We start from the raw sequence: 49,959 nt of genomic DNA, 5'->3' as shown, positions 1-49,959 counted from the left end.
CAGCCCGGCGCCGCCGCGCTGCCGAATGCCCCGGCCACCGCGCAAAATGCCGCCGCCGTTCCGGGCGCCACGGCCGCGCCGGCCTTCCAGGCCCAGCGCATCACCGTCACCACGGACGTGGTCAAGGCCACCATCAACACCCAGGGCGGCGTGATCGAGCGCCTGGAACTGCTCAAGTACCGCGACAAGATCGACCAGGCCAAGAATCAGGTCCTGTTCGACAACGTGGCCAAGCACATCTATCTGGGCCAGACCGGTCTGGTGGGCAATGACCCAATGGGCACCATGCCGAACCACACCACTGGCTTCACGGTCCGCCCGGGCACCGGCGCGCCGGACGCCAACGGCAACACCACACTGGTGCTGGACGCGGAATCGGGCGGCGTGCGCCTGACCAAGACCTACGTCTTCAAGAAGGGCGACTACACCATCGACCTGCGCCACGACGTGGCCAACACCGGCACCGCGCCGGTGCAGCCGGCCCTGTACCTGCAGATCACCCACGACGGCAACAAGCCGGAGGGCGATTCGTACTTCAACAGCACCTACACCGGCCCGACCCTGTACACCTCGCAGGAGCACTACCAGAAGCTGACCTTCGACGAACTGGCGAAGGGCAAGGCCGAATACGCGAAGAAGGCCACGGACGGCTGGATCGCCATGTCGCAGCACTTCTTCGTCTCGGCCTTCGTGCCGCCGCAGAAGGCCGCGCGCGAGAACTACGCCGAGCCGGTGCCGGGCGAGACGAACCTGTACCGCATCGGCACCCGCATCCCGCTGGGCACCGTGCAGCCGGGGACCGCGGTGTCGAACGTGGCCAAGCTGTATTCCGGCCCGCAGGACGAGAAGCACCTGGAAACCATCGCGCCGGGCCTGGAACTGGTCAAGGACTATGGCAAGTTCGCCGTGCTGTCCAAGCCGATCTTCTGGGTGATCGACCAGATGCACCGCGTGATCGGCAACTGGGGCTGGACCATCGTCGCCTTCACCGTGCTGCTCAAGCTCCTGTTCTTCCCGCTGTCCGCCGCCGGCTTCCGCTCGATGGCCAGGGTGAAACTGGTGACGCCGAAGCTGCAGGCCATCCGTGAGCGCTACAAGGACGATCCGGCCAAGATGAACCAGGCCACCATGGAGCTGTACAAGTCCGAGAAGATCAACCCGCTGGGTGGCTGCCTGCCGCTGCTGGTGCAGATGCCGGTGTTCATCGCGCTGTACTATGTGCTGCAGGCGTCGGTCGAAATGCGCGGCGCGTCGTGGGGCTGGATTCCGGACCTGACGATCTCGGACCCGTACTTCATCCTGCCGGTCCTGTACATCATCTCGATGTTCGTCAGCACCCGCCTGAACCCGCAGCCAGCCGACCCGGTGCAGGCCAAGATGATGATGGCCATGCCGATCATCTTCGGCTTCATGTTCTTCTTCTTCCCGGCCGGCCTGGTGCTGTACTGGGTGGTGAACAACCTGCTGTCGATTGCGCAGCAGTGGGTGATCACCAAGAAGTTCGATACCGGCGCCGCGAAGTAACCGCAGCGTAGTGGCCCGCCCCTTACTGTAGGGGTCTGGCCCCGGTTCACCAAAGGGGAGCTAGGCGCCCCCGCCTGACCCCGGTCCCGCAGCCTCAAGCCCGTGCCGAGCCACGGGCTTTTCTTTAGAATCATCTCCATGATCGATACCTCTCCCATCGCCGCCATCGCCACCGCCCCTGGCCGTGGCGGCATCGGCGTCGTGCGCGCCTCCGGCAAGTCGCTGGCCGCGCTGGCCGCCGTGCTGTTCCCCGGCCAGGAGTTGAAAGCCCGCCACGCCCACTACGTCCCGTTCACGCAGGCCGACGGCACCGTCATCGACGAGGGCCTGGCGCTGTGGTTCAAGGCTCCGCATTCCTACACTGGCGAAGACGTGCTGGAACTGCAGGGCCACGGCGGCCCGGTGGTGCTGCAGATGCTGCTCACGCGCGTGCTGGAGGCCGGCGCGGAGCTCGGCCTGCGCCTCGCCGAACCGGGCGAATTCACCCGCCGCGCCTACCTCAACGACAAGCTTGATCTGGCCCAGGCCGAGGCCGTGGCGGACCTGATCGACGCCTCCACCGAAGCTGCCGCGAAGTCGGCCTCGCAGTCCTTGTCCGGCGCGTTCTCTCGTACGATTCACGATCTGGTGGAGCAGGTCATCAACCTGCGCATGCTGGTCGAGGCCACGCTCGACTTCCCGGAAGAGGAAATCGACTTCCTCGAAAAATCCAACGCGCGCGGGCAGCTGAGCGGCATCGTCGAGCAGCTGGAGCGTGTGTTCGCCCAGGCCTCGCAGGGCGCGCTGCTGCGTGAGGGCTTGAACGTGGTGCTGGTGGGCCAGCCGAATGTCGGCAAGTCCTCGCTACTGAACGCCCTGGCAGGGAACGACGTCGCCATCGTCACACCGATCGCGGGTACCACGCGCGACAAGGTCACCGAAACCATCCAGATCGAGGGCATCCCCCTCAACATCATCGACACCGCGGGCATCCGCGCGCTGACCGATGAAGTGGACGTGGTCGAGCGCATCGGCATCGAGCGGACCTGGGGTGAGGTGGGCAAGGCCGACGTGATCCTGCATCTGCTGGATGCCGACCAGGGCCCGACCCGCGCCGACGACGCCATCGTGGCAGCCTTCCCGGACGGCGTACCGGTCATCCGTGTGTGGAACAAGATCGATCTGTCCGGCCACAAGCCCGCGGTCGACCCGGCGGCCGATGCGACGCACATCTACCTGTCCGCGCACGAAAAGATCGGTATCGACCTGCTGCGCCAGGAGCTGCTGCGGATCGCGGGCTGGCAGCAGACGGGCGAATCGCTCTACCTCGCGCGCGAGCGCCACCTGATCGCCCTGCGCAACGCGCGCAAGCACCTGGACGTGGCCGGCCAGCACGCCGCGCAGAACGACCAGTCGCTAGACCTGTTCGCGGAAGAGCTGCGGCTGGCCCAGACCCAGCTCTCCAGCATCACCGGCGAGTTCACGCCGGACGACCTGCTGGGGGTGATCTTCAGCCGCTTCTGCATCGGCAAATAAGTCGTCGTTTCATTGCGTTTCAGAACGGGTCAAAATGCCCGTTTTTTAAGCGAGCTCCCTATGAAAATCGGGAGCTCGTTGTTTCACAACGGTTCAGCTTGTACGCCGCCAGCACGATCCAAATGGGTCCAAGTTTGAGTCCAAGCTTCACAAAACCGATTTACTTGGACACAGCGGACTGGTCCGCTTAGCTACGCCCCTCACGTGCGCAATTTTTGCACGTCTTCTGAGCAGCGCAGCGCCTACCAGGCAAGCGTGCGGCTGTACTTGATGTAGGCCTCGCGTGCCTCCTTGCGTCCATATGCACGCTCCACCCGCCCGTCGCGTACGCCGGCGTACAGCTGGCTGCGCGACGAGAGTTCCGCCGTCAGCTGCACGCTTAGATTCGTCGTCACTGCACCCGGCTGCGGTGGACGCTGGCTCTGGTGGCGCTGCATGTCGGCGACAAGGTACACCGCGGCGCCGAAGTACCAGCTCGCGATGCACTCGTCGATGCGCTCGTCGAGCCGGCGGCCGCCGGCCAGGCGGTACTGCGTGCGATGCAGCTCCAGCTCGAAGCGGTCCAGGGGGTGGGCGCGCAGCAGCAGGTCCGACTGGTGTGCGGGCATGACATCGCCGATGTCAAAGTCCACCTGCTCGCCGCTCAGGCCTGCCACTTTCACAAGCGGCATCCACGGCGCTGGGTTGAACGACGCCGACCATTCGTTATACGAAAACGCGCGCTCCTGACCGAGCAGGTTCAGTACCGTCGTCGATGGATGGTGCTTAAGATCGGCGGAGAAGTTACGCGGCCCAGCCAAATTGAGGCCGAGGAGGGGATCACGTTCACGGCCCACGTGATCCACGCCGTGGAGTTCATCGAGCCCCACGTATGGCGTGACGGAATTGATCCATGCGTTGGCCACATACCAGGGCCGCTGCAGCAGCGCATGCACGGAGCGGAAGCCGACGCGGGGGACGTCCCCGAGCCAAGCACGGAAGCCGGGGGCGTACGAAGTGGCGCGCAATTCGCTGACCCACGGGCCGCTGTGATCCCATTCGATCAGGGCAGCGTGCCCTTGTAGGGATTGGCCGCGCCACTCAGGTAGAAGGTCTGGCCGCCGGGGATTGCGCGTGTCCGAGAGCGCGGCTTGCGCTATCACGCGATCGGTCGGTGAATTCCAGGCACCGTCGATGCTTGCGACCACGTTGCGGCTACCGTCCGCATTGCGCTTGATGGAGGCCAGTGCGCCTGCCTGCGCATTGCCGAAGGCTTTGACCACGCGGGCGAAACCGACCATGCTGTCGAAGTCCGGGTAGACGTCCTCGGATGACAGAAAGCTGGGAGCGACGATCACCCCCCGCCCCGTGTCCCGCGCCAGGAAAGCCGTCGCGTTCAGGTGCTCGTCACGGTGCGTGATGCGCAAACCGGCCGAAGGTTCCACGATGGTGCGCGTGTAGATGAGAGGCATCGAGCCGGTGAGCAGCTCCGCACCCTCGCGGAAAAAGGGCCGCTTCTCCGGCAGATTGATGCTGAAGCGCTGGTTGGCGGTAAGGACCGGCGTGTCCGATTCCACCTGTGCGAAGTCCGGATGCAAGGTCAGGTCGATTACGCTGCCCGGTGCGACGAGCCATTTCGCATCGAGGCTCGGGCGCAGGTGCGTGGCGCCGCCTTGGGCATGCACGCCGAGGAGGGACGGGGTGACGAATACGGTCTCGGACCGGCCGGGCAGCGCGTCGAAGTGCAAAGGACTGGCAAGGCAGAGGAAGCAGCTCGCATCGTGCGGAAACGGCGCCGTAGCCATTTGCGTGTTCTGCCCGCGCGGCACGCCGCGGGTGACGATCACACGCCAGGTTTGCGCGCCACCGCGTGGGACGCGCAGGGTCGCAAGCGGGATGCGCAGCTCCGCGGTCCATCCATCCGGGCCGATGGCGGTGCGCGCTTCCCACTCGTAATCCGGGTCCATGGATTCGGTCTGGCGGGTTTCGTCAGTAATGCCGTCGGTACGGGTGCCACGCGCGTTCACACGGAAGATGTATGAGCTGCGGCCGGTGCCCGACGGGTCGATGTAGGCCTGGATGTAATCGTGGCTGCTGCCCACCTTGTCGCGTCGGACGAAAGGCGTGCGCAATTGCTCACGGTCGTGCAGGTGGGCGGTAAAGCCGATGTAGAGATAGCGTTCGTCGTAGAGGAAGCGAGCTTCCGTGTCTTCGGTCGGTGCCGAGCACTCGCCGGGAAAGTATTCGTAAAAGCTGGTCAGGGCGGGAGTGGTGCGCCATGCCCCTTCGTCCAAGCGGCCATCGAATTGCAAGCCACCCGAGGGCAGCGCGCGGGCTTCCGCGGCCTGGGGCTGACGACGTTCGCACTGGCCTTCAGCGAAGGCCGGGGTGGCGGCGGCGAGAGCGAGAAGAAGTAGAAAGCGAAGGTTCATGCGTGGCGGCGGTGTTGGTCCGCTGCCAAGGTAGGCCAGCATGGGCCCTCCGACCTAGCGCTGCGCGATGGGCGCTGCTGCTGTGCGACGACGGGCGTCAGCCCGGCAGGCCGAGATGCGCGCGCACCTGGTCGAGGTAGCTGCGGCCAATGCGCACAGGCTCTCCCTCCGAGTCCAAGATGTCCCAAGTCCCAGCGCCGACGTGGCGCAAGCCGCTGATGCGGTCCGTACGGAGGATGGTGGAGCGGTGCACGCGCAGGAAGTTGCCTGGAGGAAGTCGCTGTTCGAGGTCGGTGAGCGTGCCCCGCATCAGGTAGGTGCGGTCCGCCGTGACCACGCGCACGTAGTCGCGTTCCGCGTCGAGCTGTAGCACGTCCGTCAGCGGTACCCGTTGCATGGTGCCTGCGTAGGGGAGCCACAACACTGCCTGGTCCGTGCGCTGCGCATGACGCTCGGCCGCGCGGCCGAGGGCGCGTGCGAATCGGTCCTGCTGCACAGGCTTGAGCACATAGTCGGTGACGTCCAGGTCAAAGGCTTGTGCGGCAAAGTGGTCGTAAGCCGTCACAAAGACGACGAGCGGCGGCTGCTCGTGCGCGCGCAGTTCGCGGGCGACGTCGATGCCAGAGGCGCCGGGCATGCCGATGTCCAGCAGCACAAGCTCCGGCCTTAGCGTAGCGATGGCGTGCATGGCTGCCCGCGCGTGCTGCGCGGTGCCGACGATCTCCAGTCCGCCCGTGCGCTCCGCAAGGCTGCGCAGGACCTGGATCGCCAGCGGCTCATCGTCGACGATCAGGCAGCGCATCATGCGACCACCGGCAGGGAGAGTTCGACGCGGAAGCCGCCGTCTGTGCACACGCCGGCCTGCAGCCTCCCGGCGGACCCAAATTCGGCATTTAGGCGCTGGGCGACGTTGGCGAGGCCGATGCCGAATCCTTCGCTCCCTGCTTGCTGCTCGGGGCGCGCATTGTCTTCCACTACGAGGGCTAGTTCGCCTCCGCGCACGAATGCGCGCAGGCGGATCTCCACCAGGCCTGTACTGCGCGCCAGCCCGTGTTTGATGGCGTTCTCCACCAGCGGCTGCAGAAGCAGCGCCGGCACCGGCACGCGCGCCGCATCGGGCGCGATATCGACCTGCACGGACATGCGGTCCGGAAAGCGGTGCGCCTCGATCCGCAGGTAGCCGAGCTGGCGCTCGACCTCGTCGGCCAAGGTGATGCGCTGGGTCGCGTCCATAGTCAGGTTGTGGCGCAGGTAGCGGCCCAGTTCTCCAATCAGCTGCTCGGCTTCGGCGAGGCGCTGCGCAGACACGAGGCCCAGCAGTGAATTGAGGACGTTGAAGAGAAAGTGGGGATTGACCTGGTAGCGCAGGGCACGAAGCTCGGCAAGCCGGGCGGCTTCGCGCGCATCGGCGGCCGCGCGTTCGGCGGCACGCACGCGGGCTGCGCTGTCGAGGGCAAACAGGAGCAGGGTCCAGGCGGCGAACACGAAGGTCCAGCTGATCGTTAGTTCGCTGATGTACTCGAGGACCGCGAAAGGCGTGCAGGCCAGCCCGTTGTTGCAGTCCTCCCCCGGCAAGGGCGCGATATTGTCGAACAGGACCCAGCCGGCGGTGGCGAAAAGCGCACCGCAGGGCAGGCACAAGGCGAGCGCGGTGGCGATGCGGGTGCGCGCCGGCCGGCCCTGCAGCTTGCGGATGACCACCGCCAGCAGCAGCGAGAGGAGCCCGCCAATCAACGCCGCGGCGAGCCGGCGAAAGAGCCAGAACACTTGGTGCTCGTACCCGAGCAGCGCGGTGCGCACGGTGTACAGCGCGAGGAAGGCACACCAGAAGCCGCTGATGGCCAGGGCCAGGGTGCGCGGCGTCAGGGTGGCCGCTGTGGCTGGAGGTTGTTCTGCCATGGAGGGCACGCCGCCGTCAAAGGTTTATGTTGCAGCAACGGTAGCACAGGCGCCCAGCGCCGTGCGGCGGGCGTTGCCTGGCTGCGGCGGCGGTGGCTCTGCGGTGACAGGCAAGCGTATGGCAGCCGCTCCCGCCGTACCTTCTGTCAAGGCGGTGTCTGGCTGGACCGCAAGCAGCGCTTCCTCTAAAGAACTGGGGTTCTTCCACAGCCGTACTGTTGGTATGCGTGCTCCGTTGCATTTGTATCAATCACACGGTTGAGAATGGGTGCGATTCCCAAGTGTTGGTATATCGATCGCGGATGCTTCCGCTGACGGACGTGGGGAACAATGTTTGCTAGCTCAGGAGCGCCCCAACTTTCGGGGTTGAAGTTAATAATTCCGGCTGCGGCTATCGAACCGATGAGCTCACGCCAAAGAGAAAACCGCTCAATTTCAGAGTCGACCTATGTTTGCCGTACCCCCCAGCAGTACCCCCGTATCCGGTTAAATCCAAATCCTTCCTGTTTCAGGATAAACCCTGGGGTACGCGCGGAGCGCTATCTTCATCTAATTTGACATCGGCGCGACTTAAGAGCCGTAGTCGAGCTTGAGCTCCTTAATCCAAGTGAACAGGCTACTTTGCGCATCTGGTCGCTTCGACTCGAAGCCTTCCTCTTCAAAATATCCTTCCGTTTCGATCGCATGTTCATGTTCACGAAGTTTATGGATGACGCTCAACGGCACACCTTCCAGAGCACGGATGCTATTGCCGAGGAAGTCCACAAACACCGGCCGAGATACGGTTCCGTTACCGTAATCGGCTAATGATTCTTCTAGACGCTTGAGAATGGAGAGGTTCGACATACTGACGAGTTACGCGCTCTCGGCATGAAAAGCCCAGCCTGCAGCTTCAACCTTGATGGTGTCTCCGGATTGAAGTTCAAACACAAATCCTGTTTGATCCTCGCTGATTGCGTTGACCGACGAGGACCGCCCCCCAGCTTTCCTGTCGCGGAAGTTGTATGTCCGTGAAGTCTTCAAACACCAAAAGATGCGGTGGCAACCCACCCGGCTTCAGGCGGACTTCACATCGCGCAGCTCCCCAAGTGATGTTGATGGCTGACAGTACCGCGTCGTGGAGGGGAAGGGAATCAAACGTCATGTGCCGATTAAAGTAATCTCAGGCTGTGCTTGGTCAATTTCGCCTCCGCCAGGGGGCGGGAGGTGATCGAATGATGGATGAGGCAGCGTAAGGCTGTGTTGGCACTTCGTACCATAAGGGGGCGCGCACTCAAAAGCTAGCGCCCCGAATTTGTGGCCCCGCATTTGAACTGCCATAACACCTCTCCCTCACAGTAGATAATGCCGTGCTCGACTTTTCTAAAACCGATTACCTTCAGGTCCTTGTACAACACGAGGTTGTCTCCACCCTGGAACGTTAGCGGAACCTGGCCCCGCCGGATGAATACCTGGACGTCGTCACCTTGTTTCGTGCGAAAGGCTATCCCCCGTGGTACCGCAGGCGGGTCATCAAGAATCGTCCCGTTGGCCAAATCAACTCCGAGGAGCTGGGTCGCTTGCATGACCGTCTTGCCGACCAGCGGCTCAGATGCATGTCCGGGCTGTGAGAGGCCAACTAGGCAGCAAAGGGCAGTAAAGTAATCGCGCATGAAGAAATAATGCAGGAGGTATTCGCCGAGGTCCGCTAGGGGCCGATACCAGACTAGCCAAGTAACGCAGTGTACGGCGTTGTTGTGATTAGCTGCAAGCCAGGCCAGCGACAGCGATCAGTTAGGTCAACGACCCAGGGCCGCTAGCTCGCGTACCCCCGTCGATGTACCCCTACCAGCCGAGTGACCTGAGCAGTGAAATCGAGGACGTACCCTCTTTTCACCCGCAAGGCACCAGGCTGAAGCTGAAAGGATGAGGACTTTTTGAGGACATCCCCCAGAGGGAGATCAAAGAAAAAACGCCGTCTTGAGGACGGCGCCGGACTTCTTCGGAAGGAATAGTGGTGGAGGCAGCGTATAGCTAACCTTGGATCGATGGAACTCTCCAAAGCGGCCTCAGTTCTTATATCTCGGATCGAGGGCGGGTTATGAATCTCTATCGCCTATATGTTATTTGGCCGACGACGTTCTGGTTCGATTGAGATCGAGTCCACCGTACCCGAAGGTGGCAGATCGACATCGGACACTTCAAGTGCTCATGCTCTGAGTGATGGCTGCCGAAGCAGAGCCCACCAGCGACAGGTCCTCAGACGGTCGGGCTTAGGCCAGGGCAGGGCGCCATTTCGACGCCTCGGATCTGAAATTTCCGGATCGCGTGCCCCAATGCACGAGAGATCAAAACTAAACGGTGAGCGCTTGCGCCACTGCCGAATTCTTCTATCGACTTGGCAATGGCGAACCTTGGTGTCAGCGGTGACGGGTGGTATCCGCGCGCTACCGGATCGAATTTGGTCCTTTTGCAAGCTGGGCAACTGGTGCGACTCCCGTTCCAATCGACGGATGTGATTTCCGATATCACTAGTTGAACGACTGACGGGAGTACTTGACCGGTCTTATACGACACAACCTCCCGGTGCTCAATTTCGAACGGCTTGAATACGTGTGCCCAGACCTCAGGCGGAGTGAAGTATTCATCGAAGATCCAGTTCAGCTGGAGGATGCCCCGCTTTCCCCAGGTTGGGGCTTTGCTAATTGCGAACGGCGCCTTTTGACGTTTCCCCACGCCGCAGGTCGCACAGTAGTCAGTAAGCTCGTACGTCTCGCGCATATAACCTCCGTCGTCCGCTGGCTGTGGATAACCATCATGCCACCCCGGCAGTAGGCCCAGGTTCGCTGCGCGTTCAATCTCCCCCTGTGAGAAAGTGGTTTTCGGTACGTCGACGGCCTGAAAGCGGTTCACCAATTTCTGGACGGCCGCCCAACGAGGATCGTCCTCTGACACTCGAACCGTGACGAAACCAGGTCGAATGTCGATGCCCACCGCTCGAAATGCAGCGATCTCGTTTGTACCGGCCGAGAGGGATATGTGATGAGTAATTTCCAACTGCCGCTCCTGAAGTTCCAGCGCTTGCCGAGCCGTCGAATACTCTTTTGTTCACTAGAGCAAAGTGTTGCCACTGCTGGCGAAAGTTCTCGGAAGCATGAGTTGACATTGGCTAGACCCGTTGGCCATAAATTCATCACCTGTTGCGTGGCGCATTCACTGTGGTCTGCGGTCGAGTAACGAACCTGAAGTAAAGTGCCGCTCGTCGGCCTATCCTGCCCTCTTTACACCCGTCTCCTCCGCCTTTACCGGCACTGTGCATCCGCCTTGCACCACACTTGCACCATCCGTTCACCGCGCTAGCATCATTCCGACACCACGCTTACACCATCCGTTCACCACTCTAACACCTTTCCGACACCACGCTAACACCATTCCGACACCACGCTTACACCAACCTTGCACCACGCGTACACCACCTGGACACCACGCTTACAACATCGGTACACCACACTTACACCATCTCTACACGCCGGTGACACCTCACGTACACCACCGCTGCGCCCGACTTACACCCTCCGTACGCCACCGCGTTCCTCTTCCCTCACACATCCGTCGCCCTTCTATTCCAAGCATGTTGGAGTCGCAAGTGGTCGGAATTGGGTCGCCACCGGTAGCACTTGGCTGCGGTGTGGGCGCAACAAGGAGCGCTCCGGCTCCAGGCTAAGTACGTTGGGACTCGCGGCGGAGTCGCCGTGGGGTACCCGCTGAGTTCACGGCTCATGACCTAAGCAGACTGTTCCGAGCGGCCGCTGTCGACCCGATGCGGCCCCCAACTAATGATACTGGCCGAACCAAGGAGCCTGCATTGCAGGGAGATATGGCCAGTCGGATCGGCGTTTAAGCGTCTTACGTGCAGCCTCCGCTTGTCGCCGAGTTAGAAAAATCCCTATCAGGTCGTTTCCGCTGTTGACTGCGTAGAGCTTTACCGGTGCGGTTAGCAGCTGGCGGTTAACGAATCCAAACAACGCTGCGGTCGCGACGCCCCAGCTTTCATACGCATTGCCCCCAAGTGGGGACGGGAAAATTTGTTGGACGATGCCACCTGCTAAGACACTGTAGACGCCTCGTTCTGCATCCACTTTCTCATTCAAAAAGAGCGGAGCGGCCACATAAGTCTTTAGCTCCGGCAGAAGCCTTGAATAACCCTCGACCATTCCCTGCTCAGCGAGCGCCTCAGCGTCCAAGTGGATCGCACGACTGTAATCAAGCTCCTGGGCGGTTGCGGCTCCGAAAACGAAAAATAAGGAGCTAAGGAGACGGCTGATCAATTTCATCAAAGTGCTCGCAACAAGATACGTGGATGACCGCTTCTGGACGGTAGCGGCTGCTCAGCAAGCGTAGCAGATAGTTAGGCTCTCATCGACAGCAGTTCGACCCTTCAGTGGTCACGTTTGCGCGCTCGGGAAACCTGAGCTGTTTCGCATCAGCTAGGCCGACACGGCTTCGGGCAAAGTTCAATTGAGACCAAGGCCACAAAACTCAGCTTCCAGCATCAGAAAAAGTCGACTCGGATCACGGTGTGCTTATACGCCGTAGTTGAGAGTGAGATTGGGTCGATCTTGCGTTCGCTTGCGGCCGGTCTCGGCCTTAGGATCGGTCAAGCTGTTCCAACACAATTTGGATTATTTCATCTGGAAGGCGTTCAGAGACCGCAAGAAACCGACTTCTGACCTGCTCTGGACTCGCCGTTCCTGTCATTGAGCAGCGGGGTCCTGTTTGCCATTACTGATGACTCTCCTTGATCGATGCTGAAGTATGCAAGCCCATGCACTTGTTTCCACGTGACCGCTTGCTCATCCTTACCGTCTGCGTAGCAAAATTCGAATGCAACGATTTTGCCATCGCTCTCGGTCCACACATAAAGATCTTGAGCGGAGTCGTGGAACCAACGCCGGCTTGGCTCGCCAGGACGCTGCTGAACATTACGAATTTCTTTCAACATCTCGCGTAAGGGGAAGTTAACGGCATGCTCAACCTCGGATGTCCGATATGCGCCGAAAGCAGACTCTCACGCGATATCTGCATCGGACCGATCGCATGAGTTTGCCTTTCCGATCTCCCTCATCAACGGCCTTGTTGAGGAGGGTGAGTATAGACCACGCAAGTATTGGAGGCACCACCGGATCAGAACGCATAGGATCGTGAGTGCTACGAACGACAACGTAGCCGCAATGCGCTTCAGAACGGGTCAAAATGCCCGTTCTCTAGGCAAGCTCACTATGGAAAATTGAGAGTGGGTTGTTCTACGACGGTTCAGCTTGTACGCCGCCAGTTGCACTCAAGGTGATCCAAGTTCTGGTCCAAGTAGATTTTCGCTTCCGAAAATCGCGCTGATTGGACCATAACTGCAGCATCTCCCCCGCTGCCTCTCGTTCTGCAGACCGTCAGGGAGAACTGCTGTCGGGCGATGCAAAAATACAATGCCGACAAAGTGCCCAAACGGTCGGTTAGTTGTGTCTCTGAGAACGTTTGGATTTTGCTACCTGTTAGAGTCGCTGCGCACTATCCGATAAACCGGTAGGAGAATATGATGAAAAAGCTAAACAGCATGGCGGCAGCACTGATGGTCGCGGGTCTGGGCATCGGCGGAGCGCAGGCATCCGAAACGTTTCAGGGGGTGACATTCACGACCTCATATGTGGGCAACGTCCTGACGGTGGAGATCGACGCCGCGGCCAGGAACGGAGACTGGGCCCTGGCGACCACGATCGGGGCGCTTCAGGTCAAGGACGTCGGAACTTTCGACAGCGTCAGCATGACAGGACCTGGCGCGGCCTCCTCCTGGGCTATCAGTCCGCTGGAACTCGACGCCAACGGTTGCATGGGCGGGTCCCATGTGGGCATGAATGCATGTGCCTCAGGGACGCACGTCGCACTGACCGATGACATGATCTTCACCTACACCTTCACTGGCACCGGCCTGGATCTGACCGATCCGCACCTGAAAGTGAACTTCTTCGTCGGCGACAACGATCAAAAGGTCGGCAGTCTGCTGTCGGAAAATATCGCAGCCGTTCCCGAACCCGGGGAATACGCGATGCTTCTGGGCGGGTTGGCGGTGATCGGGTTGGCCCTCAAGCGCCGCGCCCGGTAAAACTTCCGCAGCGTCAGAAGAGGCTCGTTGGACCGGTCACGCACGAAACGGTAGCGGTTCCGCAGTGCCATCCGAAGCGCTCCCCGCAGCACTTGGCCCACTGGACGCAGTGGGTTTTTTTATGTCGTTACCGTGTAGCGCGCATCAGGTCGAGCCGCCCTTTCTCCAGCTTCGCGGCCAAGCCCGCACTGCGCCCCGCCAGGGTCACGACCCGGTACTCAACGCTGCTGCCGAGGACGACCGCCGCCTCCTGCAAACCCAGTCCATAGGCCTGCTGCAACCATTGAATCATGCCCGCGGTGGCGATCTTCAGTGCGTCGTCGAGTGAGCCCGCCTGCCCGAGAGTCATCAGGTGCGTTGCCGTTTCCACGCGCGGCATGCGGATGGCCTGGTGCTTGATGAGATCCACCGTGAATTCCACATCCAGCGACGTCTCCAGCGCGAATTGCGTCGTTTCGCCATCACCCTGCAGGGCATGGCCATCACCCAGGTAGAGCAGGCCGCCGGGCTGCTGCACCGGCAGGTACACCGTCGCGCCCTCCACCACTTCATTGAAATCCATGTTGCCGCCGAATGTCCCGGCGTCACCCGTGAAAATGCCGGGGCCATCCCCTGGTGCCACGGCCAGCCCGCCCAGCATGGGACGAACTGGCACGACCAGGCGCGCCAGCTTGGTACCCGCATCCGCCGGCCATGCCAGGCCATGGGCCAGATCGAGGCGCCATCGCACCGGTTTTCCCAACGGTGCTGCGTGGCCGGCAATGGAGGTGGACTGCGCCCGCGGCACCAGCGTATCGAGACTACCTGCCCAGTCCCGGTTCAAGCGCACGCGTCGCAGATGCACCGCCAGCGTGTCGCCCGCCTCCGCGCCCATGATGAAGAACGGACCGGTCTGGGGATTCCCATACAGCGCCCGGGTGACGCCCTGCGCATCCACTCCGCCAGAGTCCAGCGTCGTGGTGCGCACGGTGTCGCCCGGCCAGATCGTGAGCACGGGCTCGCGCTGGGCGCTGAACTCATTGGCGTAGTCGACCGGGTGATAGACGTGCTGCTGTGGCGCGGCGGACCTGCGTTCGGGCAGCCGGCGCGCGGTGAAGCGATGGGTGACGCGCACCGCGTCGTGATTCGGGTCCGGGAAGTCCGCGGTGCCGGCCATCGCCGCGCCGTCCACCTGGCCCGCGTAGCGATAGGATCGGCCTTGGCGGTCTACCGCCTCGAACTCGATCGCGCCCTGCACGACGCGACCTTGCACCGAGTCGCCGTCCAGGGTCCCTGTCCATTGGGGACCGAGGCGATCCGTCTTGAGGGTCATGGCAGACCAGGTGCCCCAGCGGTTCACTCGCAAGAGCCAGGTGTCCGCTGCCGCGTCACTCGGCATCGCCAAGCCCAGCAGCATCAGCAGTAGAAGAGCGCGCATCGTTCACTCCAGGTGATCAGTCACAGTCCGAGCATGGCTGTCAATCATGGAGAAATTGCGGAGGCTGGGCCCTTTTTTTGGATGACACCTAGCTTTCCGATACGGTCTTTGAATAGAACTGCGGTAACTGAAGCACCAGTCCCGCACCGTGAACCCGAAATCACGGCTTGGTCCGACGGGTGCCATCTGCTGGGCATCTTGCGAGCTGCGCTTGCGCCGGCCATGTACTTCCAGGTAGGTCAGCCTGACTGGCGGCTCCGCGGCAGGGCGGAGAGGGCGGCCTCATTCCCCGGTGCTGTGGCCTCCTCCTTGGGCCGCGGCGACAGGCGCACGATCAGTTTCTGCGTCGTGCGCGCCGCCCCGCTGCCTCCGCTGTCGCCGTCGGCTGTCCCGGCCACCCAGAATTGCGCGTCGCTGCCCGAGCGCGCCTGGCCGTTCCGGGGCAGGGTGAAAAAGATATCGACTTCGAGCGTTGCGCAGTCGACGCCGAACGGCAGCTCGCGCGGGCCGCTCTGTCCGCCAGCGCGCTCCAGCTCGGTCTGAAGTGCGGCCAGATAGTCGGCCAACGCCAGCCGCGCCTGATGGTCCTGAAACATGAGTGCCTCTTTCCGGAATTGCGATTCGAGGGTGTCGGACTACACGTTGCCGCCGCCCTGGATATTGAACAGGGTGTCCTCGCCGACGTTGGTCACAGTGACCGAATACACGATCTCGACTCCGTTCTGGGGCCGCACCCGCCGCTCCTTGGTGAAGTGCGAGACTTCCAGGGCACCTGGGCCGATGGGGTTGGCCATGATCCATTGCGCGCCATGATCCTCACCGTTCGGGTACCACATGGCGAGCCGGACCGGTCCTGCACCGATGATGAAGGGGCCTTCCGCGGGTTGAATGTTATTGAAAGACATGATGAACCTCCTGAGAGGCGTCGCTGGCCCCTACAGGGCCGCGCGCGGGGTGTAGTCAAGCGTGGTGGACCCGGCCTGGAGCCGATGGTCAAGCATGGCGCGCAGCCGATGTTCGGCATCGAGCGCACGCAGGTGTTCCGGCAGTTCGACCAACTCCAGACGCTGGCCGGGCAGCGTGCCCAGCCCACAGATGGGTGGAGGATCCAGCGCGCGGCTGCGCCGAGGGGGCCCTTCGATGTCCTGGGCGGCGTGGGCTGCCGCGATGATGTGTCCGTGTGCGTCAACAACGACTAGCATCTTCATGGCCGCCTCCGAATCCGAAGTTCGATGGGCCAGCATACTCCCGCTTTGCGGTGTCGCACCCGTATTGCAAGCGCGCGCGAAGATATAGTCGAAAAATGCACACGAGCGTCCGATGTGTGCGCAGGGCGCGTGCAAGGCTGGCTTGCGGCGCGGTCACCCAGCCAAGGCTATTCCAGCACCAGGGCTGGCGACGGCCGTTTTCGCCGGGTCGCCAGAACGCGCTGCGCGACCCACACCGGGACGCCCGAGCTCAGAAAATATTCTCTGGCGGAATCCTCACCGAGCATGGATTCGAACACGAGCCCGACCTCTACCCGCTGCGCCGTCAGGTGATCGCTGCGGCGCTCGGCATAGCCCGCCATCGGGGCGGGCTCCTGGATGGTGGCCTGGCGCGTCGCATGGCGGCGGTCTTTCTTCCTGACCTGCCCCGGTGCACCCCGAAGCACGCGCTCGATGACGGCCTGCGGAACCTGCTCGCGGATCAGCAGCCAGTAGGCCCGGTCCGAGTCCATGACCTTATTGATGTGCATGGCCGCTTCGACGTAAGCAGCCTGCACATACCGTGTTCTGCGACAGCTCATGCAATCGTGGTTCATGGCGTCCGGTCCCGATCTTCCAGAGTAGCGCACCCGCGCCCTTGTCGCTGGACAAATTCAGCGGGACGGGCCTAGTTCGGCCAGGAGTGGTTTGCGGACAACGCTACCGTTCTGCTAGCGCTGTCAGCGCTGCGCCCCGTTCGCAAACATCGCCGCGACTGCCGTCGCCATGACAACAGTACAGAGCCAGCCGAGGATCTTGAGTCGGCGTCGAATCACCAGATGGCCCATGATATCCTCGCGTGCAGCCATCAACATCATCACCGCCATGATCGGCACCGAAATCACGCCATTCACTACCGCGCTCCAATACAGGGCCTGAATCGGATCGAACGGTGCGAATACCAGCGCGACACCTAACAGGGTTGCGATCACGATGATTGAGTAGAAGCGGGGTGCTGTCCGAGGAGCTTCTTCCAGACTGCTGCTCCATCCGAATGTCCCGGCTATCGCATACGCCGCAGAGCCTGCCAGTACGGGAATGGCCAGCAGACCCGTACCGATGATCCCTAGGCTGAACAAAAGGAATGCGAAATCGCCAGCGATTGGCCGTAGCGCTTGCGCGGCCTGGGCTGATGACTGGATGTCGTGAATCCCATGTGCATGAAGTGTCATGGCGGTGGTCAGCATGATGAAGAAGGCCACCAGATTGGAAAATCCCATGCCAACAATAGTATCGACCTGTGCGCAGGAAGCCGCGGCGCACTTCAGAGTGGGCATGGCGCAGCGGATGTGCTTCCGGATCCGCGCGCATCTCTTCGACCTCCTGAGATGCCTGCCAGAAGAACAGGTAAGGACTGATGGTGGTACCGAACACGGCCACGACGGTTGTGATGTAATCGCCCTTCCAAGGCCAAGGCGGAACCGTCACGGCAGCTGCCAGCACGGTTTCCCACGGCACTCGCACGATGAATACCGTGCCGACATAAGCCAGCAGGGCAAGGGTCAACCATTTCAACACGCGTACGTAGCGAGAGTACGGGATGAACACCTGCAGCAAGACCGACGCCAAGCCGAAGCCAATCGCGTAGAGATGCGATGGGCCGCCCACCACCATGCGTAGAGCATCACCCATTGCCGCGACGTCGGCCGCGATGTTGATGATGTTCGCGAACAGCAGTAGCCCCACAATGCCGCACAACAGCGGCGCGGGATAGTTCTGCCGAATATTGCTCGCCAGCCCTTCGCCCGTGACGCGGCCGATACGGGCGCTGACGATCTGAATGCCGGCCATGAGCGGGTAGGTGAAGAGCAGTGTCCACAGCATGCCGAAGCCGAACTGCGCGCCCGCTTGTGAGTAGGTTGCAATGCCGCTGGGGTCGTTGTCCGCAGCGCCCGTGATGAGGCCCGGGCCCAGGCGCTGGCGCCAGGACAGGGGTACAGTTCTCACAGGAACTTTGATGACGTTCGGGTCCACCCATCGCCTCGGATCAAGTTCAACCATTCCATCATATCAATCTAACCCATGCAGCCCTCATTGAGCGAGGCCAACGCGTGCATGAACCGGCAGTGTCTCGCAGTGTCTGCCGAGGGCGCGCGACACCTGCGCTGTTAAACTGAGCCTTTTAGCGCTGATCCGTCCACTGCTATCCCTGCGCTTCCAGCGCCAGCACGCAGAAAATGGGTCCAAGTTTGGGTCCATGCTGGCCGGCGCCACGAACAAGATCGAGAGCTGGAGCGGTTCTTCCGCGGTTTGGCCGCTTCTGCATCGGAAAATAAGAAGGACGGGAATGAAAGACGAACGACTCACTGGCGACGAATACGACGCGCTGGAGCACATCCGGCGCGGCGCCAAGGGCACTGGCGTGAATGCCTGCATCGGCCGCAACGCCAAGCGGCTCACGGGTTTGAAGTTGGTGAAGGCGGAGCGCGACAATAAGCTGCGGCTGACCGACAAGGGCGTGGAAGCGTTGTTCCTGCGCCGCTGTATCACGGCCCTGCAGGCGCTGGAGACGGGACCTGCGGCCATCGAACCCGATGTGGCTCACTTCCTGCTCCGCAAATCGCACATCGCGGAAGCCGAGGGTGGCCAATTCACCCTCACCGAGAAGGGCCGCGAGTCGCTCAGCGATATCCTCGGTCAGCGCTAACGCTGCACGTTACCTCCAGCGCGCAGGCGCTGATCGTTAACGTGGCGACGGCATGCAGCGCAAGGCTCCGGGACAGGCTGTCCGGCATCGGGTGAGCGATGACGGCCAGGCACTTCGTAAGGTGGCCCCTGCGGCTTAACCGAGATACGGCGTGTACTCGAAGCCCTGCCCGATCACTTCCGCAACCCCCGCCTTGTTCTCCGGACTCTCGCTGAAGCTGGCCAGCACCGCGGCCACCGAGGCGCCGCGGTCCAGCACATCGAGCCAGTAGTCGTAGCCGCTCTTGTCCGGCGCCCGGTGCAGCACGTTCTGGTAGAAGTGGGTGAGGATCTCGGCGTTGGTGCCCTTGGTCCCGTACAGCTGCGCGAACTCGTTCGAGTGCACGAAGCCGTCCGCAATCGCCAGCAGCGTCGCGCCCTTGTCGATCACGCCGACCCAGTAGCCGAGGCCCACGCTGTCCGGCTTGCGGTCGAACACGGCCTGGTACAGGCGGTAGATCTGGCCCGCCGCGCCGTCCACGTCCAGCGCCCAGGTCTTGTCCGAGAACGCCAGCCGTTCCACGTTGAAGAGCGTGTCGATCCCGTCGATGCCTGTGTTGTCCGTGACCGTCAGGCCCTTGGTGCCCTGTTTGAGCGTGTAGGCCGCCCACGCGCCCGAGAACATCGCGGTATCGGTCCCTGCGCCGCCATCGATCTTGTCATTGCCCTTGCCGCCATCGAGCAAGTCGAGGCCGATGCCGCCGGTGATGCTGTCATTCCCGCCCATTCCGTGCAGCGCGCCGCCGAGCGGGTTTGCAATCAGGATGTTGTTGCCGTCGCCGCCGAAGGCATTGCGGATCACGGTTCCCGCGCCGATGGTCAGGTTGGCGTCGATGATCACGGACGGCGTTGCACCACTCAGGTCGATGCGGTCGTCCGAGCCCAGCGCGGCTGCGTTAATGGTGTCGTTCACGCCCTGCGGGTCGTTCAGCACCGCGCGCGAAGGTTCAGCCTTGATCAGGTCCGCGTACTCGTTGGTGAAGACGAAGGTGTGGCTGTTGCTGGGCGCCTTGCCGATCAGGTCCAGGCTCCAGTCGGTGAAGGTGCCGAAGTCCCCGGTCTGCACATCGCGCACAGTCAAGGTCCAGTCGCCGGTGGCCTTCTCGCCCCAGTCCAGCACCGTGTCGAAGGTGAAGTGCACGTTCTCCTGGCTCGAACCGACTGCGCTCAAGGCGCCCTGCGAGGGCCGGTACATCAGGTAGCTCACCGTGCCGGCCGGCGACAGCAGTTCCACTTCCAGGTCGCCGATGAACGGGTGCGTGATGTTGACGGTGACGTCTGCGCGCTCCACCGTCATCGCGCTGTCGATGTGGATGGTGCTGGTGATGCCCTTCTGGTCCTGGTCCGGGATCGCCTTGTTGACGGTCTGCGAGCCGGTCGCTTCCACCGTGTTGGCGACTGTCTGCGGCGTCGTGGTCCAGGCTTCGGCCAGGCGCACCGCGGCCAGGGCGTCCACCATGCCGAAGCCGGAGGCCTGGATCACCGAGTTATAGCGCAAGCCGCCGCCATTCCAGTCGGTGGCGCCGTTGGACGACCAGTCGCCCAGGCCATAGTCGGTCTGGTGCGCCGTGTAGGCAAGGATCTGCTGCACGTCCCGGTAGCCGAGGTGCGGGTTCACCTCCAGCATCATGGCCACGATGCCGGAGACGATGGGTGCCGCAAACGAGGTGCCGTCCGCGAACAGGTAGTCGCCATTGATGTCGCCCGCGCCGCCCTTGCGGTCCAGCGTCAGGATGCTGGCGTAGTCGCCATAGCCCGCGCCGCCCGGTGCCGAGACCAGGATCGAAGCGCCCGTTGTGCTGAATTCCGACGAGAGGCCGAAGTAGTCGCTGGCACCCACCGTGATGATGTAGCGGCTGTTCTGGAAGTTGTGGAGGTTGGTGTCGTCGCCGTAGCTGAAGGAGTTACCGGCCGACTGCACCACCACCGTCCCCAGCCCGCCGCGGCCCTTCTCGGCCAGATCGTGCAAGGCAGTGAAGGCGGGCGCAAAGCGCGGGTCGGCCGCGTTGTCGAGGAAGGCCCAGTTGGTGTCGTGCTGCAGCAGGTTACCGAAGCCCCAGGAGTTGTTCAGCACATCCACGTTGAGGGCGTAGCGGAAGGCGTTGGCGATCTCTTTCGGATAGTCGTCCGTGAAGGTGTCCGAGGTGTAGATCGATGTGAGCCGCGCGCCATACGCGACGCCGACCATGCCTTCGCCATCGCGCGCCGCGCCGATGATGCCGGCGACGTGGGTCCCGTGATTGTCGTCCTCCAGCACCGGTGCGCCGCCCTGTTGCAGGGTGAGGGCGGTGCGGCCGGCAGCGCGGTCGTTGCTGTCGACCAGTTCGGCCAGCGTGGGGTCGATGCCCTGGTCGAAGATCCCGATCTTCACGCCCTTGCCGGTGGCGTGGTTCCAGGCGATCTCGGTGCGCGTGGTGTACAGGTACCACTGCAGCGAAAAGTAGGGGTCGTCCGGCAGTGTGATGCCGTCCGGCTTTTCGTTGTCGAAGATGAGACCCCAGGCGGCCAGCGTGGGCGAGGCCTGGGCGGTGGTGCCGTTGGCGGATGTGTGGCCGGCCACGGCGTTGGTGGGGTCGCTGAGCAGGAGTTCGAAGGCGCGGGTGGGCTCGAAGTACTCGTTGCCGTTGACCGGCACCGTGACCGTGGCGGTGGTGGCGCCCGGGGCGAAGGTCACGCGCTGGTGCACGCCCTGGTAGTCGTAGCCTTCCGCTGCGGTTTCATCGCCCGTGTCGACCTGCACCGAGACCGGCAGCGTGGAAGCATGCGACAGCGTGAGCGTGAACACCATGTTCTGCGCGCCCTTGTCGCCTTCTTCCACCCATTCGGTCTCGACGTCGATGCGCGGCAGGCCGGTGTCGACGGGGATGACGCGGCCGTCCGCGCCGACCGTGACCATGGTCGGGAAGGTGAGGTAATCGTCGGCGACGTAGCCGTTGTCGGCGCGCGAGGCACCGGAGTATTCGGCAGCGACCAGGGTGACGTAGTAAGTCCCGGCCGGGGGATGGTTCAGGAACGTGACCGTGTCGTTCAGGTCGGAAAAGTACTCGTACGCTCCAAGGACGCTCGACTTGGAGCCGACGGCGATCTCGTAGCCGGTGTTGGTCTGGCTCGGGCTCCAGGGCTGGGTGGTGAGCCACAGTTCGAGCCGCAGCGGCTTGGACGTATTGTCGCCCCAGTTGTGCAGCCCATCGACGTGCAGTTGAACAGTGTTGGCAGTAGGGTCGATGCTATAGGTGGCGGTGCCGCTGAAGCCGATGTACGAACTCATGAACGCTCCATTGAAGAGCTTGCCATTATGTCAGCAATATCGGCGAGGAAATACGTGGATTGTCACAGTCGCCTTACATGTGGTTACCACTTTGCATTGACCCGTTCATATTCGGATGCCAATACTGGCGGCTTCACATATTTTTGCCGGAGGCCAGGATGGACAAGAAGCGCCGTGCGGTCGTGCTGTCGCTGCTGAGTGGGGCTGTGTGTGCGGCGTGCGGCGGAGGCGGGGGAGGGGCCTCGGTCACGCCACCGCCACCGCCACCGCCACCGCCACCGCCACCACAGGTCGCTCGCCTCGCGCTCAGCGGCGCCACCATGCTGGACCCGGCGGGCAAGCCCATCGTCCTGCGCGGAATGAACGAAGGCACTTGGGGCGAGATGCGCAGCACCGATGCAGCCGCCATTGCCGGGCAGGGCGCGAACGTGGTGCGGGTGCTGATTCGCTGGTGGGGGCTGTACGGCGGCACCGATGTGGAAAGCCGCTCCGACGCCGCACCCGGTCACTTCCAGCCGGACCACCTGAAGCAGTTCCTGCAGGAGGTGAAGTGGTGCATCGACGCGGGGCTGTGGGTGATTCCGGTGCTCGACTCCAACTGCGGCCAGAACGGGCTGCAGAACGCGGACATGGTGCATTACTGCGACCCGGGCAGCGCCTACCCCGGCGGCCACAACTTCTGGACCGACAGCGCGCAGCGGCAGCGCTTCAAGGAGGCGTGGGTGTACCTGGCCGGGCTGCTCAAGGACTATGAGCGGATCGCCTTCTACGAGCTGCTGCCCGAGCCGCTGGAGGGCCGGGACGAGACCTACCGGCAGGCCGTGTCCGAGTTCTACCAGGAGCTGATGACGGCCATCGAGGACCAGGCCGGAGACAAGCGCACGCCCTTCCTGGTCGGCGCGCGCGACGCCTACAACATCAACCTGGTGGACGAAGCGTACATCGCCGATCCGCGCTGGAAGAACCGCGTGGTCTACACCGGCAACCTGTTCATCCACACAGGGCAGACGCAGGCCCAGAACCTGGCCGCCATCGACGCCCGCCTCGCCGTGCTGACCCGCATGCGCGACACGCGCGGCGTGCCGGTGTTCATCCAGCAGTTCGGCGTGCGCACGGGCGATGACCCGGCCGGTTTCCACCTCGATTACGGTCTGTCGAAATTGACCGCGGCAAGCGTCGGCTACACCGGCTGGCAATGGCGCCAGAACACAGCCAGCATGGACGAATATGCGATCGTGGTCGAGGACCCCAAGACCGGCGCGGACATTGTCAAGACGCCGGTCCTGGCCACCTACGCGAAGTACTGGCATGCATAGTCAGAGCTGTCGAGGGATTTTACAGTCGGCGCAAACGGTTGCGCTCCAGGAAATGTATGTAGTTGATCTTCAACATGAATTTCCTATTGGCACAAGTTTTGCATAAGTGATCTCGTCAATTTAACCCTTAAGAGATCATGAAACGGATTTTCCTTGCCTCCCTGTTCGCAGCGCTGTCCCTGTCCGCCAGCGCGACGGTCCTGACCTTTGACGACTACCCCGGCGCTACCCTCGGCAGCGCGGATGCCATCCGCGGTAGCTACCATGGTTATGTCCTCGGCGCCGAAAACTCCGGCGAAGCACTACCCTTCCTGGCGTGGGTGGACACCGGCAGCCCATGGTACTGGCCGTACGGCTCCGTGAGCGGCAGCTTTACGGGCCTGAACAACTGGGGCGGCGTCGGCACCCTTGCCAAGGACGATGGCAGCGACTTCGCCTTCGACGGCGTGTGGGCGCGTACCTGGGGCACGGATGAGCGCGACGCGACCATCTACGGCTACAACAATGGCGTGGAGGTGTGGAGCTCCACCTTCACCCTGAACGGCGAGTGGACCCGTTTCACCGGCGGCAGCGGGGCGGTCGACCAGCTGCGTTTCGACTTCGGAAACTTTTTCCTGATCGATGACGTGGCGCTGAGCGACGCACCCCGCCAGGGCACTGTGCCGGAACCGGCGTCGCTGGCGCTGTTCGGCCTTGGCCTCGCCGGTGCCGCGGCCGTGCGCCGCAAGCGCGCCGCGTAAGCTGCATCGTCGGCCTGCCGAAGCCCGCCGCGTGGCGGGCTTTGTCGTTAACGGCCGTATTGCGCGATGACGCGGGCGAGACGCTTGATCAGTGGCTCGATCTCGGCTTCCGGCACCTGCGAATAGCCGAACATCAGTCCATTCCATCCGTGGTCGCGCACACCCGTCGCGTGGGCGCTCAGGGCGCGCGCCACCACGCCCGCATCCAGGACCGCCTGCGCCACCTCGGTGTCCGGCGGCGCGCCGCTGGCAAAGCGCAGCGCGAGGTGCATGCCCGCAGAGGCACCATGCACCGTGCCGCAATGGCCGAGGTGCCGTTCCAGCGCATCGAGCAGGATGTCGCGCCGGCCGCGGTAGATGCGGCGCATGCGCCGCAGATGCACGCCGAACTGGCCGCTGTGCAGGAAGTTCGCGAGCGCCAGCTGGTCGGCCACGCGGCCATGCGGCGGCATCCGCGCCAGCACGGCCTGTAGCGGTTCCACCAGCGTGCGCGGGACCACGAGATAGGCCGTGCGCAGAGACGGGAACAGCGTCTTGCTGAAGGTGCCGACGTAGATCACCGGCGCGTCGGCGACCAGCCCTTGCATCGCGGGGAGGGGCGGCCCGTCGTGCCGGAATTCGCTGTCGTAGTCGTCCTCGATCACCAGCGCGCCGACGCGCGCGGCCTGCTCGATCAGGGCCAGGCGCCGCGCCATGCCGAGCACTCCGCCGGTCGGGTACTGGTGCGAGGGCGTGGTGTAGATCAGGCGCGGGGTGCGCAGCTGCCAGTCCTGTGCCGTGGGGTTCAGGCCTTCGTCATCGACGACGATGCCGATGGTGCGCAGCTGCGCCGCCCGGAAGGCGGCCAGCGCGCCGCCATAGCCGGGGTTGCCGATCCAGGTGATGGCGCCTGCATCGGCGAGCGTGCGCGCACACAGTTCCAGGCTGGCCTGCGTGCCGCTGGTGATGAAGACCTGGTCGGTCTCGCAGCGCACCCCGCGCGAAGCGGCGAGGTAGCTGCGGATTTCGGCGCGCAGTTCGGGCACGCCCGCCGGGTCGGCGTAATTCAGGTCGGCGGGCTGCATCTCGCGCCACGCGCGTTCGACCTGCTTGCGCCACTGGACCAGCGGGAACAGGTCCAGCGCGGGCACACCGGGGGCAAACGCGCGCGCTTCGGCGCCGGATGAGGGCAAGCCGCGCAAACCCTGCATGCGCCGCGCGATGGCGTTGCTGCGCGCCGGTGGCTTGACGCGCGCGCGCGCCGCATCGGAGGCGATCGGCGCCACCGTGGAACCGCGTGGCGTGCCGAGGATCAGCCCTTCGGTGGCCAGTTGGTCGTAGGCGTACAGCACGGTGTTGCGGGCGACCTGCAATTCGCCGGCGAGGGCGCGCGTGGCCAGCAGGCGCGTGCCGGCGGGAAGCTGGCCGTCCATGATGGCGGCACGCAGGCAGGCGTGGATGACCCGCTGGCGCGGCCATCCGGCCACGTCCTGCGTGCGTTCGAAGCTTGCCAGGAGTACGCGGTAGTCCATCCGCCGAGTATAGCGGTGATGGTTTCATGTGGCTCCATATTTTTTGCTGCCGGTGGCACTTTTGGTGGGATCGCTGGCGGGCTAGCATCTACTGGATGTCTCTTCGCTCCCATCCTCTGATTTTCGCGGCGGTCCTGACGCTGGCGCTCCTGTTCGCACTGCCTGCCAGCGCGGACTTGCAGCTGTACGGCCGCCTGAATGTGTCGGTCGAGCGGCGCACCGAGGCGGGCGGGCCGCGCTTCCAGGTGGGCGACAATGCGTCGCGCTTCGGCATCATGGAGGTCGAGCGCACCAGGTCGGGGCTCGAATCGGGCGTGCACCTGGAGATGGGTTTCGATGCCACCACCGGCAAGCCGTATGGCTCGGGCTTCGACCGTGGCGCGGAGCTGTTCTTCGGCACGCCCAATGTGAAGCTCAGCATGGGCAGCGTGGGCAGCACGGCTTACCTGGCCATCACCGACGTGGTCAGCCTGCATAACCACGATACGGGAATCTCGTCCGATGCGTTGTTCGCCCATGTCGAGCCGCTGCAGCACAAGATGGTCGTCACGCTCCATGCGGACCGGTGGACGATGCAGGCGGCCAGCTGGCGCGCCGACCCAATGGTGACCGGGCGTGCGGGTACGGCGTACTTGCTGGCGTGGACGCGGCCCGGAATGTCGCTGGCGCTCTCCAGTGGGCAGGATGGGGTGCGCTACGAGCGCAGTGTACGGGGGCTGTGGCAAGCCGGCCCGCTGGAGCTGGCGGCGTATGTGGAGCTGGACCGCAACGTATTTGGCAGCGGACGGCGTCTGCTGGGACGGGTGGCGGTGGCGTGGCACGCGGGGGCGTCCGAATTCCACGTGAATGTCGCGCAGGCGAGCGCGTATGGCGGCGCGCTGCCGGGCGAACGCGGGGCGCGGCAGAGGACCCTCGGCTACAACTACAACCTGAGCGCACGCTCGAAGGTGTATGCGCTGGCCACCGCGGTGTACGATGAAGGCCGTCTTTACGGCAGCCGTCGCGCCCTGGCGCTGGGCGTGCGCCAGAATTTCTAGCGCAGGCAGCTGCCAAGCGTTAAGGCGCCCGGCGGCGCCGCCGTGAAGCCAACGTGAAGACGTGTGATTGTCGAGTGGTGCGGAATCGGCCATGATGTGATCCACTTTGCGACCTCCATCCTGCCCGTCATGACCCCTGCGCTGCTTCGTACCCTGCTTGGTCTGCTGCTCCCGGTGACCATCCTGCCCGCACATGCCGAATCCGCTCCGGCGCCGCGCGTGCAGGTGGCCGAAGGCACCCTGCACGGGGTGCGCGAAGCCGATGGCCTGCTGACCTTCAAAGGCGTCCCGTACGCCGCCGCGCCCATTGGCGCCCGCCGCTGGAAAGCGCCGCAGCCCGCCGCAAAGTGGAAGCGTGACCGCGCGGCCAACCGCTTCGGCCCGCGCTGCATGCAGCTGCCTCTCTTCAGCGACATGGTGTTCCGCTCGAACGGCATGAGCGAGGACTGCCTCTATCTCAACGTCTGGACTCCGGCCACGGGGGCCAAGGACAAGCTCCCCGTGCTGGTCTACTTCTACGGCGGCGGCTTCCAGGCTGGCGATGGCTCCGAGCCGCGCTACGACGGCGCCAGCCTGGCGAAGCAGGGCATCGTCGCGGTCACGGTCAACTACCGCCTCGGCGTCTTCGGCTTCTTCGCCCACCCCGAGCTGACCAAAGAGTCTCCACACAAGGCCTCCGGCAACTACGGCCTGCTCGACCAGGCCGCCGCGCTCCAGTGGGTCAGGAAGAACATTGCAGCCTTCGGTGGCGACCCGCGCCGCGTCACGATCGCCGGTGAATCGGCCGGTTCGTTCTCGGTCAGCGCGCAGATGATCTCTCCGCTGGCCAGGGACACCATCGCCGGCGCCATCGGCGAGAGCGGCTCCCTGCTCGGCCTCATGGCCCTGCCGACGCTGAAGGAGGCTGAGGCCAACGGCCAGCGCTTCGCCCAATCGGCGGGCGCACCCACCCTCAAGCAGCTGCGCGCCCTGAGCGGCGAGGCATTGCTGGCCGCCGCCGGCAAGCCGGATGCGGGCCGCTTCAGGGTCAATATCGACGGCCACATGCTGCCGGAGCCGCCGCTAGCGATGTACGCCGCCGGGAAACAGGCCAAAGTCCCGCTGCTCGCGGGATGGAACGCCCAGGAATCCGACGCCCGCTCCGTCCTCGGCGAGGGCCCGGTGAACGAAGAGTCCTTCATGGCCGCCCTGCGCAAGTTGTACGGTGACCGCGCCCCTGACGCCCGCCGCGCCTACGCAGGCGACATCGAGACCGCCGCGCGCGAGCTGGGGAGCGACCGCTTCATCGGCTACGGCACCTGGAAGTGGCTGGACCTGCACGCCCGCACCAGTGGCCAGCCCACCTGGCGTTACTACTACACGCACCCGCGTCCGGGCGCTCCGGGGGCCACCCACTCCGCCGAAATCGAATACGCCATGGGGAATCTGGACGGGAACAAGGTTTACGCGTGGACGCCGACCGACCGCGAAGTCTCGCGCGTCATGCAGGCCTGGTTTGCGAACTTCATCAAGACCGGCGCGCCCGATGGTGCAGGCCTGCCCGCCTGGCCGCCGCTGCCGGCCAACCGGGGCGCTGCCAACGGCACGCCGGTGATGGTGATCGACGCCCCGCCGCACTTGGAACCGTCCACCGACGGCGCCCACCACACGTTTCACGACTCCCCTCAACCTGGGGGGCAGCCGCGCTGACAGGGTTTCCCTAGAATCGGTTCATTTGTCATGACTTTTGAGGCTGGAATGCGATTCGCGAAACCCGTACGTGTATTCATTGGACTGCTGGCAGTGGCCGCGGCGGTCGCCCCGGCCTACGCGGGCCAGAACGCCTGCCTGCTGGAGGGCAGCCTGAAATTCGCCGGCCAGACCATCGAGAGCAAGGACTGCATGCAGAACGGCGGCGCCAAGCCCGCCGACTTCCTGGAAGCCTGCAACCAGATCGCCAAGATGGGCGCGGCCCTCGGCGCGCCGCCCAAGGTCACTTACATGGACGCCTGCCCTGCCCAGGCCCAGGGCGTGTGCGTGGGCGTGTTCTCCCGCCAGATCTCCGCCTACTACTACAAGCGCGACCCCAAGGACCTGCCGGACGTGAAGTCCAGCTGTGAACTCCAGGGCGGCAAGTGGAAGGCCAAGTAAGCAGGTTGGCCAGTCAGCACCCGGCCGTAAGCCTTGCAATCGCCTTGATTGCAAGGTAGCGTGTCTCCGCACGCGCTGGAATAGTGTTTGACACTCAATTTCAGCCGATGCTATAGTCGGACAAAGTCTGTGGGAACGTTTCCAATCGCTCCACACACGACGCGGGAAGTTGACGGAGACACGATGTACAAAGCATACGCAGCGGCGCTTGGCGCTAGTCTTCTGGCGTCGGCAGCAGCGCACGCCGGCCCCACAGCGGAAGTGATTCACTGGTGGACCTCGGGTGGCGAATCGGCCGCCGTCAAGCAAGTGGCGCAGGCCTATCGCGCCGCCGGCGGCACCTGGATCGACACCGCGATCGCGGGCGGCGACCAGTCCCGCGCGGTCACCATCAACCGCATCGTCGGGGGCAATCCCCCGACAGCCGCGCAGTTCAACACCACCAAGCAGTTCGCGGACATCATCGAGCAGGGCCTGCTCAATAACGTCGACGACATCGCCGCCCAGCAGCACTGGGACACCATGCTGCCGCAGACCGTGGTCAATACCATCAAGGTCAAGGGCCACTACTACGCGGTGCCGCTCAACATCCACATGCAGGCGTGGATCTGGTATTCCAAGGCTGCCCTGAAAAAGGCGGGCGTCACCAAGGAACCGGAGAACATCAACGAATTCTTCGCCGCGCTGGACAAGCTGAAAGCCGCGGGACTGATCCCGCTGGCGCACGGCGGCCAATCGTGGCAGGAGACTATCCTGTTCTCGTCCCTGCTGGCCAACATGGGTGGGCGCGAGATGTACCTGCAGGTGCTGCAGCACCGCGACCAGCGCGTCATCAATTCGCCGGCCTTCCGCAATGTGCTGCTGGCCTTCAAGCGCCTGCACTCGTACATCGACACCGGCTCCCCGGGCCGCAACTGGAACGACGCGACCTCGCTGCTCATTCGCGGCAAGGCCGGGTTCCAGATCATGGGCGACTGGGCCAAGGGTGAATTCAATGCCGCCAACATGAAGGCGGGCGAGCAGTTCGGCTGCATCCCCGGCCTCGGCGCCCAGGCGCCGTACCTGATCCAGGGCGACGTGTTCGTGTTCCCGAAGACGAATAAGCCCGATGCCGTCAAGGCCCAGAAGCTGCTGGCCAGCGTGGTGACGCAGCCGCAGACCCAGGTGGCATTCAGCCAGCTGAAAGGCTCGATCCCGATGCGGCCGGATGTCGACGCATCGAAGATGGACGTCTGCGCGCAGAAAGGCATCGCGATCATGAAGGACCGCTCGCGCGTCCTTGGCATCACCGAGGTGTACCTGTCCCCGGACCAGAACGGCCAGCTGCAGGACGTGCTGACCGCCTTCTGGAATACCAATATGACGGTCGAGAAGGCCCAGAAGAGCATCGCTGCCGCGCTGCGGGACGAGTAAGCACCGATGCTCGCCCGTGCCTTCCGCAAGGTGACGCCGTTCGCGGCGCTGCTGCCGATGGCGGCCACCGTCATCGTGGCCTATCTCGGCTCGGTGCTGTGGACCCTGCGGACCTCGTTCACCAGCTCGCGCACCTTCGCCAGCGACAATTTCATCGGCCTGGCGCAGTACGAGCGCCTGTTCGACAACGAGCGCTGGATGCTCTCGGTGCACAACATCGCCATCTACGGCGTGCTGTTCATCCTGGCCTGCATCGTGATCGGCTTCCTGCTGGCCGTGTTCATCGACCAGAACGTGATGGGCGAGGGTGCCTTGCGCACCATCTTCCTGTATCCGTACGCGATGTCCTTCGTGGCCACTGGCGTGGTCTGGCAGTGGATGCTCACGCCGGGCAAGGGCATCGAGCACGCGGTGCGCATGTTCGGCTACCCGGACTTCGAATTCGACTGGATCGTGGACCAGGACATGGCGATCTACACCATCGTCATTGCGACGGTGTGGCAGTTCTCCGGCCTGGTGATGGCGCTGATGCTGGCTGGCCTGCGCGGCGTGGACCCCGACATCTGGCGCGCCGCGCGGCTGGAAGGCATTCCCGCCTGGCGCGTCTACCTGCACGTGGTGCTGCCCATGCTCGGCCCGTCCGTCGCCACCGCCTTCATGCTGCTGGCCGTGGCGGTCTTCAAGCTGTTCGACGCGGTGGTCGCGATGACCCAGGGCGGCCCCGGCACCGCCAGCGAAGTCCCGGCCAAGTTCATCATGGACCACCTGTTCCTGCGTTCGAACATCGGCCTGGCCTCGGCCGGCGCGGTGCTGATGCTGATCCCCGTGATCGCACTAGTCGCGCCCTACCTCTACGCCCGCAGCCGCAAGGAGCGCGCATGAACGGCCCGGCCCTGCAGCGCGTGGCACCGGCCGATGTGGAGACCTTGTCCCGTCCGCGCAGCACCGCCGGCGCAGCGAAGCGCAAGCGCCGCTGGTCGCCCGCGCGGCTCGGCATCTACGCCTTCCTGGTCAGCGCCGCGCTGTTCTTCCTGCTCCCGCTGTACATCATGCTGGTGACGTCGGTCAAGCCGATGGACGAGATCCGCGCCGGGAACATCTTTGCGTTCCCGCTGCAGTTCACCCTGGAGCCGTGGCGCCAGGCCTGGAGCCAGGTCTGTACTGGCGCGGCCTGCGAGGGCGTCAAGGCCGGGTTCTGGAATTCGGTGGCGATCACCGTGCCCTCGACCATCATCCCGATCCTGCTCGGCGCCATCAACGGCTACGCCTTGTCGTTCTGGCGCCCGCGCGGCGCAGGGATGCTGTTCGCCGTGCTGCTGGCCGGCGCCTTCATCCCGGTGCAGGTGATGATCTATCCGCTGGTACGCCTGCTCGCCACGGCCGGCGTGTTCGGTTCCCTGCCGTCGATCGTGATCGTGCACCTCATCTTCGGCATGCCGATGATGACGCTCCTGTTCCGCAATTACTACGCCTCCGTGCCGCATGAGCTGTTCCAGGCGGCGCGCATCGACGGCGGCGGCTTCTGGCGCATCTTCCTGCAGGTGATGCTGCCGATGTCCACGCCGATGATCGTGGTGGCCGCCATCATGCAAGTGACGGGGGTGTGGAACGACTACATACTGGGCCTGGTGTTCGCGGGGCGCGACCACTTGCCGATGACGGTGCAGCTCAATAACGTCATCAATACCACCACCGGCGTGCGCCAGTACAACGTGAACATGGCCGCCACCATCCTGACCGCCGCGGTGCCGCTGGCGGTCTACTTCATCTCCGGACGCTGGTTCGTGCGCGGCATCGCCGCCGGCGCCGTGAAAGGCTGACGCAATGTCCGACGTCGTACTCCGCAACCTGTGCATCACGCTGAAGGGCAACCCGATCATCCGGGACCTGGACCTGCAGGTGCAGGAAGGTGAATTCCTGGTGTTGCTCGGCCCTTCCGGCTGCGGCAAGTCCACGCTGCTGCATTCGATCGCGGGGCTGATCGACACCACCAGCGGCGCCATCGAGATCGGTGGCCGCGACATGAGCGACGCCGACCCGAGCGAGCGCGGAATCGGCATGGTGTTCCAGTCGTACGCGCTGTACCCGACCATGACGGTCGAGAAGAACATGTCGTTCGGCCTGCGCGTGTCCGGCACGCCCAAGGCCGAGATCCGCCGCCGCGTGGACCACGTGGCGTCGATGCTGCAGCTGGACGCGCTGCTGGACCGCAAACCGTCCCAGCTCTCCGGCGGCCAGCGGCAGCGCGTGGCCATCGGCCGCGCCCTGGTGCGCGACGCGGGCGTCTTCCTGTTCGACGAGCCGCTGTCCAACCTCGATGCGAAGCTGCGCACCGAGCTGCGGCGCGAGCTGAAGGTACTGCACCAGCGCCTGGGTTCCACCATGATCTACGTGACCCACGACCAGGTCGAGGCGATGACGCTGGCCTCCCGCATCGTGGTGATGAAAGCGGGCGAGATCCAGCAGATTGGCACCCCGGGCGACGTGTATGACCGCCCGGCCAACCGCTTCGTGGCTGGGTTCCTCGGATCGCCGTCGATGAACTTCGTGGACGGCGAGGTGGATGCCGCAGGCCGCTTCATGTCACCCGCGCTTTCGCTGCCCATGGACGCCGGGGTGCGGGGGGCGGTCACGCTGGGTGTGCGCCCCGAGTGCATCAGTATTGGAGACGGTCCGCTGACTGGCACCATCGCACTGGTGGAGCCGATGGGGAACCACCAGGTGGCGTGGATCGAGTGCGGCGGGCAACAGCTGTCCTCCATCGTGACCGGCACGCGCGCGGTGGAACCCGGCCAGCAGGTGGCCTTCGGCATCGACACCGCGCGGGTCTCGCTGTTTGACCAAAAGACGGGTAACCGCTTGTAAACATCGCAAGCCGCCAAGTGCTATGCTTGCGGCTATTTTTGAAACGGGGTAGTCGGATTGGCCACCATTAAAGACGTAGCGCGCCTGGCCGGAGTCGGGCTGGGGACGGCCTCCCGCGTGGTCAGCGGGAAGGGCTCGGTGTCGCCCGCGACGCTCGCCCGCGTGAAGAAGGCCATCGACGAACTCGGATTCCGCCCCTCGCACGCGGCGCGCGCGCTGCTGTCCGGCTCCTCGCAGATGATCGGCGTGTACATCCCGGTCCTCTCGGGCACCTTCTACACCCCGATCCTGCAGATCATCGACACCGAGCTGCGTTCGGCGGGCCTGCACATGGTGGTGGCCTTCGGCTCCGGCGTGGGCGACCAGCGCCGCCAGGCCATGGAAGGGATCCAGTTCCTGATCGAGCGCGGGTGCGATGGCCTGATCATGATGACCGGCGCCCTGAACGAGGACGACCTTGCACAGCTGGGCCCTGCGCAGAACCGGCTGGTGGCCCTCAACCATCAATTCGACAGCATCCCCGAGCAGTGCTTCACGGTGGACCATGAACTGGGCGGCCGCCTGGCGGCGCGCACCCTGCTGGACCACAAGCACCGCGACATCGCGGTGGTCGGCGGCCCGGCGGTCCTGCCCGACAACGTGGCGCGCCTGCGCGGCTTCCGCGCGGAGCTGGAGGAGGCGGGCGTCGACACCAACACCATGTGGGTGGTCGAAAGCGACTTCTCGCCGGCTGGCGGCTGGGCCGCGGCCAAGGAGCTGACCGAGTCCGGCCACCCGTTCACCGCGCTGTTCTGCGCCAACGACGAGATGGCGGTGGGCGCGCTCTCCTATTTCCAGGAAGCCGGCATTCGCGTGCCGCACGACCTGTCCGTGATCGGCTACGACGACACGCCCAGCGCCGCGTTCTCGGCGCCGCGCCTGACCTCCGTCCACATGCCATGGCGCGAGATGACCGAGAACGGCCTGAATGCCCTGCTGAACCTGTGCTATGACCTGAAGCGCCCCGTGACCCGCACCTTCCCCGTCAGCGTGACGCTGCGGGCATCGCTGGCCCGGGCTGGATCGAAGCCGCGCAAGCCGCGGTAAAGCCGCTCCCTTGTCACCGTGGAGCGGCCTTTTTTTACGTCGAGATTGGAAACCTTTCCAAATTCTGCTACTCTAGAACCATAACTACCTGACGAGATATGACGACGACACCAACCAGCCCCGAGCCACAAGCCCCGGCGCGTGCCGATTTCGCCTCCGACTTCCTGTGGGGCTGTGCCACCTCGTCGTACCAGATCGAAGGGGCCGGGGCCGAGGATGGCCGGGTCGAATCGATCTGGGACCGCTTCTGCGCGACGCCCGGCAAGATCCGCGACGGCTCCAACGGCGCGGTCGCCTGCGATCACTACCACCGCTGGCCGGAGGATTTCGACATCGCGCGCAGCATGGGCATCAATGCCTACCGCTTCTCGATCGCCTGGCCGCGCATCATCACCGAGGATGGACAGGTCAACGAGAAGGGCCTCGACTTCTATTCGCGCCTGGTGGACGGCATGCTGGAACGCGGCCTGGAGCCGTGGGCCACGCTGTACCACTGGGACCTGCCGCAGCACCTGCAGGAGCAGGGCGGCTGGGCCAACCGCGCCACGGTCGATGCGTACCTGCAGTTCGTGGACGCGGTCACGCGCCGCCTGGGCGACCGCGTCACCAACTGGATCACGCATAACGAGCCGTGGTGCACGGCCATCCTCGGCAACTATGAGGGCGTGCACGCGCCGGGCCTGACCGACTTCAAGACCGCGCTGCAGGTGTGCCACCACGTACTGCTCTCGCACGGGAAGGCAGTCCCGCTGATCCGCGCCAACGTGCCGAACGCGCGCGTGGGCATCGCCCTCAGCCTGCATCCGTTGCGCGCCGCCACCGACAGTGCCGCCGACCAGGCCGCGGCCGCGCGCCATGACGGCCTGCGCTACCGCTGGTTCCTCGACCCGCTGTATGGCCGCGGCTACCCGGCGCAGATGGCCGAGATTTTCGGTGACGCCAACCCGGTCGTCGAGCCAGGCGACATGGACGCGATCGCGGTGAAGACCGACTTCCTCGGCGTGAACTACTACTTCCCCGAGATCATCGCGGACGAGCAGGGCCACGGTCCGCTCGACGCCAAGGTGCTGCCGCCGAAAGCGGACGCCGAGAAGACCGCGATGGGCTGGGAAGTCTCGCCGGAGGGCCTGTCCAACCTCCTCACCCGCATCCAGTCCGACTACCATCCGGGCCCGATCTACGTGACCGAAAACGGCTCGGCGTATGAAGACGTGGTCGGCGCGGACGGGAACATCGACGACGCGGGCCGCCGCCGCTACCTCAAGCGCCACCTGGCCGCGATGAAGAACGCCATCGACAGCGGCGTGCCCGTGAAGGGCTATTTTGCCTGGAGCCTGATCGACAACTTCGAGTGGGCGGAAGGCTACCTGCGCCGTTTTGGCCTGATCCATATCGACTACGATTCGCAGCAGCGCCGTCTGAAAGACAGCGGCAAGTGGTACCGCGCCTTCCTGCACCACGAGGGCTGAGCGGCTCCCCAAAAACACAATAACGATCGAGACATCTTCATGAAAACCCCGTTCCGCCCCCGCATGCTGGCGCTGGCCGCCGCGCTGTCCCTCCCGGCCTTCGCCGCACCGGTCCAGCCGCTGACGGCCTGGCCGCACATCCAGAGCGCCATCGCCAAGGATCCCAAGCTGGAAGCGCGCGTCGCCGAGATCGTGAGCAAGATGACGCTGGAGCAGAAGATCGGGCAAATGACGCAGGGCGAGATCAAGTCCGTGACGCCGGACGACGTGCGCAAGTACTTCCTGGGCTCCGTGCTCGGTGGCGGCGGCAGCTGGCCGGGGATGAACAAGCGCGCCACCGCGGCGGACTGGGTCAAGGCGGCCGATGCCTACTACGACGCGTCCATGGCCACCGACATGCCGGTCAAGATCCCGGTCATCTGGGGTATCGACGCGGTCCACGGCAACAACAACGTGATGGGCGCGACCCTGTACCCGCACAACATCGGCCTCGGCGCCGCCCATGACCCCAAGCTGGCGGAAAAGATTGGCGCCGCCACTGGCAAGGCGGTGCGCGCCACCGGCCTGGCCTGGGTCTTTGGTCCCACATTGGCGGTGGTGCAGGACGACCGCTGGGGACGCACCTACGAAAGCTTCTCGGAAGATCCGCTGCTGGTGAAGAGCTACGCGGGCCCCTATGTGCGCGGCCTGCAGGGTGCGTTCAAGGACGACGCCAACGTCATCGCCAGCATCAAGCACTTCATGGGCGACGGCGGCACGGACCAGGGCAAGGACCGTGGCGTGACCAAGGCCAGCGCCGCGCAGATGATGAACCTCCATGCGCAGGGCTACTACAGCGGCCTGCAGGCGGGCGCGCAGACCGTCATGGCCTCCTTCAACACCTGGGACGACGTGGCCAATGGCGTCAACTACGGCAAGATGCACGGCAGCCGCGGTGCGCTCACCGACATCCTGAAGACCAAGCTGGGGTTCGATGGCTTCGTGGTCAGCGACTGGAACGGCATCGCCGAGGTACCGGGCTGCCGCGTCGACAGCTGCCCGCAGGCGATCAACGCTGGGTTGGACATGATCATGGCGCCGGACGACTGGAAGGCCTTCATCGCCAATACCATCGCCCAGGTGAAATCGGGCGAGATCCCGATGGCGCGTATCGACGATGCGGTGACCCGCATCGTGCGCGTCAAGCTGCGTGCGGGCCTGTTCGGCAAGCGCCCGTCGCAGAATGCCTACGCGGGCAAGCAGGATGCGCTGCAGGACCGCGCACTGGCCCGCCAGGCGGTGCGTCAGTCGCTGGTGCTGCTCAAGAACGAAGGCCCGGCCCTGCCGCTCGCGAAAGGGAAGAAGATCCTCGTGGTGGGCAAGGGCGCGGATAACCTGTCCATCCAGTCCGGCGGCTGGTCGCTGACCTGGCAGGGCACGGACAACACCAACGCCGACTTCCCGAACGGCGACTCGATCCTCACCGGGATCAAGGCGGCTGCGGGCAATGGCAAGGTGGATTACAGCCTCGATGCCGCAGGCGTCGACGTGAGCAAGTACGACGCAGTGATCGCCGTGATTGGCGAGCGCCCGTATGCGGAAGGCGATGGCGACATCGGCCCTGGCGCGACGCTGCGCCACAGCAGCCGCTACCCGGAAGACCTGGCCGTGCTGCAGGCTGTCGCGGGCAAGGGCAAGCCGGTGGTGACGGTGTTCCTGTCCGGCCGTCCGCTGTACGTCAACGACCTGCTCAACCTTTCGGACACCTTCATTGCTGCCTGGCTGCCGGGCTCCGAGGGCAAGGGCGTGGCGGACCTGCTGGTCGCCGGCCCGAAGGCCTACGACTTCACCGGCAAGCTGTCGTTCTCGTGGCCGAAGTCCGCCTGCCAGACGCCGCTCAACTTCAGTGACGCCGGCTACGCGCCGCTGTTCCCGCTCAACTACGGCTTGAAGAAGGCGACCCGCTCGAAGCTGGGTATGCTGGACGCCAGCACGCCGGAAGGCGGCTGCGGCGGCGCCTCCAACACCTACCCGGTCAACAGCCAGGCCGACCGCACCAGCTTCCCGCTGGTCGTCCGCTCCGGCAGCGAGACCAAGCCGCTAGGCGCCGACCTGAATGCCGTGTTCACGCTGCCGGGCATCGAAGTGGCGACCGCGCAGATCAGCACCCAGCAGGACGCCAAGCAGGGCAAGTGGAGCGGCCCCGCGACCCTGGAAGCCAAGGGCGCCAAGCCGCTGGCTCTCCCGTCCCGCGTGAGTGACAAGGGCGTGCTGCGTTTCGACACCATCGTCTCCGCCGCACCGGCGGGCGCGGTCACGCTGTCCATGTGCGGTGCAGGCAAGTGCGCCGACGTCAATGCCACTGCGCTGTTCGCGCACCTGGCCGGCAAGGGCAAGCAGACCGTCAAGGTGCCGCTGGCCTGCTTCACCGCCAAGGGCGCGGACCTGGCCAAGGTCGACACCCCGTTCGGCGTGACCAGCCAGGGCGCGTTCACCGCCTCCTTCGCGAACATCGAGATCGCCGGGGGCGCTGCAGCCGGCGCGGATGTGGTGCGCTGCGAGGACCTGAAATGATCACCACCTTCGACGAGCTGCGCCTGCTCGCGGACATCGGCGGCACCAACGCCCGGTTCGCGCTGCAGACCGGCCCGGGGCAGTTCGAATGCATCGAGGTGCTGAGCTGCGCGCAGCACGCGACCATCGGTGACGCAATGAGCGCCTACCTGGCGCTGGCGGGCCAGCGCGGCTACGCCGTGCAGTCGGTGCGCCATGCCGCCATCGCCATCGCCAATCCGGTCGAAAGCGATGTGGTGAGCATGACCAATCACCACTGGAGCTTCTCCATCTCGGGCCTGCGCACGGAGCGCAATCTGGCGACCCTGCTGGTGGTGAACGACTTCACCGCGCTGGCGATGTCGCTGCCATACCTGCAGCCCAGCCAGCGTGAACGCATTGGCGGCGGCGAAGAGCTGCACGGCCGCGCCATCGGGTTGATCGGCCCTGGCACCGGCCTCGGTGTGGGCGGCGTGATCCCGGCCGGCACCGGCTGGGTCCCGCTGGCCAGCGAAGGCGGGCACGCCACTTTCGCGCCGAACAACCGCGAGGAGGCGCGCATCCTCGACTTTTTGTGGAATGAATTCGGCCACGTGTCGGCCGAGCGCCTGCTGTCCGGCATGGGGCTGGAGCTGATCCACCGCGCCCGCACCGGCGAACGGCTGGCGGCGCCGGACATCACTGGCCGTGCGCTCGACGGGCAAGGCGCGGAAAGCGCCGCCTGTGAAGCCACCGTGAAGATGTTCTGTGCAATACTCGGAAGCGTGGCGGGCAACGTGGCGCTGACCCTGGGCGCGACGGGCGGCATGTACATCGGCGGCGGCATCGTGCCGCGGCTGGGAAAGCTGTTCAGCGAATCGCAGTTCCGCCAGCGGTTCGAGGACAAGGGGCGGCTCAGCAGCTACCTCGCGCGCATCCCGACCTACCTCATCACGGAGCAGTACCCGGCCCTGATCGGCGTGGCGGCCATGCTGTCCGCAAAGATCGCGGCCGAACAATAGAAGTCAAAACAGAACGACACTCGGAGACCCCGGAGACACCATGCAAGCTTCTTCTTCCACCACCGCCGTCAACCCGGCGCTGGACACCACGCCCGGTAACACCACCGCGCCGCTGGTGATCGTCACCATCCTGTTCTTCATGTGGGGCCTCCTGACGTCACTGAACGACGTGCTGATCCCGCACCTGAAGTCGATCTACACGCTGACCTATGTGCAGGCGATGCTGGTGCAGTTCTGCTTCTTCGGCGCCTACTTCATCGTATCGATTCCCGCCGGGGCGCTGATCAAGCGGCTCGGGTACCAGAAGGGCGCCGTGGTGGGCCTGCTGGTCGCGGCGGCGGGTTGCGCGATGTTCTACCCGGCCTCGATGAGCGGCTACGGCCTGTTCCTGTTTGCCTTCTTCGTGCTGGCGGCCGGGATCACGATCCTGCAGGTGGCCGCCAACCCCTACGTCACGGTCCTCGGCCCGGCACGCACCGCCTCCAGCCGCCTGACCCTGACCCAGGCCTTCAATTCACTCGGCACCACCATCGGCCCGGCCGTGGGCGGTATGCTGATCCTCGGGACCGTCACCAGCATCGCCGCCGACCAGCTGGCGAAGCTCTCGCCCGCCGAGCAGGCCGCGCACCGCGCGCAGGAAGTGTCGACCGTGCAGGGGCCGTACATCGGCCTGGCTATCGCGCTGGCGGTGCTGGCGGTGCTGTTCGCGGTTGCCAAGCTGCCGAAGATCACGCACGACGACGCATCGATCGACGGCGTGAATGAGAAAGGCTCGGCCCTCAACTACCCGCACCTGGTGCTGGGCACCCTCGGTATCTTCCTGTACGTGGGTGGCGAAGTCTCGATCGGCAGCTTCCTGGTCAACTTCCTTGGCGAAGGCCATATCGCGGGCCTGCCGGCGGCGGAAGCGGCCAAGTACGTGAGCTACTACTGGGGCGGGGCGCTGATCGGCCGCTTCGTGGGCTTTGCGGTGATGCGCTACGTCAGCCCGGGCAAGACCCTGGCCTTCAATTCGGCCGCGGTGATCCTGCTGGTGCTGACCGCGGTCTACGGCTCCGGCCACACGGCGATGTGGGCGATCCTCGCGGTGGGGCTGTTCAATTCCATCATGTTCCCGACCATCTTCAGCCTCGCGCTGCATGGCCTGGGCAAGTACACCGGCCAGGGCTCGGGGATCCTGTGCATGGCCATCGTGGGTGGCGCGATCGTGCCGTTCCTGCAAGGGATGGTGGCCGACTCCATCGGGCTGCAGCCGTCGTTCTACGTGCCGGCGATCTGCTATGCCTACATCCTGTTCTACGGCGTGAAGTACGCCAACCTGCACAAGGAAGTCGCGGCCGAGGCGCCGCCTGTCACGGTGTAAGCGTAGTGAGTGTGAGCTGTTAGGGTTGGCCGCCGCGGGCAATCGCGGCGGCCTTTTTTGTTTGGACCCTTACATCTTGGGGATGCCGCAGTACTGCTGCACGTAGGCCTGGTGCGGCGGCAGCTGGGCCACGGTGCGCGCGATGGTGTCGCGGATGCCGTTCAGGAAGCCGGACAGCTCATGGTCGCCCATCAGGTCCGCGGTCTGGTGGTGGGTGCGCGGCATGATGCCCTGGCCGAGCATCACCTGGATCCACGAGTTCTCGGCAAACAGTTCGGTGGGTTCGCGGAACACGCGGCCCGTCTCGCGGAACAGGTCGATGCGGTGCTGGAGCGAGGCCGGGACCTCCATTTCGCGCGCCGCGCGCCAGTACGGCGAATCCACGCGGTTGGTGACTTTGTAGTGCAGGATGATGAAGTCCCGGATGTGTTCCAGCTCGCGCGCGGACTGGCGATTGAACTCGGCCACGTCATGGGCGCTGATGCCGTCGGTCGGGAACATCTGCATCAGCCGGATGATGCCGCGCTGGATCAGGTGGATGCTGGTCGACTCGATCGGTTCCAGGAAGCCGGACGAAAGACCCAGCGCCACGCAGTTGCCCTTCCAGGTCTCCGGGCGCTGGCCGGGCTTGAAGCGGATCACGCGCGGATCGGTCAGCGGCTCGCCGGCGACGGTGGATAGAAGCAGCGACTTGGCCGCATCGTCCTCGATGTAGCGGCTGGAGAACACCACGCCGTTGCCCATGCGGTGCTGCAGCGGGATGCGCCACTGCCAGCCCGACGCATGCGCGATCGAGCGCGTCATCGGCACGGCCGGGCCGGTGGCGTCGGTCTGCACCGCGATCGCGCTGTCGTTGAACAGCCAGTGCGACCAGTCCTCGTACGGCACGCCCATGGTCTGCCCGATCAGCAGGGCGCGGAAGCCGGTACAGTCGATGAACAGATCGCCCTCGATGGTGCTGCCGGAATCCAGCGTCAGCGAGGTGATGTGCCCCGTGGCGGCATCCGTGTTGACCTTGGCGATCTTGCCCTCCACCCGTTTGGTCCCATGGTGCTCGCTCATGGTGCGCAGGAAGCGCGAGTAGCGCGATGCGTCCATGTGGTAGGCGTAATTCATGCCGTTGTTGGGCAGGTGCGCGAACTTGAGCGCCTGCGCGGCCTTCAGCTCCAGGCAGTAGTCGCCGTAGTCGCTGGCCAGCCCGCGCTCGCGGCCCTTCATCCAGAAGTGCTGGAAGCCCGCGGTCCAGTGGTCGGTGCCGGTCAGGCCGAACGAGTGGATGTAGTCCTCGTTGACGTTGCGCCAGTTCTCGAAGCTGATCCCGAGCTTGAAGGTGGCCATGGTCGCGGCCATGAATTCGCGCTCGTTGATCTCCAGGATGTTGTGGAAGTTGAGCAGGGTCGGGATGGTCGCTTCGCCCACGCCGACGGTGCCGATTTCGTCCGACTCCACCAGGGTGAGGTCGAGGCGCTTGCCGAGAATGCGGGACAGGGCCGCTGCGGCCATCCAGCCGGCCGTGCCGCCGCCGGCGATAACAACGCGCCGCACCGGGCGGCCTGCTGGGGTGGAGCTGTTCTGCACGATGGGTCTCCTGTCTTGAATTCTGTTATGTGTGTTATCGGTTGAGGCGCTTGAGCAGCTGGCCGCGCAGCACCCGCGCGCCATCCTCGGTCAGCGGCGCCAGCGCGTGGCGCGCGTGCGGCGGAATGTGGGCGAGGCTCTCCTCACTCGGCTCGAAGATGTAGTGGCGGAAGATCTCCTGCCACGCGGCACGCTGCTCCGGCGGCAGGCCGCGCATGGTCAGCACCGCCAGCATCAGCGCATTGGTCGGCGTGTCCATGTAGCCGGGCGCCTGGCGCCACCAGTAGTTGACCAGCACATTGAAGCGGTCCAGCGCTTCCACGTGGTGCCACCACATGCTGGGGATGAACAGGGCATCCCCCGGTTCCATCTCCGCCACGTGCGCGTGGCGCAGCGCTTCCGCAAAGCGCGGGAAGCGCTGCAGGTCCGGCTGGTGGAAGTCGACCATGCTGATGGCCTGCCCGGCGGGCGTGAAGTCGAGCGGGCCGACGTACAAGTTGGCCAGCTGCTCCGGCGGGAACAAAGTGAAGCGGCGGCGGCCCATCACGACGCAGGCGATGTTGTCCGGCAGGTCGTAGTGGGCGGCGATGCGGCTCCGGTTGCCGATCCAGATGCTGGCCAGGGGATCGCGCGCGCCCAACTGCAGGTCGTTCGCTTCGCGGAAGCCCGGCAGCGCGGTCTCGATGGTGGTGGAGCCGACGTAGATGGCGGGCGGCTGCTCGTCGTCGAGGTGGTCGCGCATCTCCGCCAGCACCGCATCCAGCCGCGCGCGGGTGGTGAAGAAGTTAAAGCCGGTGACATCCTCGTTGTAGAAGAAGCGTCCCTTGATCTCGGGCGTGCCGAGCATCGCATTGACGGTCGCGTCGCGGTAGAACTGGCGCAGGTAGGCGTCGCCGTCGGCGGCGGAGCGCAGGCCGGCCTGGGTGGCGGGCCACTCCGACACCAGGCCGCGCAGGATCAGTGGCTCGGTGGATGCGAGCAGGTCGTCCGTCAGCGTCTGCGGCGTGAGGCCGTGGACCTCGCGGATGGCGCGCAGCTGGGACGGAGCGGCCGGGGAATCAGAGATCGATGGCATTCCGGCGGTTCTTGCGGTCGATCAGGCTGCGGAAGTTGTTGAGCGACGCGACCACCATGTAGATCGCCTGCAGGTAGCCGTTGGCATTCAGGCGTTCCAGGGTGGCGCCATCCAGGCCGGCCAGGCGGTCTTCGTTGATGGTGTAGAAGCCGGCCAGACGGTTCTGCGAGCCGTCATTCAACTGGATGTCCAGTACGAATGGTTCCAGCAGCTCCAGCGACAGCAGCGCGGCCATGAAGGCGCCGTTGCGCTGCAAGCCTTCGTGAATGTCCTTCAGCTTTTGCGAGACGCCTTCCAGGTATTCGGTGTTGCCGCCGTACTGCAGGAACACTGGCTCGCCCGCTTCTCCACCCTTGTGTACGCGCGGGTGGTCCAGGTCGACGTGGATCATCAGCTCCTCGCCATCGCGCCCGATCAGGAAGGGCAGCCGGTCGACGGTCAGCGGGATATAAGTGGCGTCCCAGCGGTTCTGTTCCAGGAACAGGTTTTCGCCTTCCACGAAGCCGAGCAGCGCGATGGCTTCGAAGCTGCTGCCGTCGCCGTTTTTACGGAAGACGATCGGATAGTGCGATTGCAGCGCGCGGAATTCGCTTGGGAAGGTCAGGGCAAAGCTCACGTTGTCGCCGTACTGGGCCCCGCGCTCGGTGATCACGCGCAGGTCCTTGTGGTCGACGTTGTTCAGCAAAACGGTATTTGGCATTGGTGGCCTTGCGTTGGGTGAATGAGTGCCGGTTTAGATCCGAGTCAGACCGTGGCGGCAGATGTGGTTGATCAGGTCCCGGTTGCCGGGCAAGGCGCCGAGCATGCGGGTGGTGAGAGCGGCGGCCTGGCGGAAGTGCTCGTCGGCCGTCTCCGCGTCGCGCCAGGCGGCGTGCGTGGTCGGTGCGGTGCGGAAGCCCATGCCATAGAGGACGTACTGGTAGCTCGCGGCGGGGAACACTTCGTCCAGCCGGTGGAAGTCCAGGCGCGAGGGTGGCCGGTGGCGCCACAGCGCGAGCAGCTCGCGCACGCGCTCCGGCACCGATGCCTCCGCGCGGTTGTCCTGCCAATAGGCGCTGTCGGTGCGGTCACTCAGCACATAGTGCAGCTTGAGAAAATCGATGACGCGTTCCCACCGGTAGCGGAAGGCGTCGTTGAAGCGGCGCGCGACGATGTCCATGTCCGCGCGGGTGGCGGGCATATTGTCGCTCAGCATGGCGGCGGACAGCTCCACCATCGCCAGCGCGGACGCTTCCAGCGGCTCGATGAAGCCGGAGGACAGGCCGATGGCAACCACGTTGCGATGCCAGAAGCGCTCGCGGTAGCCGGGCTGGAAGGTCAGCTTGCGCGGCCTGGGCTGGTCATCCGGTGCCGGGCCGCCGCTGGCGTGCACGTAGGCGCGCAGCTCGTGCTCCGCCTTGTCGTCCGTGGTGTGCGCGCTCGAATACACATGGCCGATGCCGCGCCGCGCGGGCAGGCCGATGTCCCAGATCCAGCCGCTGCCCTGCGCGGTGGAGGTGGTCTGCGAGGCGATCGGCGCATCTTCGTGCGCGTACGGCACCTGCACGGCGAGCGCGCTGTCGTTGAACAGCACCTGCTTCTGCGAGACGAAGGGGACCTCGTAGTGCTTGCCCAGCAGGAGGGACTGCATGCCGGTGCAGTCCACGAACAGGTCGGCCTCGATGGCGCCGTGCTCGCGAGTACGTACGGCGCGCACATCGCCGTTGTCGTGCGCTTCGATGCCGACGACATGGTCCGGCACCCAGCGCACGCCCAGCCTCTCCACGCAGTGCTGGCGCAGGAACAGGCCGAACTTGCCCGCGTCCAGGTGGTAGCCGTAGTTGGCCACCGATGCGAATTCCGGCGTCGCCATCTGCTTGGGCGCGCGGCCCTGCGCGCACAGGTGCGGCTGGTGGCTGGCCAAGTCGGCGAACGGGGTGTCTGTAAAACGCTGCAGCCAGCGTTCGGCGAGCGGCGCATCGCCGAAGCCTTGCGGAAGGCTGAAGGGGTGGAAGTAGTAATCCTGGGCGCTGCCATCGCGCCAGCCGCGGAACAATGAGCCCTGCTTGAAGGCGGCATCGCAGGAACGGAAGAAGGCCGATTCGGAGACGCCGATACGGCGCAGCGTATCGCGCATGGAAGGCCAGGTACCTTCGCCGACGCCGATCGGCGGCACGTCCGGGGATTCGATCAGGGTAATGCGCAGCCCGTCCGGCGCTGCGGCACGGTGATCTGCTGCCAGCACACCGGCAGTCAGCCAGCCGGCCGAGCCACCGCCTACGATCACGATATGCCGGATGGTTTGATCCGAGCGATCCACCATGAGAATTCCAAGTTTGCTACGAACGACTCAGTCTAACGGAAACGGCTGCTGGCAGGCCAGCAGCCGTTTCGTCAGAGCTTCCCGATGATGCGAGGGGACCACATCATCGAAACCTTTACGACATCAGAACTTGTAGCGCAGGCCAGCCATCCAGCGCGGGCCGGTCTGGGTTGCGTAGTCCACCATCCGCTCGTTGCGGCCGTGCGAGCGCGAGGTCTCGTCGGTCACGTTGATGCCCTCGAAGCTGACGGACAGTTTCGGCGTGATGTTGTAGCTCACCGAGATATCCAGCTGGCCGTACGGCTCCGTGTACTGCGGGTTCGGACCGGCACTGTCGAAGGTGGAATTGAGGAACTCGCCGCGCCAGTTGTAGGCCGCGCGCATGGACCACTTGTCGTCCTCGTAGATACCCACCAGGTTGGCCGAATTCGACAGACCCACCAGCGCGAACTGCTCGCCGGCCTTGAAGTTATCGTAGGTCAGGCCGGAGTGCACGTAGGTGTAGTTGGCCTGCACACCGAAGCCGGTGTTGCCGAACATGTGCTGGACGTTGAACTCCAGGCCATGCAGGCTGGCTTCCTTCTGGTTGCTGAAGGAGTTGATCTGGAACTGCGCGATCGGATCGCCCGGCTGGCCGACCAGGGTACCGGTCGCATTGCCGTTGACGTCATCCGCGCCGCGCGTCACACCCGGCTGGCCGTTGAAGTTGCGGAAGATGTAGTTGCGGATGCAGACTGCATCGTTGCCGCAGCTGGTGGCCGCCTGCGCCTGGGTCCAGTACTTGCCGCCAATCGGGGTGGGCAGATTGAACGGAGTGGCAGTGATCTGCGACTGGCCGGCGTAGTCCTCCAGGTTCTTCTTGAAGAAGTTCATCGCCAGGAAGCTCTGCTTGTCGTAGTACCACTCGAGCGACAGGTCGAAGTTCTTCGACTTGACCGGCTTCAGGCCCGGGTTACCCTGCGAACCGGTACCGCCGTTCACACGCACCAGGGAGTTCAGCACCTGGCCGCCCTGGATCTGGTCCCAGCGCGGACGGCCGATGGTCTCGCCGTAGCTGGCGCGCAGCTTGATGTCGGAGCGCAGGTCGATGTCGTAGTCCAGGCTCGGGAGCAGGTTGTTGTATGCACCAGTCAGCGTGGTGAAGGTCGGCGCACCCTGGATCAGGTTCAACTCGTTCGCCGACGACATCGAGATGCCCGTGGCGCTCAGCACCTGCGCGCTGGAGGTCACATCGGTCTTCTCATAGCGCAGGCCGAGGGAGGTATGCTGCGGCATCGCGGTGTCCCAGTCGGTGTTGAACTGGAGGTAGAGCGACTTGGACTTCTCCTTGGTACGCTGGTCGGTGTCCCACACGCCATCGGGCTTCGGCTGGTACAGCTCCGGCTTGCCGGTGACCTTGGCGGCCAGCGCACGCACCTCTTCGAAGTTGAAGGTGTAGAAGGTGTTGAAGAGGTTCGGATTGTCGCTGCCCGAGAGCTTGCTGAAGTACTGGCGCAGGCTCTCCTGGTGCCACAGGCTGCTCGGATAGTCCGATGCCTTGGTGGCGCCGCCCCAGGTGTCGTCACGCTGGTTGTTGGAGAACGCGGAGCGGTTGGACACATCGGTCGCGCCCAGGCCAAACTTCAGGTTGGACGCTTCACCGATGTTGATGCGGCCCTTGACCTGCGCCTGGTCGACGATGCCTTTCATGTAGCCGCGCTGGAACACCGAGCCGGTGACCTGCTGGCCGGCCCGGACGAAGTCTGCGCCCTGGATCGACAGGACCGGGAAGTCGTTCGAGAAGTCGGCGGTGGTGGTGCCGCGGCTGAAGCTTGCGGTACCGAGCGTGCTGCTCGAACCCCACGGGCTGTCGGCCATCGATTCGGCGGTCGAGTGGTGCACGTCGAATTCGAAGCGCATGTCAGGCGAGAACTTCCAGTCCGCGTTGAAGCCCAGCGACTTGTTCTGGGTCTTGGTGGCGAACAAGCCGCCGCCCATCGCGATGTCGCTGGTGGCGGGGTTGATGATCTCCGTGTACACCAGCGGTGCGGCCACCGGGCCATTGGTCCAGGTGGAATCCGACTTGCCGAAGTTGAACCACGCCGACACGTCGTTGCGGCGGGTCGCGATCTTGTTCTCGGAGTAGGTGTAGTCCAGGGTGGTGCGCAGTTCCTTGACCGGCTCCCACTGGAGGGTCAGCTGGGCGTTGGTGCGCTTGCGCTCCACGCCGTTCATCGAGTAGTTCAGGTTCTGCGGCACCGCGTACATGTCGGTGGGCTTCGGCTTGTTCTGGGCGGTCGAGTCACCGGTCAGCGTGCCCCAGTTGTTCTCATCGCCGCGGAACGGACCGCGCCAGCCGCCCGGCACCGCGGCCTGGTTGTAGCCCAGGTTGCGTTCCTGGTAGCTGGCCGACAGCGCCACGCCGAACTTGCCGTCGGCGCTGGTGGTGGAGTACAGGCCCGAGATCTCCGGCGTCACCGACTTGCTTGGCTTGACGTCGCCCGGCAGGTGCTTCATCGAGGTGTCGTACACGCCCTTCACGCCCACGGTGGCCTGGGTGCCTTTCACGTCCAGCGGACGGCTGGTCATCACGTTCAGGGTGGCGCCGATACCGCCGGTCGGGGTCTCGGCGCGGCTGGTCTTGTAGACCTGGATCTGGGAGATCGCTTCGGAGGCCAGGTTGGCGAAGTCGAACGCGCGGCCATTCAGGTCGCCCAGGTTCGAGGTCGGCATCTGGCGGCCGTTCAGCAGCACCATGTTGAAGTCGGGGCCCACGCCACGCACGGTAACCTTGGAGCCTTCGCCGATGCTGCGGTCGATCGACACGCCCGAGATGCGCTGCAGCGATTCGGCCAGGTTCGTGTCCGGGAATTTGCCGATGTCGGCGGCGACGATGCCGTCGACGATACCGTCCGAATTGCGCTTCAGGCCGAGCGAGGTGGCCAAAGCTGCGCGGAAGCCGGTGACGGTCACCTGCTGGACGGCGGGCTGGGTGGTCGAATCATTGGCCGTGGTGGCCGGGGTCTGTTCCTGAGCATAGGCCGGCACGAGGAAGGTCGTGCAGGCACTGGCAACCGCCAAGCTCAGCAAATTGCGTTTTGCTTTGGGATAGTGCATCTGGTCTCCTGGTTTTTCTCTGAATGGTTCGCCCCGCGCCTTCTCTGGGCCGCCCTGGGCGTGGTGCGAATCGCCGGCCTGACACTGGTGGAACCGATTCCTCGCGGGTCGGGTTCCGGTGCAGTCCCGCTGCTTATGGAAACGTTTCCATATGAGCTGGTTGAATATTAGGATGGGCAATATAAATTGTCAACGAAATATTCTGAACATTTGGGGCCATTCCTCCTTTGTGGACAACGGCGCAACAGATTCCGGGCCACGCGTCCGGCGGCGGGCGGGAAATCGTTGGGAACGATTCCGTTTGACGGTCCAAAACGGGCGGTGATATATTTTTTTCACGATATGGTAACGTTTCCAATCTGCGAGGGGATCCGATGACTCGAACGACATGGCATGCGGCTCCGGGGCTGGTCGCGCTGGCGGTGCACCTGGCCGTCGGCGGGGATGTGGCGGCGCAGGAGGCGGCTGCGCCGGTGGCGGGTTCCGACCGGGCCGCGCGCACGGTGAGCGGCGCGCCGTTCCCCTGGCCGCACGGCGCCCGTGCCGCGGTCAGCCTGGCCTACGACGACGCGGCGCCGTCGCAGCTGGACAACGCCATCCCGGCCCTGAACCGCCATGGGCTGAAGGCCAGCTTCTACCTGGAGCTGGCCAGCCCCACGATCGCCCAGCGCATGGAGGAATGGCGGGCCGCGGCGCGCGCCGGGCATGAACTGGGCAACCACAGTCTGTTCCACCAGTGCTCCGGCAGCCAGCCGGACCGCGCGTGGCTGCAGCCGCGGCGCGATCTGGATACGACGCTGGCGGGGCAGATGCAGGAGCAGGTACTGCTGGCCAACACGCTGCTGCAGGCGCTCGACGGAGAGCACGAGCGCACCTACACCGTGCCGTGCGGGGATCATGTGGCGCGCGGCGGCGACTACCTGCCGCTGGTGCGCGCCAGCTTCGTCGCCATCAAGGCGGGACCGGGCAGCGGCGTGATCGACGACATGCGCACGCTCGATCCGTATGCGGTGCCGGTGCTGGCGCCGGTGGGGCTGACGGGTGCGCAGCTGATCGCCATCGTGCAGCGCGCGGCGCAGCGCGGGACGATGGTGAACTTCACCTTCCATGGCATCGGCGGCGATCACCTGGCCACGTCGAACGAGGCGCACGAGGAGCTGCTGCGCTACCTGGCCGCGCACCGGGGCGAGTACTGGACCGACACCTTCCGCAGCATCATGAAGTACGTGAAAGTCAATCAAGACAAGCCAACACAATATAAGGAGACGAAATGAGACACACCGTGTGCATGGCCGCCCTGCTGGCATTGCTGGGCTGCGGGGGCGGCTCGGCCGCCACGGCGTCCG

At 64.6% G+C, this 49,959-nt stretch carries 37 protein-coding genes and 1 pseudogene; 19 read left to right on the top strand and 19 right to left on the bottom strand.

Annotation, left to right across the window (positions count from 1 at the left end; genetic code table 11):
* Positions 1-1,524, top strand: a 1,524-nt coding sequence (gene yidC, locus E4L96_RS10550; RefSeq protein ID WP_135207177.1) for a membrane protein insertase YidC, incomplete at its 5' end; no start/stop codon positions are given.
* Between the two features lie 138 nt (positions 1,525-1,662).
* Positions 1,663-3,039: a tRNA uridine-5-carboxymethylaminomethyl(34) synthesis GTPase MnmE gene (gene mnmE, locus E4L96_RS10545; protein WP_135207176.1), complete on the top strand. Its 1,377-nt coding sequence runs from the start codon at positions 1,663-1,665 to the stop codon at positions 3,037-3,039.
* A 242-nt stretch (positions 3,040-3,281) separates the two neighbouring features.
* Here the strand turns inward: mnmE and E4L96_RS10540 are convergent, their stop codons facing one another.
* The 5 genes from E4L96_RS10540 to E4L96_RS10520 all read right to left on the bottom strand — a co-directional run bounded on the left by E4L96_RS10540 (position 3,282) and on the right by E4L96_RS10520 (position 11,662).
* A complete protein-coding gene (locus tag E4L96_RS10540; protein WP_135207175.1) occupies positions 3,282-5,492 on the bottom strand; it encodes a carbohydrate binding family 9 domain-containing protein in 2,211 nt (736 codons plus the stop codon).
* A 55-nt stretch (positions 5,493-5,547) separates the two neighbouring features.
* Positions 5,548-6,255, bottom strand: coding sequence for a LytR/AlgR family response regulator transcription factor (locus tag E4L96_RS10535; protein WP_135207174.1), 708 nt, complete (start codon positions 6,253-6,255; stop codon positions 5,548-5,550).
* Positions 6,252-7,349, bottom strand: a complete 1,098-nt coding sequence (locus tag E4L96_RS10530) for a sensor histidine kinase (RefSeq protein WP_135207173.1) — start codon at positions 7,347-7,349, stop codon at positions 6,252-6,254. The genes E4L96_RS10535 and E4L96_RS10530 overlap by 4 nt, the downstream gene beginning before the upstream one ends.
* Positions 7,350-7,919: 570 nt before the next feature.
* Positions 7,920-8,195 carry a hypothetical protein gene (locus E4L96_RS10525; RefSeq protein ID WP_135207172.1) on the bottom strand — a complete coding sequence of 92 codons (276 nt, stop codon included), beginning with the start codon at positions 8,193-8,195 and terminating at the stop codon, positions 7,920-7,922.
* A 2,966-nt stretch (positions 8,196-11,161) separates the two neighbouring features.
* Positions 11,162-11,662 (bottom strand): hypothetical protein, encoded by a 501-nt coding sequence (locus E4L96_RS10520; RefSeq protein WP_135207171.1) that lies wholly within the window; start codon positions 11,660-11,662, stop codon positions 11,162-11,164.
* 1,256 nt (positions 11,663-12,918) lie between these two features.
* Between E4L96_RS10520 and E4L96_RS10515 the strand changes: the two genes are divergently transcribed.
* Positions 12,919-13,482 carry a PEP-CTERM sorting domain-containing protein gene (locus E4L96_RS10515; protein WP_167758656.1) on the top strand — a complete coding sequence of 188 codons (564 nt, stop codon included), beginning with the start codon at positions 12,919-12,921 and terminating at the stop codon, positions 13,480-13,482.
* Positions 13,483-13,609: 127 nt separating this feature from the next.
* On the opposite strand, the gene E4L96_RS10510 is transcribed toward E4L96_RS10515, so the two are convergent.
* The 7 genes and pseudogenes from E4L96_RS10510 to E4L96_RS24710 all read right to left on the bottom strand — a co-directional run.
* Positions 13,610-14,899 (bottom strand): acetamidase/formamidase family protein, encoded by a 1,290-nt coding sequence (locus E4L96_RS10510; RefSeq protein ID WP_135207169.1) that lies wholly within the window; start codon positions 14,897-14,899, stop codon positions 13,610-13,612.
* 239 nt (positions 14,900-15,138) lie between these two features.
* Positions 15,139-15,495 (bottom strand): trypco2 family protein, encoded by a 357-nt coding sequence (locus E4L96_RS10505; RefSeq protein ID WP_135207168.1) that lies wholly within the window; start codon positions 15,493-15,495, stop codon positions 15,139-15,141.
* A gap of 39 nt (positions 15,496-15,534) precedes the next feature.
* A complete protein-coding gene (locus E4L96_RS10500) occupies positions 15,535-15,804 on the bottom strand; it encodes a hypothetical protein (protein ID WP_135207167.1) in 270 nt (89 codons plus the stop codon).
* Between the two features lie 30 nt (positions 15,805-15,834).
* Positions 15,835-16,107: a hypothetical protein gene (locus E4L96_RS10495; RefSeq protein ID WP_135207166.1), complete on the bottom strand. Its 273-nt coding sequence runs from the start codon at positions 16,105-16,107 to the stop codon at positions 15,835-15,837.
* A 167-nt stretch (positions 16,108-16,274) separates the two neighbouring features.
* Complete coding sequence (locus E4L96_RS10490) at positions 16,275-16,637, bottom strand: hypothetical protein (RefSeq protein WP_135207165.1); 363 nt, start codon at positions 16,635-16,637, stop codon at positions 16,275-16,277.
* A 189-nt stretch (positions 16,638-16,826) separates the two neighbouring features.
* Positions 16,827-17,423: an NRAMP family divalent metal transporter gene (locus E4L96_RS24715; RefSeq protein ID WP_370660741.1), complete on the bottom strand. Its 597-nt coding sequence runs from the start codon at positions 17,421-17,423 to the stop codon at positions 16,827-16,829.
* A gap of 76 nt (positions 17,424-17,499) precedes the next feature.
* Positions 17,500-18,147 (bottom strand): annotated as a pseudogene (locus tag E4L96_RS24710) (NRAMP family divalent metal transporter); the annotation flags it as partial.
* 286 nt (positions 18,148-18,433) lie between these two features.
* Here E4L96_RS24710 and E4L96_RS10480 point away from each other — a divergent pair.
* The gene (locus E4L96_RS10480; protein WP_135207164.1) at positions 18,434-18,793 is read left to right on the top strand and encodes a hypothetical protein; all 360 of its coding nucleotides are present in this window, start codon (positions 18,434-18,436) and stop codon (positions 18,791-18,793) included.
* 135 nt (positions 18,794-18,928) lie between these two features.
* Here the strand turns inward: E4L96_RS10480 and E4L96_RS10475 are convergent, their stop codons facing one another.
* The gene (locus E4L96_RS10475) at positions 18,929-22,099 is read right to left on the bottom strand and encodes a S8 family serine peptidase (RefSeq protein ID WP_135207163.1); all 3,171 of its coding nucleotides are present in this window, start codon (positions 22,097-22,099) and stop codon (positions 18,929-18,931) included.
* Between the two features lie 320 nt (positions 22,100-22,419).
* Here E4L96_RS10475 and E4L96_RS10470 point away from each other — a divergent pair, with 320 nt between their 5' ends.
* Together E4L96_RS10470 and E4L96_RS10465 are read left to right on the top strand one after the other, a co-directional pair.
* Complete coding sequence (locus E4L96_RS10470; protein WP_167758655.1) at positions 22,420-23,415, top strand: glycoside hydrolase family 5 protein; 996 nt, start codon at positions 22,420-22,422, stop codon at positions 23,413-23,415.
* Positions 23,416-23,552: 137 nt separating this feature from the next.
* Positions 23,553-24,155 (top strand): PEP-CTERM sorting domain-containing protein, encoded by a 603-nt coding sequence (locus E4L96_RS10465; protein WP_135207161.1) that lies wholly within the window; start codon positions 23,553-23,555, stop codon positions 24,153-24,155.
* Between the two features lie 47 nt (positions 24,156-24,202).
* Here E4L96_RS10465 and pdxR read toward each other — a convergent pair whose 3' ends face one another.
* The gene (gene pdxR / locus E4L96_RS10460) at positions 24,203-25,666 is read right to left on the bottom strand and encodes a MocR-like pyridoxine biosynthesis transcription factor PdxR (RefSeq protein WP_135207160.1); all 1,464 of its coding nucleotides are present in this window, start codon (positions 25,664-25,666) and stop codon (positions 24,203-24,205) included.
* 95 nt (positions 25,667-25,761) lie between these two features.
* On the opposite strand from pdxR, the gene E4L96_RS10455 reads away from it, so the two are divergent.
* The 12 genes from E4L96_RS10455 to fucP all read left to right on the top strand — a co-directional run bounded on the left by E4L96_RS10455 (position 25,762) and on the right by fucP (position 40,562).
* On the top strand, positions 25,762-26,703 hold the full coding sequence (locus tag E4L96_RS10455; protein WP_167758654.1) for a porin: 942 nt from the start codon (positions 25,762-25,764) through the stop codon (positions 26,701-26,703).
* 63 nt (positions 26,704-26,766) lie between these two features.
* The gene (locus E4L96_RS10450) at positions 26,767-28,392 is read left to right on the top strand and encodes a carboxylesterase/lipase family protein (protein ID WP_229414390.1); all 1,626 of its coding nucleotides are present in this window, start codon (positions 26,767-26,769) and stop codon (positions 28,390-28,392) included.
* A 48-nt stretch (positions 28,393-28,440) separates the two neighbouring features.
* Positions 28,441-28,833 carry a hypothetical protein gene (locus tag E4L96_RS10445; protein WP_135207158.1) on the top strand — a complete coding sequence of 131 codons (393 nt, stop codon included), beginning with the start codon at positions 28,441-28,443 and terminating at the stop codon, positions 28,831-28,833.
* A gap of 183 nt (positions 28,834-29,016) precedes the next feature.
* A complete protein-coding gene (locus tag E4L96_RS10440) occupies positions 29,017-30,246 on the top strand; it encodes an ABC transporter substrate-binding protein (protein ID WP_135207157.1) in 1,230 nt (409 codons plus the stop codon).
* A gap of 6 nt (positions 30,247-30,252) precedes the next feature.
* Positions 30,253-31,128 carry a carbohydrate ABC transporter permease gene (locus E4L96_RS10435; RefSeq protein WP_135207156.1) on the top strand — a complete coding sequence of 292 codons (876 nt, stop codon included), beginning with the start codon at positions 30,253-30,255 and terminating at the stop codon, positions 31,126-31,128.
* On the top strand, positions 31,125-32,066 hold the full coding sequence (locus E4L96_RS10430) for a carbohydrate ABC transporter permease (RefSeq protein ID WP_135207155.1): 942 nt from the start codon (positions 31,125-31,127) through the stop codon (positions 32,064-32,066). The genes E4L96_RS10435 and E4L96_RS10430 overlap by 4 nt, the downstream gene beginning before the upstream one ends.
* A gap of 4 nt (positions 32,067-32,070) precedes the next feature.
* On the top strand, positions 32,071-33,111 hold the full coding sequence (locus tag E4L96_RS10425) for an ABC transporter ATP-binding protein (RefSeq protein WP_135207154.1): 1,041 nt from the start codon (positions 32,071-32,073) through the stop codon (positions 33,109-33,111).
* Between the two features lie 57 nt (positions 33,112-33,168).
* The gene (locus tag E4L96_RS10420) at positions 33,169-34,197 is read left to right on the top strand and encodes a LacI family DNA-binding transcriptional regulator (protein ID WP_135207153.1); all 1,029 of its coding nucleotides are present in this window, start codon (positions 33,169-33,171) and stop codon (positions 34,195-34,197) included.
* 98 nt (positions 34,198-34,295) lie between these two features.
* On the top strand, positions 34,296-35,666 hold the full coding sequence (locus E4L96_RS10415) for a GH1 family beta-glucosidase (RefSeq protein ID WP_135207152.1): 1,371 nt from the start codon (positions 34,296-34,298) through the stop codon (positions 35,664-35,666).
* A gap of 39 nt (positions 35,667-35,705) precedes the next feature.
* The gene (locus E4L96_RS10410; protein WP_135207151.1) at positions 35,706-38,219 is read left to right on the top strand and encodes a glycoside hydrolase family 3 protein; all 2,514 of its coding nucleotides are present in this window, start codon (positions 35,706-35,708) and stop codon (positions 38,217-38,219) included.
* Positions 38,216-39,199 carry a glucokinase gene (locus E4L96_RS10405; protein ID WP_135207150.1) on the top strand — a complete coding sequence of 328 codons (984 nt, stop codon included), beginning with the start codon at positions 38,216-38,218 and terminating at the stop codon, positions 39,197-39,199. The genes E4L96_RS10410 and E4L96_RS10405 overlap by 4 nt, the downstream gene beginning before the upstream one ends.
* 40 nt (positions 39,200-39,239) lie before the next feature.
* Positions 39,240-40,562: an L-fucose:H+ symporter permease gene (gene fucP / locus E4L96_RS10400; protein ID WP_135207149.1), complete on the top strand. Its 1,323-nt coding sequence runs from the start codon at positions 39,240-39,242 to the stop codon at positions 40,560-40,562.
* A gap of 69 nt (positions 40,563-40,631) precedes the next feature.
* Here fucP and E4L96_RS10395 read toward each other — a convergent pair whose 3' ends face one another.
* From E4L96_RS10395 to E4L96_RS10375, 5 genes are all read right to left on the bottom strand, one after another.
* Positions 40,632-42,140: a tryptophan halogenase family protein gene (locus E4L96_RS10395; protein WP_267874327.1), complete on the bottom strand. Its 1,509-nt coding sequence runs from the start codon at positions 42,138-42,140 to the stop codon at positions 40,632-40,634.
* A gap of 34 nt (positions 42,141-42,174) precedes the next feature.
* Positions 42,175-43,215: a cupin-like domain-containing protein gene (locus E4L96_RS10390; protein WP_135207147.1), complete on the bottom strand. Its 1,041-nt coding sequence runs from the start codon at positions 43,213-43,215 to the stop codon at positions 42,175-42,177.
* Positions 43,199-43,915, bottom strand: a complete 717-nt coding sequence (locus E4L96_RS10385) for a SapC family protein (RefSeq protein ID WP_135207146.1) — start codon at positions 43,913-43,915, stop codon at positions 43,199-43,201. The genes E4L96_RS10390 and E4L96_RS10385 overlap by 17 nt, the downstream gene beginning before the upstream one ends.
* Positions 43,916-43,948: 33 nt before the next feature.
* Positions 43,949-45,517, bottom strand: coding sequence for a tryptophan halogenase family protein (locus E4L96_RS10380; RefSeq protein WP_135207145.1), 1,569 nt, complete (start codon positions 45,515-45,517; stop codon positions 43,949-43,951).
* A 123-nt stretch (positions 45,518-45,640) separates the two neighbouring features.
* Positions 45,641-48,613 carry a TonB-dependent receptor gene (locus E4L96_RS10375; protein WP_135207144.1) on the bottom strand — a complete coding sequence of 991 codons (2,973 nt, stop codon included), beginning with the start codon at positions 48,611-48,613 and terminating at the stop codon, positions 45,641-45,643.
* Positions 48,614-48,987: 374 nt separating this feature from the next.
* Between E4L96_RS10375 and E4L96_RS10370 the strand changes: the two genes are divergently transcribed.
* Entirely contained in the window at positions 48,988-49,887 is a 900-nt protein-coding gene (locus E4L96_RS10370; RefSeq protein ID WP_181017606.1) for a polysaccharide deacetylase family protein, read from the top strand.
* Positions 49,888-49,959 lie beyond the last annotated feature (72 nt).

It is taken from the genome of Zemynaea arenosa, from assembly GCF_004614185.1.
GTDB classification, from domain to species: domain Bacteria; phylum Pseudomonadota; class Gammaproteobacteria; order Burkholderiales; family Burkholderiaceae_D; genus Telluria; species Telluria arenosa.
This window is presented reverse-complemented; position numbering and strand designations above follow the sequence as displayed.

Bases quoted from the DNA above. Each gene is read 5' to 3' on its own strand.
- E4L96_RS10425 (WP_135207154.1), top strand. From the start codon at position 32,071: ATGTCCGACGTCGTACTCCGCAACCTGTGCATCACGCTGAAGGGCAAC.
- E4L96_RS10445 (WP_135207158.1), top strand. From the start codon at position 28,441: ATGCGATTCGCGAAACCCGTACGTGTATTCATTGGACTGCTGGCAGTG.
- E4L96_RS10535 (WP_135207174.1), bottom strand. From the start codon at position 6,255: ATGATGCGCTGCCTGATCGTCGACGATGAGCCGCTGGCGATCCAGGTC.
- E4L96_RS10435 (WP_135207156.1), top strand. From the start codon at position 30,253: ATGCTCGCCCGTGCCTTCCGCAAGGTGACGCCGTTCGCGGCGCTGCTG.
- E4L96_RS10515 (WP_167758656.1), top strand. From the start codon at position 12,919: ATGAAAAAGCTAAACAGCATGGCGGCAGCACTGATGGTCGCGGGTCTG.
- E4L96_RS10505 (WP_135207168.1), bottom strand. From the start codon at position 15,495: ATGTTTCAGGACCATCAGGCGCGGCTGGCGTTGGCCGACTATCTGGCC.
- E4L96_RS10500 (WP_135207167.1), bottom strand. From the start codon at position 15,804: ATGTCTTTCAATAACATTCAACCCGCGGAAGGCCCCTTCATCATCGGT.
- E4L96_RS10510 (WP_135207169.1), bottom strand. From the start codon at position 14,899: ATGCGCGCTCTTCTACTGCTGATGCTGCTGGGCTTGGCGATGCCGAGT.
- E4L96_RS10490 (WP_135207165.1), bottom strand. From the start codon at position 16,637: ATGCACATCAATAAGGTCATGGACTCGGACCGGGCCTACTGGCTGCTG.
- E4L96_RS10520 (WP_135207171.1), bottom strand. From the start codon at position 11,662: ATGAAATTGATCAGCCGTCTCCTTAGCTCCTTATTTTTCGTTTTCGGA.
- E4L96_RS10455 (WP_167758654.1), top strand. From the start codon at position 25,762: ATGTCTCTTCGCTCCCATCCTCTGATTTTCGCGGCGGTCCTGACGCTG.
- pdxR (WP_135207160.1), bottom strand. From the start codon at position 25,666: ATGGACTACCGCGTACTCCTGGCAAGCTTCGAACGCACGCAGGACGTG.
- E4L96_RS10540 (WP_135207175.1), bottom strand. From the start codon at position 5,492: ATGCTGGCCTACCTTGGCAGCGGACCAACACCGCCGCCACGCATGAAC.
- E4L96_RS10525 (WP_135207172.1), bottom strand. From the start codon at position 8,195: ATGTCGAACCTCTCCATTCTCAAGCGTCTAGAAGAATCATTAGCCGAT.
- E4L96_RS10465 (WP_135207161.1), top strand. From the start codon at position 23,553: ATGAAACGGATTTTCCTTGCCTCCCTGTTCGCAGCGCTGTCCCTGTCC.
- E4L96_RS10385 (WP_135207146.1), bottom strand. From the start codon at position 43,915: ATGCCAAATACCGTTTTGCTGAACAACGTCGACCACAAGGACCTGCGC.
- E4L96_RS10380 (WP_135207145.1), bottom strand. From the start codon at position 45,517: ATGGTGGATCGCTCGGATCAAACCATCCGGCATATCGTGATCGTAGGC.
- E4L96_RS10430 (WP_135207155.1), top strand. From the start codon at position 31,125: ATGAACGGCCCGGCCCTGCAGCGCGTGGCACCGGCCGATGTGGAGACC.
- E4L96_RS10440 (WP_135207157.1), top strand. From the start codon at position 29,017: ATGTACAAAGCATACGCAGCGGCGCTTGGCGCTAGTCTTCTGGCGTCG.
- E4L96_RS10495 (WP_135207166.1), bottom strand. From the start codon at position 16,107: ATGAAGATGCTAGTCGTTGTTGACGCACACGGACACATCATCGCGGCA.
- E4L96_RS10375 (WP_135207144.1), bottom strand. From the start codon at position 48,613: ATGCACTATCCCAAAGCAAAACGCAATTTGCTGAGCTTGGCGGTTGCC.
- E4L96_RS10405 (WP_135207150.1), top strand. From the start codon at position 38,216: ATGATCACCACCTTCGACGAGCTGCGCCTGCTCGCGGACATCGGCGGC.
- E4L96_RS10410 (WP_135207151.1), top strand. From the start codon at position 35,706: ATGAAAACCCCGTTCCGCCCCCGCATGCTGGCGCTGGCCGCCGCGCTG.
- E4L96_RS24715 (WP_370660741.1), bottom strand. From the start codon at position 17,423: ATGCCCACTCTGAAGTGCGCCGCGGCTTCCTGCGCACAGGTCGATACT.
- E4L96_RS10475 (WP_135207163.1), bottom strand. From the start codon at position 22,099: ATGAGTTCGTACATCGGCTTCAGCGGCACCGCCACCTATAGCATCGAC.
- E4L96_RS10415 (WP_135207152.1), top strand. From the start codon at position 34,296: ATGACGACGACACCAACCAGCCCCGAGCCACAAGCCCCGGCGCGTGCC.
- E4L96_RS10480 (WP_135207164.1), top strand. From the start codon at position 18,434: ATGAAAGACGAACGACTCACTGGCGACGAATACGACGCGCTGGAGCAC.
- E4L96_RS10370 (WP_181017606.1), top strand. From the start codon at position 48,988: ATGACTCGAACGACATGGCATGCGGCTCCGGGGCTGGTCGCGCTGGCG.
- mnmE (WP_135207176.1), top strand. From the start codon at position 1,663: ATGATCGATACCTCTCCCATCGCCGCCATCGCCACCGCCCCTGGCCGT.
- E4L96_RS10530 (WP_135207173.1), bottom strand. From the start codon at position 7,349: ATGGCAGAACAACCTCCAGCCACAGCGGCCACCCTGACGCCGCGCACC.
- E4L96_RS10390 (WP_135207147.1), bottom strand. From the start codon at position 43,215: ATGCCATCGATCTCTGATTCCCCGGCCGCTCCGTCCCAGCTGCGCGCC.
- fucP (WP_135207149.1), top strand. From the start codon at position 39,240: ATGCAAGCTTCTTCTTCCACCACCGCCGTCAACCCGGCGCTGGACACC.
- E4L96_RS10470 (WP_167758655.1), top strand. From the start codon at position 22,420: ATGCTGGACCCGGCGGGCAAGCCCATCGTCCTGCGCGGAATGAACGAA.